Source organism: Candidatus Delongbacteria bacterium (assembly GCA_041675285.1).
In the GTDB taxonomy this organism is placed as follows: domain Bacteria; phylum CAIWAD01; class CAIWAD01; order CAIWAD01; family CAIWAD01; genus CAIWAD01.
This window is the reverse complement of sequence record JBAYTZ010000009.1, coordinates 57130-114386: the sequence shown is the minus strand read 5'-3', so window position 1 is coordinate 114386 and position 57257 is coordinate 57130. Positions and strand designations below refer to the sequence as shown.

The window sequence follows — 57257 nt, the reverse complement described above, 5'->3', positions numbered from 1 at the left end:
CGCTCCATCCAGCCCCAGCAGCAGCCAGGCCGGGCGCGGCGCCCAGGCCGGCAGTGCGTGCAGGACCACGTGGGTGGCCCCGCGCATGCGCAGGCGGGCGGGCAACTCGGGGTGGGCCGGACCCAGATCCTCGGGGGCCAGGTGCAATCCGCCCGCGGTGCCCACCCGTTCGGCCATGCGAATCAGCCCGCTCTCCAGGGCTTCGGGCAGGGGATGCCCGTCCAGGAAGCGGTCGCGGTTCGGCCAGGTGGGCCCGGCCCCGCACAGATACCAGGCCGTCACGCAGCCGGGCAGGCTGTGGGCGTGCTCCAGCAGGGCGCGGATCGCCCGCGTGTCGTCCAGGTCCTCACGGGGATAGAGGTGGTCCAGGCAATCCAGGCGGGGCGCGTTTCCCGCGTCCCCGGCACCGGGCAGGGGCGGCATCCGGCCCTCCGACGGGGCCGACGCGGCGGCGGGGGCCGCCGTGGGTGCAGGGGTCGGGCGGGGCCGCAGCAGGCGGGACAGGTTCATCGGCGACTCATTCCCGCGGGGCGCCGCCCAGGCCCGGCACGTTGCGGGCCTGCAGACGCCGCACCGCGCCGGTCAGGCCGTCCAGCTGGCGCGAGAAGTCCGCCAGCCGCTCCCCCAGCGCCCCGTCGTCCATGCGCAACTCCTCCAGCCCGACCAGGCAATTGTCCACGTGGGGGATGAACCCGCTCAGCGCGGCTTCGCGCACCTGGCGGGCGGCGTCTAGGCTCTGGGTGAGCAGGTCGCTCATGCGCAGGCGCTGCAGGCGCACCCGGCTGCGCAGGCGCAGCAGCAACTCCTCTAGCCGGTAGGGGCGAGCCAACACGTCCTGCACGCCCAGCCGGATCAGACCCACGCCCGGCGTGCCCGACTCCAGGCCGCGCCCGGGAAGGAGGGCCAGCACGGGGGGCATCAGCAGCTGGGGGGCTTCCCAATGCTTGCGCAGGCGTTCCAACACGGGCAGGACCAGCTCGGGGCGGTCCGCCGCGCTGAGCAGCACCAGGTCCACCTCGGCCTCGCGGCCCGCCAGGGCCTCTTCCTCCAGCAGGATCACGCCCTGGCGCGCCAACTCGCGTTCGGCGCCGGAATCCCGCGCCGTGCCGGCCTCCGCGGGCAACACCAGCAGACGGGGATCGTCCGGATCCCGGCTGACCACGGGCTGGATGGATTCCTGGAGGTTGATGATCTGGGACCCGCAGGGATAGTCCTCCAGGGCCACGCGCTCCAATTGCTCCAGGCGCCGGGCCACGTCCCGGGTCTTGAGCAGGCAGTGGCGGATGCGCTCGATGCGCGAGTCGAAGCCCGCAGCCTCGAGCGCAGCCCGCTCCACCGTGGCCTGGAGCAGCTGCAGATATCCGCTGGCGCCGGCCAGGGGCTGGGCCAGCTCGTGGGCCGCCGCCCCCACCATGGCCACGCGGGAATGGGCCTCGGTGTGGGCGCGCCGGCGCTTCAGGTAGAAGCCGATGCGCAGCTGGACCTCCACCCGGGCGAAGACATCCTCGATGTCGAAGGGCTTGACCACGTAGTCGTCGGCCCGGGCCTGAAAGCCCTCCACCTTGTCCTCCAGCTCGCCCTTGGCGGTGAGCAGGATGATCGGCAGGTTTTCCAGGCCGGGCAGTTCGCGGATGGCCCGGGTGAGTCCGATGCCGTCCAGGTAGGGCATCATCACGTCCAGCAGGGCCAGGTCGGGCCGCTCGCCCGCCTGCAGCAGACGCAGGGCCTCGCGCCCGTCGCCGGCGGTGATTACCTGCAGCCCGCGGTCTTCCAGCTCGAAGCGCAGCAGATCCACGTTGAAAGGCTCGTCGTCCACCACCAGGACGCGCCAGGAGGCCCGCTCGCGGCTCTCCTGCTCCTGGGCGATCTCCCCCAACCGCGGCATGGCCTCGCTCATGGGCTCCTCCGAATGACCCGGACCGATTCGCGGGCCACGCGCAGTTCGGCGCGACCCGTCTCCGTGGGGAGATCCAGGGCGCGGCCGTCGCGCCAGACCAGCAGGTCCTCCAGCCGCTCGGCCTGCACTTCCAGTTCCAGCGAGCTGCTCAGCCGCAGGGTGGAATCCGCCGGCAGCGGCCCGGCGAAGAGCTCGCCCTCCTGGCTGCGGACGGTGAGCCGGGCCGGGCGTTTGAGACGCAGCTGGAGCTGGAAGGGGGCGAAGCCCTGCAGGGCGGGGGCGTCCGCGTCCAGCACGCTCTCCAGCGGGGCACCCTCCCCGCGCTCGTCCGCGTCCGGACCGCTGCCCAGCCAGATCAGGCCCCAAACCAGCAGGCCCAGCAGCGTGAGCAGCACGCCCCCGGCCAGGCCCTTGATCGAGGAGGGCACCACGCTCCAGATGGACGGCACCAGGGTCTCGCGACCGCGGGGCGCGTGCAGCGGCGCGGGGGCGGGTTCGGGCTCCGGTCGCCTGGCGGGAAAGGGAATGCGCGGCAGGACGGGGCGCGGGGCCGGCGCCTCCTCCGGCTGGGCCAGCGGCGGCGCCTGCCAGTTCAGCTCGTCGAAGCGCTTGAGGACTTTCTCGCGGACCATGCCCACGCACTCGGCATAGGCGGTGAGATAGCCGCGCAGGAAGGGGGCGGGAATCCGCTCCCAGGCGCCGTCCTCCAGGGCCCGCAGGAACTCGGGCGAGATGTGGGTCTCCTGGGCGACGTGATCCAGGCTCACGTGCTGGTACTCACGCGCCGCCTGCAGGTCGCGGACGAAGGACTGCTGTGCCGGTTTGCCGTCTTCCATGGGCCCAAAGTACCGATTCCGCCAGCGAAAATCAGGCGCGCGCCGGGCCTGGAGCGGGCGGATTCGCGCCCTGTGCCAGCGCCACCAGCTCCCGGCAGACCCGGGCCACGGGCAGGCCCATCACGTTGAAGTAGTCGCCGTCCAGCGCCGCCACCAGCAGGGCCCCGCCGTCCTGGATGCCATAGGCGCCGGCCTTGTCCAGCGGCTCGCCCGTGGCCACGTAGGCCGCGATCTGGGCCGGGCTGAGCTCGTGGAAGAGCACGCGCGTGGTCTCGTGCCCGACCCGCGTGGGCCAGCCACTCCAGGGCCCGGCGCCCTGCAGGGCCCAGCCCGTGTAGACGCGGTGCCAGCGCCCGGCCAGCCGGCGCAGCATCTCCCGCGCCTCGGCCGGGTCCCGGGGCTTGCCCAGCACGTCGTCCTCCAGCGCCACCACCGTGTCGGCGCTGAGCACCACGCCCCGGGCGCCCCGGGCGGCCACGGCCGCGCCCTTCTCCAGCGCCAGGCGCTCCACCAGTTCCGCCGGGCCCTCCCCCGGCCGGGGCTCCTCGTCCAGCTCCGCGTGGGCCACCTGAAAACTCAAGCCCACCCGGGTCAACAATTCGCGCCGGCGCGGCGAGGCCGAGGCCAACACCAGCGGCGGCAGGGTTTCCACAGCCTGCAGCCAGAACATCCGCACTCCTTGGTTGATTCGCTTCCGCGGCCCGTCCCGCCCGGGCCTACAGGCAGAGACCGGCCAGCGCGTAGAGGGCCAGGCCCGCCCCCAGCACGCCCTTGAGCCGAGCCGCCAGCCGGTGCAGCTCCGGGCCCGAATCCAGCCCGGCGCGCAGCATCCAGCGCAGCAGCAGCGGGGCCACGAACAGCGCGGCCAGGTGGGCCAGGCGCAGCGCCAGCGGATCCCGAGCCAGCAGCAGCGCCAGCAGGGGCGGCAGCAGGGTCAGCACGCTGAGCTGGGCCAGCAGGCGGCGCAGGGCCGGGGCCGGCACGCGCAGCACCCAGGTGCGGCGGCCGGCGGCCAGATCACCGGGCCGGTCCTCCAGGTCCTTCACCAGTTCACGCAAGAGGTGCAGGAGTCCGGCCAGCAGCGCGGGCGCCAGCAGGCGCCCGGAATGGAGCGCGGCCCCGCCCGCCGCCAGCCCGCCGAAGGCCACGGCCGCGCCGGCCAGGCCCGCCACCACCAGATTGCCAGCCAAGCCGGCCTGCTTGCCGCGCAGCGCGTACCAGCGCAGCGCCGCCTGGCAGGCCAGCACGAACAGGAAGGGCCCCGTCCCAAGGCCCAGCCCCGCGCCCAATCCGCCGAGGGAGAGCAGGGCCGCCGCCCGGCGGGCCAGGGCCGGACTCAGGCGACCGGAGACCAGCGGCCGCCCGGGGCGGTTGAGCGCGTCCTCGGCCTGGTCGGCCAAATCGTTCCAGAGATTGCCCGCCGCCAGGCTGAGGGCCGTGGCCAGGCCGGCCAGGGCCAGCCAGGGCTCGACCAGCACGGCGGGGCCGCCGGCCAGCAGCGCGCCCAGCCCGCTGGAGAGCGCCCCCAGCACGACGTTGAGCGGACGGCAGGCTTCCAGCAGCGCCGCCAGACGGGTGGAAGGGGCGGACGAGACCATGGGCTCTCCCTGGGTGTGGCCGCGCGGACGCGGCAGGTCGTCAGAAACGGGTCACCACGCGCACGTGCAGCAGGCCCTCCCGCCAGCGCTGGCCGGGCTGCAGGGCGTATTGCAGGTCCAGCTGCCCCTGGCGCACGGGCAGCACCAGCGCGGCGCCGCGCCCCTGGCCCGTGTGGGCCTGGTCCGCCGCGTCCCGCCAGAGCAGCCCGTCCCAGAACAGGGCGGTGCGGGCGGCGGGCCCCAGCAGGTAGCGCCATTCCAGCTGCCCCAGGCCCCACTGGCGGGCCCGGATGCTCTCTTCGCGCCAGCCCCGCGGACCATCCTGGCCGCCCAGTCGGAACTCGTCCTCCACGCCCGGGGCCTGGCCTTGGAAGCGGCCGGCCCCGGCTCCCAGCGCCAACACCTGGCTGCGGCCCAGCGGCAGCCAGACCCAGGCTAGGAGCCGCTGCCGGCGCAGGTCGGAGTCGCGACCCCGGGCGGGCAGGCCCCACAGGGTCGAGAGGCGGCGCTGAATCCAGCTCTCCTCCAGCTCGGCCCGCCAGCCGCGGCGCGGATTGCGCGGATCGTCGCGCTGGTCCAGGCTCAGCCCCAGGCGGGCCCGGCGCGCCTGGCTGGCGTCCACGCCCGCCAACCAGTAGCCGTTGAGGCTGTCCGGCGCCAGATCCTGCAGGCCCAGCCCGGCCTCCAGGCGCCAACCGGGGACGGGTTCCCAGCCCGCCTCCACGCCCAGTTCCAGCTCCACCCAGGTGGAGTCCTGCACGCGCTGCCGGATCTGCAGGCCGGCGTCCAGGGGCCAGCGCAGCAGGAAGGGCTCGCGGTACTCGAGCAGCAGCTCCTGGGAGACGCCCTCGGGCCGGCTGGCCAGCACGTGCAGCTCGCGGCCAGTGCCCGCCAGGTTGGCCAGGGTCAGGTCCAGGTGATAGGCCAACCGCCCGCTGCCGCCGTCGCGGCCGGGCAGCCAGCCCAGCAGCCCGTCGAAGCGGTAGGCGGGCAGTTCCTCGGCCCGCAGCCACCAGGCCAGGCCCTCCGGGGTCCGGCCCAGCGCCGGGCCCTCCAGTCGCGCGAACCAGCCCGTGGCCAACAGGCGGCGCCGGGCGTCCTCCACCCGGCGGGGATCCCAGGCTGCCCCCGCGGGCAGACGCGCCAGCCGTTCGAAGGTGGCGGGGCGGGTCAGGCCGCGCTCCAGCACCACCAGCCGGCCGGGGCGCACGGTGTCGGCGTCGCTGACGTGGCCGCGCAAGTGCAGGGCCAACCGCTCGCTGGGCGGGTGGCCGGCCACGGGCTGCAGGGTCAACTCGTCCAGCACCAGCGTGGCCAGCGGCCGGCCCTGGGCGTCCAGCCGGCCCAGCCAGGCCCGCAATCCCTCCTGCAGCCGACCCTGGCTCAGGGTGCGGCCGGCCGGCAACTCCTGGGCGGGGTCCGGCGCGCCGGGCAGGGGCGGCTCCAGCTCCAGCCGGCCCATCACCAGCCGCGGACCCTCGCGGATCAGCAGGCTGTCCAGCCGCCAGCTGCGACCCTGCGGCGCGCCGCAGGCCGTGGCCTCGGCCAGCGGATGTCCCAACTCCTCGTAGAGGCCGGCCAGGCTGTCCAGTCGTTGGCTCCACGTCTGACGGTCCACGCGGCCCGTGCCCAGGGCCCGCCGCACGCGCAGCGTGCTGAGCAGGCGCTGGCCGCGCACGGGCAGCTCGGCGCGGATCCAGACGCTGTCCGGTTCCGCCGGGGCGCCCGCCGAGGTGGATTGGGCCCAGCCGGCAGCCCCGGGAAGAACGATCCCGAACCACAGGCAAAGGCCCCAGCGGAGCCATGGCTGCAGGCCCGGCCGCATCAAAAGAAGCTCTGAACTTGGAGACGCCCGGTGTGGAGGGCGCGCCGCCCGGGCAGCGCGTCCAGCTGCCAGGAGAGCGTCAGGCGCGTTTGTTTGCCCACCTGAAGGCGGCCTTCCAGCGAGGCGCGCCAGGTGCGGCCGACGCGTGCGCCGCCCAGCAGTTCGAAGGGCACGACACGCGTGGCCGACCAGGCCTGCTGCCAGGCCACCCGGGCCGAGGCGCTGCCGCGCTTGCCCAGCCGGGCGTCCAGCGCCGGTTCCAGGCGCAGGCGGCGGCCCGTGATCCCGGCCACCTGTTCGCGGGCCGTCTCGCCCTCCAGCAGGGCGCGGCCCAGCCAGCCGGGGCTCAGTTCGCGCGAGAGTTCCCAGTCGCCGCTCCAGGCTCGCACCCGGCGTTCGTCCTGGGACTGGCCGGGCATGCGGGTCTCCTGCAGGCGCCAGCCCAGCTGGAGCGCGCTGCGCCACCCGCCCCAGCGATCCTGCAGGCGCAGGCCGGTCTGACGCAGCCAGCCGCGCCGCACGCTGCCCGAAACCGGCCGCTCCAGGTCGCGCTCCTCCGTCCAGCGCAGGCGCCAGCGGCGCTGGGAGGCCCAGCCCAGCCGGTCCTCCGCCAATTCCAGCTCGCTGCGGGCCTGCACGCGCGCGCTGCGGGTGGAATCCGTCAGGAAGGCCGCGGGCTGCAGCAGGTAGAGGCGGGCGGGATCCGCAAGCCGGCTGAGTTCCTCCGCCAGCAGGTGGTGGTCGCCGGACCAGGCGCCGCGCTCCCAGCGCAGGTCGCCCTCCAGCAGCAGGCGGGCCGCCCGCTGCTGGCGTCCGGTCTCGTAGGGCAGGGCCACGTAGTCGCCGTCGGGATCGGGCACGAAGATCTCGGGGTTGAGGGGATCACGGCTGTACTCGCCCTGCAGGCTGTCCACCCGCAGGTACTGGATGATCCGCTCCGCCGCGAGGCTGTTCTCGGCCTGGTAGCGCAGGGACCAGGCCCCGCGCGCGCCCTGGCCGCGCAGGTTCAGCAGGGCCACGTCGCGCACCTGGTCGGTGGAGTCGGGGCCCTGGTAGTCCACGCGGCGGTGCGTCCAGTCCAGCTCGCCCTGCCAGGCGCCGCTGCGGCGCAGGCGCGTGCGCCACTGGTCGGCCTGGCTGAGCCGGCTCCATTGCCCGCCCGCCGCCCGGTCGTTCACGCGGCGCAGGCGCTCCAGCGAGGCCTCCCCGCCCCCCAGCCGCTGTTCCAGGCGCAGCAGGCCCTGCCGCCAGAGGGCGCCCTCCTCCAGGGCCGGGCTGCGGCGGCGGCGCTCAGTCTCCCAGGCTCCGGTCAGCAGGCGACTGGCGCCCGTCCAGCCCTGCTCCAGGCGCAAGGCCTCCAGCCGGTCCAGGCTGGCGCCGCTGCGCCGGCGGACGCGGCCCTCGCCGTCCAGGAAGATGCCGCGAGCCGGCCGGTAGCGCCAGCGAGCCTCCGCCAGCCGGCTGGACTCCCCGGCCCGGCTGAGCCAGGATCCCCGGCCCTGCACCCAGAGCGAGTCCCCGCCCCGGAAGCCCAGGCCCAGATCCTGCCGGCGCAGCCCGCCCGAGCGGGCAAGGCCGTAGAGGCGCTCGAACTCCACCTCGTCGGCCTGCTGGAGGGGGACGAAGTCCGCCTGCTCGCTCAGCGCCAGTCCGTCCAGCTCCAGCCGGCCACGGGGCCGGGCGGAGGGCCAGGGCCCGCTGGACCAGCGCAGTCCCGCCCGCAGCGCAGCGCCCTGGTTGTCGCGGTCATCCCGGTCGGAGAACAGATTGAGGTCCTGGCGGGAGAGCGCGGCCTCGGCGTTCAGCTCGAGCCGGCCCGCGCGCCAGGCCAGCACGCCGTCCAGCAGGTCGCTGGCCGTGGGGGCCGCCAGGGGAATCAGCGGCGCCCAGGCGCCGGCGCCCGCACCCTCGTAGCGATACCAGAGGCGGCCGCTGGAGCTGAACTGCCGCGAGTAGTCGCCCATGAGCGCGCCGCCAGCGTCCCGGCCCAGGTCGCTGAAGCGCAGGTCATAGCGGAAGCGCTCGTCCCCGGTGGGCTCCTCGATCCACTCGAAGTGCCCCCACTGGCCGGCCAGGCTGTCCACCAGCCGGTAGGAGCCGGTACCGGGCTCGACTTCGCGCACGCCGCTGCCCCAGGCGGCCACGGCGCTCTGTCCATCGCCGGCCTCCGCCAGCAGGTTGCGATCCGCCTCGTCCAGGAACACGTCCAGCGGGCGGTCCGCGTCGTCGCGCTCCCCGGCCAGACCCAGTCGCAGGTTGAGCCCCGGGGCCAGCGGAGCCTGGGCCAGGAAGCCGTAGAGGCTGCGGGCGTAGACCCGCTCCGAGTACTGGAACTCCACCTGGATCCGGCTCTCCGCCGTGATGGGGCGGCGGGCCGTGAACAGCAGCTGGGCCAGGCTGTAGTCCATCACGTAGTCGCGCTCCTCGCCGCGGCCGAGCTCCACGCCGTCCAGCCAGACCCGCTCGCTGCCGGCCAGGACCAGGATCTGGTCGCCGCCCTGTTCCGTGCGCAGCTGGTAGGGCCCCTGCACGCCCTCCTGTCCACTTAGTTCCTGGCGCCGGAAGCGGCCCCGGGCGCCGGCCAGGTGGGCCACGAGCCGCGCGCGGCCGTCGTCGTAGCCGGCCTGCACGCCGTCCACCGTGCGCTTGAGCTGGAGATACTGGCCGCCCTGCAGATCCAGGTCGATGTCGCCCAGTTGGGCGCGCCAGCGCGGGCTGCGCACCTGGACGTGGATGCGGTCGATCTCCTCGAGGTTCTGGCTGCGGCCCTCGGGCTGCAGCGGCGTGTTGCGGTCGGACAGGAAGGCCTCCACCTCCACGTCGGGACCGATCTGGCCCTCCACCTGGAGGCGCAGACCCGATTCCATCCCCACCTGGCCGCCACTGCCCACCCGCACGCCGCGCAAAAACGAGCCGCTGGTGCGCAACTGGGAGCCCGTCTCCTCGGTCCGCTGCGCCAGCGTAGCCCCGGCCAGACTGTCCCGGGCCAGCGAATCGCCGCGGCTGCCGCTGAGCAGCCAGGGCAGATCGGCGCGCCGCTGGAGGGCCAGGCTGGCGGGCAGGTCCAGCCGCAGCACGTGGTAACGGATGCGCGCCGGCCGGCCCAGCCAGCGGGGCTGCAGCACGGTCAGGCGGCCGCGCACGGTGTCCACGCGGTAGTCCAGCTCCGGACGCAGACGCTGGCCGTCGACGGAGAGCTGCAGGCTGCCGGGCTCCAGCGGCGCGTCCGGCAGCTGGAGCTCGGCTTCCAGCGGGCCCTGCCAGAGCCGCCCGGGGCTCAGGTCCAGCCCGGCCTCCTGCCCCGCCGCGCACAGCACGCCCAGCAGCAGGCCGCAGGCCAGCAGACAGCAGCGAAGCCGGTGCGCGCGCTTCAAGGGCCGGGTTCCAGAGCGGGTAGCAGCAGGGCCGGGGCCCCGCTGCGGCTGAGCAGCAGGCGGGGCGCGGACTGGTCGTCCCGGGCGGGCAGCAGCAGGAAGTCCCGCAGGGGGTGGGGATCGGGCGGCAGGGCGAAGCGGGCCAGCAGCCGGCGGGCGGGATCCGGCAGGCTGCCCAGGCCGGCGGCGCCGGGCCACTCCTCCAAGTCTAACTCGCCGTGGCGCTCGGACAAAATCCACAGGCCACCCGCCGGCGTGCGGTGCAGGGCCCGCAGGCTGGAGTCGGCGCGCGACTCCCACCAGCCCCCTTCGCTGTCGCCCAGCCAGAGGCGGGCCCGGGGCGGCGACTCCAGCAGAAAGACGCGCTCGCCCACCACCTCCAGGGCCGCCAGTTCCAGTCGTCCCGCACGCGAGTAGTCCAGCAACACGCTCCAGTCCCCGCCCGGCGGACGCGCCACCACGGTTCCGGCCCGCGTGTCGGCCAGCACCAGCGTGCGACCGGCGCTCAGGCCCAGGCGGTCCGGCCGGACGAAGGACTCGAGCCTGGGTAGCGTCTCCCGACCCTGGGGCGTGAACTCGCGCGAGAACTGCTGCAGGCTGCGCCGCCCGGCGTCCAGCACGAGGATCTGCAGTCCCAGCCGGGCCTCGACCTCGGCGGGCTGCTCCACGGCCTCCGGGCCGCCGCCGGGCGCGCTGACCACCAGGGGCGGGGCCAACTGCGCGCCGCTGTCCAGGGCGCTCTCCTCCCAGAGCAGCAGACGACCCGTGGCCGGTTCCACGGCCAGCAGGCGGCCGGAGCCCAGGCTCTCCAGAGCGCCCAGCTCGGGCAGGCCGGCCCGGACGGAGGTCCAGCCCAGCAGGAGGATCCAAAACAGGCAGCGCGGCATGCGGCCAATGTACGATGCACCAAGCTGCCGAAGCCCTTTCCAGAGGCCTGTCTTGCACTTTGGCGGACGATGGGCTACCTTGCACGCCGTGTCGCACAGAGGCGACAGGGGTCGCCCTTCGGGGCGATTCGTGTGTCGGGGCAGTAGCTCAGTTTGGTAGAGCACCACGTTCGCAATGTGGGGGTCGTGGGTTCGAGCCCCATCTGCTCCATTCCCACGGGCCCAGGTCGACCTGGGCCTTCTTTTTGATCGGCCGGTCCGCGGCCGCCCGACCTCCCGCCAATCCCTGTGGAGTTGACATGGACGCCTACACGCGGCTGGCCCAGGGCCGGCACCACGATCCCTTCGAGTTCCTGGGTCTGCATCCCGAGGGACCGGGCTGGCGCCTGCGGGCCTGGCTGCCGGAGGGTCGGCGCGTGCAGCTCCAGTTGCCCGGCGAGCCGCTGCGCGTGCTGGAGCAGGTCAAGCCCGGCCTGTTCGAACTCCTGCTGGAGCGCCGGCCGGCGCCCGCCGAGATCCTCCTCTCCTGCCTGCACGAGAGCGGAGCCGCCTGGGAAGAAGGCTGCGCCTGGGTCTTCCCGCCGCTGTTGGGCGAGTTGGACCTGCACCTGATCCACGAGGGCAGCCATCAGGAATTGTGGAAGGTCCTGGGCGCGCGCGTGCGCGACGTGGAGGGCGTGACGGGCGTGCACTTCGCCATCTGGGCGCCCGGGGCCAAGCGGGTCTCGGTGGTGGGCGACTTCAATCAGTGGGACGGCCGCCGGCACCCCTGCCGCAACCGCGGGACCAGCGGCGTTTGGGAGCTCTTCGTGCCGGGGCTGGCTGCGGGCGAGCGCTACAAGTACGAGCTGCTGACCGCCGCGGGCGCGGTCGTGTTGAAGGCCGATCCGCTGGGCCGCCAGGCCGAGCTGCGGCCGGGCACGGCTTCCGTGGTGCCGGACTCCAGCCCCTATGCCTGGGCCGACGCGACCTGGATGGCCGCCCGCCAGGAGCAGCCCCAGCTGGAGCGACCGTTGAGCGTCTACGAGCTGCACACGGGTTCCTGGCGCAAACCCTGGGATTCGCGACCCTTCCACAGCTGGGCCGAACTGGCCGATCAGCTGATCCCCTACCTGCTCGAGCAAGGCTTCACGCACGTCGAGCTGCTGCCCGTGATGGAACATCCGCTGGACGCCTCGTGGGGTTATCAGGTGCTGGGCTACTTCGCGCCCACCGCCCGCCACGGCTCGCCGCACGACTTCCGGGCCTTCGTGGACCGCCTGCACCAGGCCGGGCTGGGCGTGATCCTGGACTGGGTGCCCGCGCATTTTCCCAAGGACGGCCACGGCCTGGCCCGGCTGGACGGCACGGCGCTCTACGAGCATGCGGATCCGCGCCAGGGCGAGCACCCGGACTGGGGCACGCTGGTCTTCAACTTCGGGCGCCGCGAGGTGCGCAATTTCCTCTTGGCCAACGCGCTCTACTGGGTGGAGGAGTTCCACGCCGACGGCCTGCGCATCGACGCCGTGGCCTCCATGCTCTATCTGGACTACAGCCGGCGCGACGGGGCCTGGGTGCCCAACCGCCACGGCGGACGCGAGAACCTGGAGGCCATCGAGTTCCTCCAGCAGCTGAACCAGCTGTTGTTCGCCCGCTTCCCGGGCCTGTTGTCCATCGCCGAGGAGAGCACCAGCTGGCCCATGGTCAGTCGCCCCGTCCACCTGGGCGGGCTGGGCTTCAACCTGAAGTGGAACATGGGCTGGATGAACGACACCCTGAGCTACTTCGAGCTGGATCCCGTCCACCGGCGCTGGCATCACAACCTGCTCACCTTCTCCCTGGTGTACGCCTGGCACGAGAACTTCGTGCTGGTGCTCAGCCACGACGAGGTCGTGCACGGCAAGGGCAGCCTGCTGGGCAAGATGCCCGGCGATCCCTGGCAGCAGCGGGCCAACCTGCGCCTGCTGCTGGGCTGGCTCTGGTGCCACCCGGGACGCAAGCTGCTGTTCATGGGCTGCGAGTGGGGCCAGCTGGCGGAGTGGGATTCCGCCGCCCAGCTGGACTGGCCGGCCTTGGCGGATCCGGGACACGCCGGCCTGCAGCAGCTGGTGCGCGAGCTGAACCGCCTGCTAACCACCGAACCGGCGCTGCACGAGCTGGACTTCCAGTCCGCAGGCTTCGAATGGGTCAACGTGCACGACGCCGAGCACAGCGTGTTCAGCTTCCTGCGCAAAGGCCGGCGGCCGGAGGATGACGTGCTGGTGGTGGCCAACGCCACGCCCGTGCCCCGGCCGGGCTACCGGGTGGGAGTGCCGGCTGCGGGCCGCTGGCTGGAGCTGCTCAACAGCGACGCGGCCTGTTTCGGCGGCGCCAATCTGGGCAATTCCGGGGCCGCGGACAGCCAGCCGGTGGGCTGGGACGGCCGCGAGCACAGCCTGCTGCTCACGCTGCCGCCGCTGGGGCTGTTGCTGTTCCGGCGCGAGTTGGAGGCCTGAGCCACCCCGCCGCGGAAATTCGGCATTTTTCCGCGGGGAATGCCGGCCCCGGGCTGAAGTCGGTGGGCCGGGTTGCCGATCTCCAAGGGCAGGTAGCAGCCCCTGGAGGTCCCCGTGAGAATCCCTGACGAATTCGCCCAATACAGGAACCGTATCCGCAATTCCACGCTCTGGAACCTGCGGCTGGAAGACATGGACCGGGAGGAACTCCTGGCCGTGATCGGCTACCTCTGCGACCGGGCGGCCCGCAGCACGCTGCACCTGATGCCGCCGGAAGTCATCCGGCCGCGGGTCAAGGCCCGCGTCAGCCCGCGCCAGGCCTGAGTTCCTAGGGCAGCAGCGGGGCGATGTCCCGGAGGATCTGATCCTCCAGGGCGGCCATCACGCGGCGCGTCAGCGGCCCGGGCACGTCGTCGAAGTCCCGGGCCCCGATGCGGGTCAGCGGCCGCACGCCCACCACGCTGTTGGTCAGAAAGGCCTCCTCCGCCCGCTCCAGATCCTCGACCTTGAGCACGTCGGCCCGCACGGGCAGCCGCCCGTTGGCCAGCACGCGCCCGCGGATGATCCCCGGCAGAATCCCCAGCTCGCGCGGCGGCGTGACCACCCGCCCTTCCAGCACCAGGAACAGATTGCTCACCGTGCCTTCCAGCAGGCGGTCCTGCTCGTCGGCCACCAGCACCTCGCGGTCGTCCGGCTGATGGGGATGGAGCCAGAGGTGGCTCTCCACCGAGCCCCCGGGGTCCCAGTGGCGGAACAGACGGTAGAAGAGCCGGTTGCCCGTCTTGTGGCGCGCCAGCGGATCCAGGTGGCGGTTGTTGACCCGGGCCAGGCCGGCGGCGCAGGGCGCGCGGTCCTCCAGCCCGGCCACCTGGATCAGCACGTGTTCGGGTGGCGCCTGCTCCGCGCTGACCGGCACCAGGTCGTGGTCCGCCTGCAGCTCCTGGCTGGAGCCCGGCAGGCCGTGGCCGCGGAAAAGCGTGATGCGCAGTCGGCCGTGCTCCAGCAGGTTGCCGGTGAGCAGGTTGTCGATGGCCACGCGCATGCGCCCTTCCTTGAGACGCGTGGCGTAGCCCAGGGCCGCGGCGCTGAAGTTCAGCCGCTCCAGGTGCGCGCCCAGGAAGACGGGCACGGTCTCCACCACGGGCAACGTCTCGAAGAGGCTGTCGCCGTAGAGCAGGGCCGGGCTGAGGGCGCTGACCGTCACCTCACTCTGGCGCCGGATGCGAAAATCGAGCATGCAGTAGCGGATGCTCATCAGCGGCCACCCCTCACGGTTTGCTCCTCACCCAGCGCGTCCAGCAGCCGGTCCAGCTGCCGGGGCAGATCCTCGCCGGCCGGCAGCTCCACCCGCCGTCCCGCCTGGAGGTAGAAATCCCGGCGGTGGACCCAGAGTTCGCGCAGCGCCGACGCGCGCCGCTCCTCCGGCAGGGCGGTCACCAGGGGCCGCTGTCGATCCCCCTGGAGGCGGGCCAGCAGCAGGTCCAGCGGCGGGTCCAGGAAGAGGACCGGACCGGCGGCGCGCAGTTCCTCCACGCCGCCCGGCTGACAGGGCAGGCCGCCGCCCACGGCCAGCACGCCGGAGAATTCGCGGACCTGCTCGTGCCAGGCGCTGCGTTCCAGGCGGCGGAAGCCCTCCTCTCCTTCTTGTTCGAAGAGCCAGGCTAGGCTCCGGCCCGCGCGGGCCTCCACGCACGCGTCCAGGTCACGGAAGGGCTGGTTCAGGCAGAGGGCCATTAGGGGCCCCAGGGTGGACTTTCCGCAGGCCATGAAGCCCACCAGCGTGATCAGCATGTGCCCGGTCCGAGGATGCGCTCCCAGCGCTCGTCGCGGCGGGCGTAGCGGTGCTGGGTTTCCTCCCACGTGTCCGCGCCGAAGGTCTCCAGCACGGCTCGGGCCAGCTCCCAGGCCAGGACGTGCTCGGCCACCACCGCCAGGGCGGGCAGGGCGCAGACGTCGCTGCGCTCGCGGTGGGCCGAACAGGCTTCGAGGCTGGTCAGGTTGACGCTGGGCAGCGGGCGACGCAACGTGGACAGGGGTTTCATGGCCAGGCGCAGCCAGAGGGTCTCCCCCGTGCTCATCCCGCCATCCAAACCGCCGTGCCGGTTACCCTGCCGGGAAAGCGGCGGCGTCCCGGCCGCGGGCCGCAGGGGATCCAGCGCCGCCTGCCCACCCAGGGCGGACTGGGCGAAGGCATCCCCCAGTTCCAGGCCCTTCACCGCGGGCAGGCTGAGCAGGGCCGCGCCTAGTCGGCCGTCCAGCCGGCGCTCCCAGTGCACGTGGCTGCCCAGGCCGGCCGGCAGGCCCGTCGCGCGCAGCTCCACCACTCCGCCCAGGGTGTCGCCCGCCGCGTGGGCGGCATCGATGACGCGGATCATCTCCGCCTCCGCGTCGGGGTCCAGGCAGCGCACCGGGCTGGCGTCCGCCCGGCGGACCAGCTCGCGCGGATCCTCCTCGAACCCGGGCCGCGCCCCAGCCACCACTCCGCCCAGCGCGTGCACGAAGCCCGCCACGCAGATGCCCATGGGCTCCAACAGCTGGAGGGCCACGGCGCCGGCCAGGACGCGGTTGACAGTCTCGCGCGCGCTGGCCCGCTCCAGCACGTTACGCAGGTCGCGGTGGCCGTACTTCAGCGCGCCGGGCAGGTCGGCGTGCCCGGGTCGGGGCACCCGCACCTCCACGCCGGCGCCCGGGCCGTCCACGGGTTCGGCCTGCATGGCCTGGGCCCAGTTGGCGTGGTCGCGGTTGCGCACCAGCAGGTGCAGGGGGCTGCCCAAGGTCAGGCCGTGCCGCAGGCCGGCCAGGATCTCCACCTGATCCTGCTCGATGGCCATCCGGCCACCCCGGCCGTGGCCCTGCTGGCGGCGGTGCAGCTCATGATCGATGCGGGCCGCGCCCAGCGGCAGACCGGCGGGAAGTCCTTCCAGGATGATGCCCATGGCGGGACCGTGGGATTCGCCGGCGGAAAGCCACTTCATGAAGCTTGCCTGTTTTCTGATTTGGCGGGATTCCCTCCCACCACCCCCCACCCACCCGGGGCACGCCAGGCAGGCTCAAAAGATCCCGTATGAAGCACCGGTTCCGCGCCGAACAGGAAACACAGTCTGAAACCCCGGGCACTCGGGGCCGAGGGTCGCACGTGCGAATCGCGGCCGTCCAGATCCTTGGGCATGAACTCAAGCATGCGCAGCGTCCGGGCGCGGCGCGCCGGCCGGATCCAATTCCAACTCCCGCCAGAGCACGTCTTCGGCAAAGGGCCGGCCCGTCCAGGCCTCGAAGGCCCGCCGGGCCTGGGCCGTCAGCATCTCCAGGCCCTCCACCACCCCGGCGCCGCGTTCCCGGGCCGCGCGCACAAACGGCGTCGCGCGCGGTTGGTAGACCAGGTCGTAGCAGGTGGAGTCCGGCTGGATCCACTCCACCGGGCAGGGCAATTCGTCCGGAAACAGACCCGCCGTGCCCAGCGGCGTGGCGTTCACCAGCAGGTCGGCCCTCCCGGGCAGCGAATCCTCCCAGCCCAGGGCGTGCCAGCGGCGCGGCTCCAGCCCGAATTCGTCCACCAGCAGTTGGGCGGCTTCCCGTCGCCGGCCGCGCACCCAGACTTCCTCCACGAAGGGCATGGAGGCCAGCACGTGCAGCACGGCCCGCGCGGCCCCGCCCGTGCCCACCACCAGCACGCGCCGGAAGGCCAGCCGGCGCCGGGCCAGCGGACGCAGGAAGCCCTCGGCGTCGCTGTTCTCGCCGATCCAGCCCTCGTCCGCCCGCAGCAGCAGGTTGACCCCGCCGATGGAGATGGCGTCCGGGCTCTGACCCAGCAGGTGGTCGCCCACCCGGGTCTTCCAGGGCATGGTGACGGAGAAGCCCTGCCAGCGCTCCTGGTGCAGGCGGCGCAGCGCGCCGGGGAGTTCCGACGCTTCAGCCAGTTCCACCAGTTCGAACTGCAGCTCCACTCCGGCCAGCTCGGCGGCACGGCGGTGCAGGAAGGGCGAGAGGCTTCCCTGCAGCCGGCGCCCGATCAGGCCCACGCGGAGCGGGCCTCGCAGCTGCGTCGGGGGGGAGACCGGACGGGGAAAGTACTCGGGCATGAGGGCGATCCTCCAACGCGGGACCGGCCCGCCAGGGATTCAATCCAGCAGGGTTCGCAGATCCTCGAGAAAGGCGGGATGGCTGACGGCGGCGGACTCCAGTCCCAGGATCTCGCTCTCGCCGTCGGCGGCCAGCGCCAGCACGGCGGCGGCCATGGCCAGCCGATGATCCCCGCGCGCGTCGTACCGGGCCGCGCGGATGACCGCGGGCGCCTCCAGCCGGAAGCCGTCGGCGCGCTCCTCCACCTGGCCGCCGAAAGCCCGCAGCAGCTCCACCAGCCCGTGCAGGCGGTCGCTCTCCTTCAGGCGCAGTTCGGCCGCGTCGGAGACGTCGAAGGGCGTGTCCGAGCGCATGGCGGCCACGGCCAGGGCGGGAATCTCGTCGATCAGGCGCGGCAGACGGCGGCCGGAGAGCGGCCGGGCGCTCAGGGGCAGACCGGCCCGCACGCGCAGGTTGGCCACGGGTTCGGCGATGGGGCACTGCTCGCCGGGGTTGCAGCCCTCCAGCCCGCAGAAAGTGGGGCCGCAGAAGCCTTCGCCGGGGATCTCCTCCAGCTCCAGCAAAGCGCCCCACTCCTGCAACTCATCCAGGTAGTCGCGCCGGAAGGGGTTGACCAGCAACTCGGGCAGGACCAGTTCGCCCTCGTCCAGCAGCAGCGTGGCCACCACGTAGAACGCGGCCGTGCTGGGATCCGCGGGCAGACGGATGTCGCTCCAGGGCTGGCGCGGCAGGTCCCGCCCGCTGACGATCCACTCGCGCACGATGCCCGCGCGCCCCTGGCTGGCGAAGTCCACCACCTCGGAATTCAAGCCCAGCAGCCGCTCCGTGTGGTCCCGGCAGGGCAGGGATTCGCGCACCCGGGTTTCGCCGGAGGCCAGCAGGCCGGCCAGCAGGACGGCGCTCTTCAGTTGGGCACTGGGCACGGGCAAGTCGAAGCGGATTCCCTCCAGGCGGGCGCCGCGCACGCGCAGCGGCAGACCGTCGCCCGCCAGGTCGATCCGGGCGCCCATGCGCCGCAGCGGTTCGGCCACCCGGGCCATGGGCCGGCGCGCGAGGGATTCGTCGCCGCGCAGCTCCACGTCCAGGCTGCTGCCGGCCAAGAGGCCCAGTAACAGGCGCGCCGTGGTTCCGCTGTTGCCGCAGTCGATGGCGGAGGTGGGCTGGCGCCAGCCCTCCAGCCCGGGGCTGTCCAGCCAGACCCGGCCGTCCGCGCGGGAGACGCCCACACCCAGAGCCGCCACGGCGTCCAGGCTGGCACGGATGTCCAGGCTCTCCGGCAGGTTCAACAGGCCGCTGCGCCCCTCCACCAGGGCGGCGCGCAGGATGTGGCGATGACTGAGGGATTTGTCGCCCGGCAGGTGCAGGCTGCCCTGCAGGCGTCGGGCAGGCGAGATGAGCATGGGTCCTTTCCGGGACCGGCCGCGTCGCGGCTCAGGCGTCCCCGAAGTACTTGTCGATCTTCAGCACCTGGTAGCGCTTGACGCCGGCGGGGACCTCAATCTCGGCCACCTCGCCGATCTTCTTGCCGATCAATCCCTTGGCAATTGGGCTCCCCACGGAGATCCGGCCGCTGGCAAAGTCCATCTGCTCGGGCTCCACCAGCTTGAAGATCACCTCGCGCTTGAGGTTCAAGTCCATCAGCGTGACTTCGGTGAAGGCGCGCACGCTGGAGGCGTCGATCTCGTCCTCGTCCACGATGCGACAGTCGGCCAGCCGCTCCTCCAGCTTGGCCACTTTGTACATCAGCATGCTGAGTTCCTCGCGCGCGGCGTGATACTCAGCATTCTCGGACAAGTCCCCCAGGTCGCGCGCGGCGGAAATGCGGTCGCGGATGGCCAGCTGCTCCACTTCCCGCATGTTCTTCAGCTCCCCCTGGAGCCTCAGATAGGATTTGCGCGTGATGACCTGACTCACCGGCCTCTCCTTGTGCATGAAAAAGTGGCGCCGGCGGCGCCACTTGTGCGGGTCTCTTCGCCCGGGCAGGGAAGCACCCGGGGCCGGGAGGCCATCCGCCTGCCGACGGCGGGAAAGATAGGACAAGAATGTTGCCCTGCCAAGCCTGATCCGCCCGTCCGGAACCCCGCGGCTCCGGCCGTCAGGCAGGCTGGACCATGCGCCCCAGCGGGCGTCCGCCGAAGATGTGGACGTGCAAGTGGGGCACTTCCTGGCCGCCGTCCCGGCCGTGGTTGGCCAGCACGCGGTAGCCGCCCTCCGCCAGCCCCAGCCGCCGCGCGGTCTCGCCCACGGCCCGCAGGAAACCCGCCTGCAGCGCGGGCGGCGCCGCTCGACTGAAGTCCTCCAGGCTGGTGTAGGGACCCTTGGGGATCACCAGCACGTGGACGGGCGCCTGGGGATGCAGATCGTGGAAGGCCAGGGCGAAATCGTCCTCGTAGACAGCGCGGCAGGGGATCTCGCCCCGCAGGATGCGGGCGAAGACGTTGTCGGAATCGTAAGCCATCTCTCCTCCGGGCTTTGGGCCTGCAACTTGCGCAGGGAGAGGCGTCGGCGCAAGTCCCTAGCGGCGGATTCAGGGCAGGAGGCGCGCGCCCAGCCACTCCTCCTCGGGGCGGCGGCGGCTGCGCCGCGCGAGCAGAGCATAGGGCAGCGCGGCCCCGAGCAGACCGGCCAGAAATGCCAAGAGTTCGCGGGCCGGCCAGCCGGCGCCGAGCCACCAGCCCAGTCCGACTCCCGCGCAGAGGCCGAGCAGCGGCAACCCATAGGCCCAGGTGCTGGCCACGAGCAGGCGCGAGCCCTCCACAGCCAGACGGACCTGGCTGCCCACGTCCGGCAGGGGGTCGTCCACGCGCACCCAGAGGCTGCGCCGCTCCGGATCCTCCGGGCGGCAGATCAAGCGGGCGCCGCACTCCTCGCAACCCGGGCCGGCGCTGAGCTGCACGCGGATGCGGGCCGGCGGACCGAGTTCCACCTCCAACACCACGCCTTCTTCCAGCTGGAGCTCGGGCGGCCGGCGCAGGGCCTGGGGGGACTCCATGTGACTCAGGCCGCCGACGCGGCGGATTCCGGTGCCGCCGGCTGCGTCTCGGCCGCCGGCTGGGACTGGGCCGACAACAGGCCGATGGCCCCTGTCCGGCATTTGTCCAGCGGGATCTCCGCCGGATCGACGCGCTCGTAGTCGATGATGGCCAGATTCTCGCGCAGGGTGATGGCTCCGTTGCTTTTACGGGCGCAGATCCCGCAGCCCAGGCAGGCCACGGCGCAGACTTTCTTGGCCGTCTTGGGATCGTCGTGGCTGCGGCAGAAGATGAAGAGGTCGCGGTCTTCGGGGTGCAGTTCCAGCACATCGCGCGGACAGGCGCGCACGCAGGCGCCGCAGCCCGTGCAGAGCTCGTCGATCACCTCGGGCAGTCCTTGGTCGTTCATGATCAGGGCGTCGAACTGGCAGGCCGTCACGCATTCGCCGCCCCCCAGGCAGCCGTAGAGGCAGGCCTTCTCGCCGCCGCCCACCAGGGCCTGGGCGCTGCAGGAGGCGGGCCCCACGTACTCGACCGGCTTGTCCGCCGCCTGACCGTCCCCGCCCCGGCAGTGCACGCGGGCCACCAGCCGCACGCTCTCACCGGGTTCCACGCCCAGCACGCGGGCGATCTCCGCGGCTACCTCGGAGCCACCCACGGGACAACCGGTCAGCGCGGCCTCGCCGGCCACCACCCGGACGGCGAAATCCTGGCAGCCCGCCAGGCCGCAGGCGCCGCAGTTGGCGCCGGGCAATTGCTCGGCCACCAGGGCGATGCGCGGATCCTCCTCCACGCGGAGTTTACGATCCGCCAGCGCCAGGGCGCCGGCGAAGAAGATGCCCAGTCCGCCCATGGTGAACAGGGCGGGAATCAGCGTCGCTTCCATCACTTCCTCCTGACCGGGGCGTCCCAACCCGCGCTGCGGGCGGTCTGGCCCTCGGCATCCACCACCAACACTTCCAGTTCCGGACGGCGCTGGGCCATTGCCAAAGCGCCCGCGGGCCCCATGACGAACAGGGCCGTCGCCCAGATGTCCGCCTCGGCGCAGCTCGGCGCCCGCACCGACACGCTGCGGCACTCGGTTGCGGGCAGGCCCGTGGCCGGCTGCAGCAGGTGATGCCAGCGCCGGCCTTCCGCCTCGAAGGCGCTCTGGTAGTCCCCCGAGGTGGCCACGAACTGGCCCTCGTCCAGGGTCAGGCGGGCCAGCAGGGCCAGGGAATCCCGCGGATCCTGCACGCCCACCCGCCAGCCTTGCCCCAGCACTCCCACTTCGCCGCCGGCATTCACCAGCGCGCGGGTCAGGCCCCGGGCCTTCAGCACCTGCAGGGCCCGGTCCACGGCGTACCCCGCAGCCACGCACCCAAAGGAATACTCGCGCCAATCGCCGCTGACGGGTCGCAGGGCCCGCCGCCGAGCCAGGGAGTCCAGTTCGGTTTGGGACGGTTTGCGCGGCGTGCTTTCAAAGCCCCACAACTCCACCCAGTCGCGGATCCGCAGATCCAGCGCGCCCAGGCTGGCCGCCCCCACCTGCCGGCCCAACTTCAGCAGCTGTGTCACCTCCAGGCTTTCCGCCGCGCTCGCCGGTCCGCCGCCGGGCCGATAGGGCGCCAGCACGCGCTCCACGCGGGCCATCTCGGCAAAGGCCGCGGCCACCGCCGCCTCGCCCGCCGCATCCAGCGGACCGGGCAGGCGGATCTCCATCAGCGTGCCCATCAGGGGCCGGCTGCGGGTGACCAGCACCTCGGGCTTGGGACCCAGCCAAGCGCCCAGCCCCAGTCCCAGCGCGCCGGCCGCCAGGGCCAGCAGGAGATCACGCCGCCAGCGTCGCCAGGGCGAGACCCGCCCGCGAAACGGCGCGCTCACCCGGTACATGGGCTAGGCCTCCAACTCCACCAGCAGGCCCGCCGGTGCGCAAAGCAGGCGCTCGCCCACCCGGCTCACCCGGCCCTGGCGCAGACAGTGCAGATGCCGGCAGCCGGCCTCGGCCACGGACACGCCGCCGTCGGCCACGGCCAGCACCAGCCGCCGCCCCTCCCGGCCGCGCAGCACGTGCTCGCCCGCGCGCTCCAGGTCCAGGCGGGCCAGCAGACCCTCCGGCCCGCGCACCAGGGCCTGGCGCGCCGCCGCGCCCGCGGGCGCCTGCAGGCTCAGCCAGCGGCTGGCCGGGCGACCGGCCCAGGTCCGGCGCAGGTCCAGGGCCGCGGCCGGCCACTGGGCGGGATCCAGCAGGCGTCCGCCCCGCAGCAGCGCCAGGTCGGCATCGCCACTCAGCGGGGCGTCCTGCCAGCGGGCCGACTCCAATTCCAGGCCCAGCCGCGCGGCCAGCTGGCGCAGCGCGTCCTCCTCGCCCTCCGGCACCCGGGCGGCCAGTTCCCAGGGTCCGTCCGGGGCCTGGCCCTTCCATTCAAACCCGCCCCAGAAGCCCAGACCCAAGGCGGCTCCGCCCACCAGCGCGCTTTTCAAAAAGTCACGGCGCGTGCTCATGTCAATCTCCTTGAAAGTCTTAGATCATTCCGGCGAAGCCCATGAAGGCCATCGCCATCGTGGCCGCCACCATTAGTGTGATGCCCGCGCCCTTCAAGCTGTCCGGCACCTCGGCCAGCTCCAGTTCCTCGCGAATCCCGGCCATCAGGCAGAGGGCCAATGTGAAGCCGGCCCCGGCTCCCAGTCCGAAGACCAGGCTCTGCAGGAAGCCGTAGCCGCGCAACTGGATAAACAGGGCCAGGCCCAGAATGGCGCAATTGGTGGTGATCAGCGGCAGGTAGATGCCCAGCGCCCGGTAAAGGGCCGGGCTCATCTTCTTGATCACCATTTCCACGAATTGCACCAACGCGGCGACGATCAGGATGAAGGCCACGGTCTGCAGGTATTCCAGCCCCAGCGGCGCCAGGATATAGGTCTGGACCAGCCAGGTGACCAGGGCGGTCATCACCAGCACGAAGGTGGTGGCCATGCCCATGGAAAAGGCGCTGGACAGGCGGCCGGAGACGCCGATGAAGGGACAGATGCCCAGGAAGTAGCTGAGCACGAAGTTGTTCACCAGGGCGGCGCCCAGGAAGATCAGCAGCAGGTCCATCAGGCCTCCCCTCCCGCCACGCCGGTCGCACCGGCGGAGCTCAGTTTGAGCCGCCGGGTCACCCGGCTCTCCTCCACCAGCGTCTGGCGGGCCTGGCGCTCCCGTTGACTGGAGATCAGGTTGACGGCGCCCAGGATCAGCGCCAGGGTCAGAAAGCCCCCGGCGGGCAGGATCATCACCACCCAGGGTTCCCAGCCCGGCAGGACGACTGCCCCGAAGAGCCGGCCGCTGCCCAGGATCTCGCGCAGCGCGCCCATCAAGGTCAGCGTCAAGGTGAAGCCCACGCCCATGCCCACGGCGTCCAGGATGCTGCGCCAGGGTCCGTTCTTGGAGGCGAAGGCCTCCGCGCGGCCGAGGATGATGCAGTTCACCACGATGAGCGGGATGAAGGCCCCCAGGGATTGGCTGAGCTCGGTGAAGCGGGCCTTCATGGTCAGGTCCACCACTGTGACAAAGGTCGCGATGATCACGATGTAGGCCGCGATGCGCACCTGGCTGGGAATCCAGTTGCGCACCAGCGAGATCATCAGGTTCGAACAGATCAGCACGAAGATCACGGCCAGGCCCATGGCCACGCCGTTCACGGCGGTCACCGTCACGGCCAGGGTGGGACACATGCCCAACAGCTGGCGCAGCGTGGGGTTCTGGTCCCAGAGGCCCTTAAGGATCTCCTGATTCGTGCTCAGTTGGCCTTTCATGCTCCACCTCCCGCGGCGACAGTCGGCTGGGTAGCCGGCAGGGCGTCGCCCAGCCCGGCGCGCAGAGCCTGCACGCTGGCGTTGATGATGCGCACCACGGCCTTGGAACTGATCGTGGCGCCGGTGATGGCCTGGATTTCCTGGGGGGCCGCGGGCGGCGACTTGACCACCTTCAGCTCGGTCTGTCCCAGGACCGGGGCCGGCCGGCCCGCCCGTCCGAAGAACTGGTCCGGAAACAGGCCTTCGCGGATCTTGGTGCCCAGCCCGGGGGTCTCGTTGTCCTTCAGGACTTTCAACCCGACGGTTTGGCTCAGGTCCGGGCTCAGGCCGACGATCAGGCGGATCTTGTCGGCGAAGCCCGTGCCCTCGCCCACCACGGCCCAGCCCAGCACCTGGCCCTGGGCGTCCAGTACCTGATAGGCGTCCAGCTCCGCCGGGGCCCCCGGCGCCAGCTCGGCCAGGGTTTTGGACGAAGCGCCGCCGGGCACCACGTCCATCACGGCGGCCAGCTTGGCGCGGGTCTCGTTTTCCGTGATGATCGGCTGGGCCCAGCCGGAGACCAGGGCCAGGCTGGCCCCCGCCAGCAGGCCCACGGCCAATAGGGTGGCCAGCATGTGCAGGGTGGTTTTCATCGCGGCGCTCCGAAAATGCGCGGCCGGGTCCAGCGATTGAGCAGCGGGACCGTCGAGTTCATGATCAGGATGGAATACATCACGCCCTCGGGCAGGCCGCCGAAGAGGCGGATCAGCACGGTGAGAAAGCCCGCCCCGAACCCGAAGATCCACATGCCGCCGGGAGTCATGGGGCTGGTGGCCAGATCCGTGGCCATGAAGAGCGCGCCCAGCAGGAAGCCGCCCGCCAGCAGGTGGAAGAGCGGATGCGGCCAGAGCACGGGATCGGCCAGCCAAAGGCCGCCGCCCAGGGCCAGGGCGCCCAGGGTCATGGCCAGAGGAATGCGCCAGTTGGCGATCCGCAGGACCAGTAGGACCGCGCCGCCCAATAGCAGGGCCAGGGCGCTGGTCTCGCCCAGGCTGCCCGGGGTGGTGCCCAGGAAGAGAGCTTTCAGGGGCGGGGCCAATTCGGCCGCCGCCAGGCCCGGTTCGCGGAATTTGACCAGGGCCAGGGGCGTGGCCGAACTGACGGTGTCCACGGCCAGGCGGTTGGCCACCCAGGAGGTCATGGCCACCGGGAAGGCCGCCTGGAGAAAGGCCCGTCCCACCAGCGCCGGGTTGAAGATGTTCATGCCCAGCCCGCCGTAGACGGCCTTGCCCAACCCGATGGAGACCACGCCGCCCAGCACGGCCATGGGCAGGGGCAGCCGGGGCGGCAGCACCAGGGCCAGCAGCAGGCCCGTGAGCACGGCGGATCCGTCCCAAAGGGAGAAGGGCTGCTTGCGCCAGCGCTGGATGGCCCATTCGGAGCCGGCGGCGCCCAGGATGGCGGCCGCCACCAGGGCCAGGCTGCGCAGGCCGAAAAAGACCAGACCGGCGCCCAGGGAGGGCAACAGGCAGAGGACGACGGCCCACATCAGGCGCGAAGTGGTCCAATAACTGTGGAGATGGGGCGAGGTGACCAGGGTCAGTGGGATCCGGCCGCCTGCTCCGGGAGTGGCGTCGCTCATGAGGCGCTCCGGCTTAAGTGGCGGACCTGCTGCTTGCCCAGCCGCAGCCACTGCACCAGCGGCAGGCCGGCGGGGCAGGCGAAGGCGCAGGTGCCGCATTCCATGCAGACCTCGATTCCCTGCTCGCGGGCCTCCTCGGCTCGGCCCAGTTCGCCCAGGCGGGCCAGGCGGCTGGGCATCAGGTGGACGGGGCAGGCTTCCACGCAGCGGGCACAGCGCAGGCAGTGGCCGACCTCGCCCTGGGGGCCCAATTCGGCCGCCGTCAGGGCCAGGATCCCCGAGCAGGCCTTGGTCACGGGTGCTGCAAGATCGTGCTGGGCCACGCCCATCATGGGGCCGCCCACGATCACGCGCACGGCCCCTGCCGTCAGGCCACCACAGTGCTCCAGCACCTCGGCGACAGGCGTGCCTACGGGCACGCGCAGGTTGGCCGGCCGGGCGACGCCGCGTCCACTGACCGTCAGGATGGCGTCCGTCTGCACGCGACCGTCCACTACGGCGTCAAGCACGGCCAGGGCCGTGCCCACGTTCTGCACCACGGCGCCCACGTTCAGGGGCAGGCCGCCGGGCGGCACCTGACGTCCCGTGGCCGCCTCCACCAGCATTTTCTCCGCCCCTTGCGGATACTTGGTCTGAAGGGGCAGCAGGCGGATCCGGGGCCCGTCCCCGGCGGCGCGCAGGGCCTGTTCCAGCGCCTCGACCGCCCGGGGTTTGTTGTCCTCCACGCCGATCACCACTTGGTCGACGCCCAGCACGCGGGCCAGCAGCCGGGCGCCGTCCAGCACGCGGGCCGGCTCCTCGAGCATCAGGCGGTAGTCGCGGGTGAGAAAGGGTTCGCATTCGCAGCCGTTGAGGATCAGCAGTTCCACCGTGGAACCGTCCGGCGGCAGCAGCTTGACCGCGGTGGGAAAGGCGGCGCCGCCCTGGCCGACGATGCCGGCCTCGCGCACGCGCTCCAGCACGGATTCGATGCTGGCCGTGCGCGGATCCAGAGGTTCCAGTCGAAGCGGCTGCGCCAATTCGGCCGCCGCGGCCTCGTCCGGCGGCAGGCCCGGCTTGAGAACGATCAGCGTACCCGGAAAACCGTTGGCTGTGCCGCCCGACTCCACGGCCTGCACGAACCCGGCCCGGGGGGCCCGCACCACGGCGCTGACCGCCGAGGGCGCATCCGCTAGGAGTTCTCCCTCGCGGACCCAGGCGCCTTTGGTCACCCGCGGCACGGCGGGCCGGCCGATATGTTGCTGCACGGGCAGCAGCAGCAGGGGCGGATCCGGCATGACGGCCAGCGGCAACTCCTGAGTGAGCGACTTGTGGTCCGCTGGATGCACGCCACCTGCGAAGCTTTTATTTCCAAACCTGAACCTAGCCATTCTGCCTCCCGGTTGGGGACTCAAGACAAGCGCGAAAGTTAAAATATTGGCAGGTAGCCTTACAACGAATCGGAGAGGAAGTCGATCCTCTCGGAGCCAGTATTTTTCCGTTTGCTCAACAACGGACCACCATCCTGCGGTTCGGCAGATTGGCCTTGTTCATTCTTATGAGAAGGTGATCCGAGATGGCTGCAGGTGGTCGTTGCGGGATTTCAGGATCGGCGGGGCATGAAAAAGGCGCCCTCGGGGGCGCCTGGAACATGCGGCTTGAAGCTGACCGGCTAGTTGCCCTGGTCCTTTTTGATGGCGTCGATCTCGTAGTTGGCACTCTGGCGCCACTCGAGGAAGCCGGCCGCCTCCTGGAAGGCCTTCAGCGCGGCCGGGGTCTGGCCCTTTTTGGAGTAGGCCACGCCCTTTTCGAAGTGGGCCCCGCCCTGGACGTAGCTCTTGTTCTGCTTGAGCTTGCCGATGTTGGCCAGACAGGCGTCGGAGGCGGCCAGGGCCTTGTCGTATTGGGCGCACTGGTTGGCCGCCGCGGCCTGCTGGAAGTACACCTCGGAGATGTCCTTGTTGGCCTTGTCCTTCAAGGCCTGCTCCACGGCGCTCAGGGCCTTGTTGCAGTCGTGGGATTCCACGCAGGCCTGGGCCAGGACGACCCACCCGCGGGAGAAGCCCGGTTCCACATTGACCGCCTGCTCCAGGGCCGGAATGGCCAGCTCGAAGTTCTTCTGCTCCAGGAAGATCTTGCCCTTCTCGAACCAGGGCTTGGCTTCCTTGGGGTGCTTGGCGATCATGGCATCCAGCACGTCCGCGGCGTCCTTGGTGCGCTTCATCTCACCGGCCAGCAGACGCGCCTTCTCCAGCAGGGCCCGCGTGTCGTTGGGCTCCAGGCGGGCTGCCTTGTCCAGCGCGGCCAGGGCCGCCGGATAGTTGCCCAGCTTCTTCTCGCTCAAACCCAGCATGTACTGCGCTTTGGGATTGTCCGGACACGTCTTCAGGGCCGCCAGGGCCTGGGTCCGGGCAGTGGCGTAGTCTTTTTCCTTGAACGCCGTGTTGCAGGCGTTGATGGCGCTCTTGCAGGCCACGTCCTGGTCATTCTCGCTCTGGACCTTGGACTTGAGCTGCTTGTACTCCGCCACGGCGGCGTCGTACTTCTTCTTGAGCGCGTCATACTCCTCCGGGCTGCCCGCCACGCCCATCTCCTGGGTGATCTTCTCGATTTCCTTTTTCTTCGCATCCAGATCGGGGGTCTGGGCCCACACCGATCCGGCGACGAAGAAGGACAGCAGCGCGATCATCATGTACCGTGCCATGGTTGGCTCCGCTTGCTTGAGGAATCAGATCCGTTCTTACGAAAAGGCCCTGTCGGCGACAGGGCCCATGCCCGAGGCCGGACTTGAACCGGCACGACCGTGAGGTCACCACCCCCTCAAGATGGCGTGTCTGCCAATTTCACCACTCGGGCTAGTTGCAGGCGTCTACTTGCCTTCGGCGTCTCCGGTTCCCGGAGTCTCCGGCGGCAGCACAGGAATGCTGGGATTGAAGCCGCTGGCCGCGTTCTGTTGCTGCAGGACGCCGGAGGTCACCGACTGGGCTTCTCCCGTGCCGCGACCCGAAAGCAGGGTGGCTAGCAGGCACAGGAACATGAAACCGGCCACCAGATAGATGGTGACCTTGTGCAGGAGCGTGGCCGCCTGACGCGTGGACAGCATGGCCTCGCCGCCGCCGCCGAAGGTTGCGGACAGACCACCACCCTTGGAAGCCTGCATCAGAATGACCACCATCAGCAGCATGGCCACCAGAATGGTCACCAGCAGCACGAAAATGTACACGTTCGACCCCGCTATTTGACCACGCCTTCGCCCGCGAGGACGATGGCGCTGAATTCATCCGCCTTCAAGCTGGCGCCCCCCACCAGGGCGCCGTCGATGTCCGGTTGCTCCAGCAATTGGCGCGCGTTGTCCGGCTTGACCGAACCGCCGTAGAGGATCTGGCGCGTGGCCGCGACCTCCGGCCCCAGCAGGCCGCCGACGATCCGCCGCACCACGGCGTGGGCCTCCTGGGCCTGGGCGGGAGTGGCCACCACGCCTGTGCCGATGGCCCAGACGGGCTCGTAGGCCAGCGTCAGGGTGCCGGCCGCCGCCGGACTGAGGCCGGCCAACCCGGCTTCCAACTGGCGCGCCAGCACAGTTTCCAACCGGCCCGCCTGCCGCTCCTCCAGGGTTTCGCCGATGCACAACACCGGCCGCAACCCGGCCTCCAAGGCGGCGTGCAGCTTGCGATGGGTCCAGGCATCGGAGTCGCCAAACAACTGGCGGCGCTCGCTGTGGCCGATGAGCACCCAACTCCCGCCCGCGCTGCGGATCATCTCGCCGGAGACTTCGCCCGTGTAAGCGCCGCTGCGCATGTCATGCAGGTTCTGGGCGCCCAGGTGGAGATCCGAATCGCTTAAGATCTCCGCCACGGCGGTCAAGGCCGTGAAGGGCGGGCAGACCAGCACGTCCACGCGATGCGCACCCAACAACTTGACCTTGAGCTGGCGCGCCAGCCCCACGGCCTCGTGGTTGAGCATGTGCATTTTCCAGTTGCCGGCGATGAGCAGCTTGCGCATGGAAGTCCTGTTCTGACGAAAGCGCCAAGTGTAACGCTTGATCACTTGGAAAGCAAGAAAACGGCTGTCAGCACGGGCTCAGGGCGGCTACGCCGGGCAATTCCCGCCCTTCCAGCAGCTCCAGGCTCGCCCCGCCGCCGGTGGAGATGTGCGAGAAGTTTTCCTCCAGCCCGAAGGCCTGGACGGCCGCCGCGCTGTCCCCGCCGCCCACCACCGTGATCCCGCCCCGGGCCGTCACCTCGCCCAGGGCTTCCGCCAGGTCGCGCGTGCCATGGGCGAAATCCGCGATCTCGAACACGCCCATGGGCCCGTTCCAGAGCACGGTTCCGGCCGTGGCCAGACGCTGGCGGATGGCCTGTTCGCTGGCCGGCCCGATGTCCACGCCGATGCCGTCCGCCGGCAGGGAGTCCGCCGGGTGGACGCCCAGGGGCGAACCGGCCTCGACAGCCTGCGCCACGCGCACGTCCACGGGCAGGAGCAGCTCCACGCCCCGGGCGCGGTAGTCGGCGAGGATCCGACCAGCCAGTTCGACCTTGTCGGCCTCCAGCAGGCTGCGCCCGATCTCCAGGCCCAGGGCCTTGTAGAAGGTGAAGATCATCCCGCCGCCCACGATGACGCAGTCCACCTTGTCCAGCAGGCGGGTGAGCACGTCGATCTTGCCCGAGACCTTGGCCCCGCCCAGCACGGCCACGAAGGGTCGGGCCGGCTGGTCCAACTCGTCGTGCAGGAAGCGCAGCTCGCGCTCCATCAGCAGGCCGGCCGCCCCGCCGCCCAGGGCCAGGGGCACGCCCGCCGTGCTGGCGTGGGCGCGATGGGCCGTGCCGAAGGCGTCATTGACGTAGAGTTCGCCCAGCCGCGCCAGCCGCGCCACGAAGCCGGGCTCGTTCTGCTCTTCTCCCGGGTGGAAGCGCAGGTTCTCCAGCAGCAGGACCTCGCCGTCCGCAAGACCCTTGGCCAGGGCCAGGGTCGCCTCGGAGTCGCAGTCGGGCGCCAGGACCACCGGGCGCTCCAGCAGCCGGGCCAGCTCGGCCTGGACGGGCTTGAGGCTGTACTTCTCCTCCGGGCCGCCCTTGGGCCGGCCCAGGTGGCTCATCAGGATCAGCCGCGCCCCGCCGTCCAGTAGCAGGCGGATGGTGGGCAGGGCCGCGCGGATGCGCAGGTTGTCGCTCACCTGGCGCTGGGCGTCCAGCGGGACATTGAAATCCACGCGACACAGGACGCGCTTGCCGCGCACGGCCAGTTCGCGCACACTCAACCGGGCCATGGAACCTCCGGGAGAAGGGATGGGGGCGCCGCACCCGCGCGGCCGGCGCCCGTCGCCGCAGGTCTGGGTCTAGAGCGAGGCCATCCGGCGGACCAGGTCCACCACGCGACAGCTGTAACCCCACTCGTTGTCGTACCAGGAGACCACCTTGATGAAGTCGCCCTCGATCACGGTGGTCAGCTTGGCGTCGAAGATGCTGCTGTGGGGATTGCCCACGATGTCCGTGCTGACGATGGGATCCTCGGTGTACTCGAGCACGCCCTTGAGCGGGCCGTCCGCCGCGGCCTTCATGGCGGCGTTGATCTCGGCCACGCTGGCGCTGCGGGCCAGGCGGCAGCTCAGGTCCACCACGGAGCCGTCCGCCACGGGCACGCGCATGGCGAAGCCGTCCAGCTTGCCGGCCAGGGCCGGGATCACCTTGCCCACAGCGCGGGCCGCGCCCGTGGTGGTGGGGATGATGTTGACCGCCGCGCTGCGGGCGCGCCGCAGGTCCTTGTGCGGCAGGTCCAGGATGCGCTGGTCGTTGGTGTAGGCGTGGACCGTGGTCATCAGGCCGTGCAGGATGCCGAAGGAATCGTGCAGGACCTTGGCCACCGGGGCCAGGCAGTTGGTGGTGCAGGAGGCGTTGGAGACCTTGCGGTCCGTGGCCTTCAGCTGGTCGTCGTTGACGCCCATCACCACGATGTTGTCGATGGCGTCCTTGGGCGGAACCGTCAGCACCACGCGCTCGGCGCCGCCGGCCAGGTGCTTGTCCAGGTCCGCGCTGGTGGTGAAGACGCCGGAGGCCTCGACCACGATGGTGGCGCCCAGGGACTTCCAGGGAATCTGCGCCGGATCCTTGTGGGCCGAGACCGGAATGCGCCGGCCGTTGACCACGATGGCCTCGCCGTCCACCTGCACGTCGCCCTGGAAGCGGCCGTGGGTGGAGTCGTACTTGAGCAGGTGGGCCAGCACGGCCGCGCTGGTCAGGTCGTTGATGCCGACGACTTCGATCCCGCCCGTGGCCAGGGCCCGGCGAAACACCAGGCGACCGATGCGCCCGAATCCGTTGATGCCGATGCGAATGGACATGTTGTCACCCCGATTGCTGACTGCCCCGATGAATGCGGATGGGCGGGCGTGGACCCGCCGCCGGATCCAAGGTAACAAGCCCTGTCCATCCGCGCGGGCCCTTGACTGGCTGGTTCAGGGGTGGTATGTTTGGGGCCTTTCACGGGCGATTAGCTCAGTTGGTTAGAGCGCTGGTCTCACATACCAGAGGTCGCAGGTTCGAGCCCCGCATCGCCCATCCGTCCGCCGCGCGCGGACTTCCAGCCGCGGAAACGCGGCTTTTTCATGCACGGCGGAACCGGGTCGCCGGTCCGTCCAAGCCTGCCCAAGCGGGAGCACGAATGCCGGGCCGCAGCACGCCCCTGATCCAGCCGCCGGCGATGGACGCAGCCGGGCCCCGCGCCCGCCGGGCGCCGGCATGCTGAGCCGCGGCGGAGCAGGCCTGCTGCTGCTGGGCAGCCTGGCGCCGGCCCTGGCCTTGGCGGCCCCCTCGCGCGGAGCCAGTTTCAATCCCCAGGACTACCTGACGGGCAGCGGCTACACAACCAAGCTCGACTCGGTGGTGACCTACACGGCGGACAGCCTGTTCATGGATGCCCGTAGCCGGCGCACGCACCTCTCCGGCGCCTCCACGCTGAACTTCCTCAACATGAAGCTCGACAGCCCGGAGATCCTGGTGGACTGGGAGCACGACCAGGTGGAAGCCTGGTCGCCCGCGGCCTTGGCGGAGGCGGATTCCTGCGGCGGCGCCCTGCACCTGGGCGCCGGCCAGAGCCTGCAGGCCTCCGAGCCTGGCCGGGGTGGCGGACGCGCCGCACCCGAAGCGCCCGCCGACAGCACGGCCGCGCCGCCCCTCCCCTGGCCCGTGTTCAGCGACGGGGCCCAGACCATGTACGGGCGCCACATGTCGCTCAACATCCAGACGCGCCAGGGCTTCATCCGGGACGGACGGGCGGCGGAGGCCCCCAGCCTCTACGGCGGCACGCGGATCAAGCGCGTGGCCGACCAGGAGCTGCACGTGGCGGACGCCGTCTTCACCACCTGCGACGAAGGCTGTCCGCACTACCACTTCCAGGCCCGGCAGCTGAAGATGCTGCTCAAGGACAAGGTCTTCGCCCGGGACGTGACCCTGCACTTCGGGTTGGTGCCCACGCTCTACTCCCCCGTGGCCCTGTTCAGCCTGAAGCGCGGGCGCTCCAGCGGCCTGATCCTGCCCTCCTACGGCCAGACCGCCCAGCAGGGCCGCAAACTGGATCACCTGGGCTGGTACTGGGCCGCGGCGGACACCTGGGACACCCAGGTGCGCGTGAGCTACGCGGAGAACGGGCCGGACTGGCTGTTCGAGAACACCACGCGCTACAAGTGGAACGCCCAGGAGAAGGGCCAGCTCTCCGGCAGCTACAACATCACCCAGACCTCGCTGCGGGAAGGCTGGGACCTGCGCTGGAACCACGACCAGGCCCTGACGCCCTACGTCTCCTTCCGCTCCAACGTCAAGCTGGCCTCGAGCAAGCAGTACTACGAGGACAACAGCGACAACCTGGAGACCCGGCTCTCCCAAAGCCTGTCCAGCAGCCTCAACCTCTCCGGCCGCTTTCCCGAGTCCGGCGTGACCTGGACGCTCAACGGCTCGGGGACCCAGAACCTGGAGTCGGGACTGACCACGGGCAGCCTGCCCACGCTGGACCTGAGTTTCCCCACCTGGTCGCCCCTGCGCTTCCTGGCTCCCCTCGCCGTGGCGGCGGGGAGCGGTTCCCAGGCGGGCCGCGGCCTGCGCGAGTGGCTGGGCGGCTCGACGCTCAAACTGGCCAGCCGGGCCGAGAGTCGCTACAGCATGGACAAGCTGCACTGGATGGACGCCGAAAACACGCGCGGGGCCCGGCACTCCGTCAGTTTCTCGGTGCCCGGCAAGGTGGGCGTGTTCTCCCTGACCCCCAACGTCAGCGCCGCCTCGGTCTGGGTGGACGAGACCAGCGAGCTGGTGCGCCGCGCCGACGGCAGCCTGGACACCGTGCAGGTGGCGGGCTTCGCGGCCCGTCAGACCTTCTCCACCACGCTGGCCGGCTCCACCCAGCTCTACGGCAGCCTCTACCCGCGCATCGGGCGGCTGGAGGCCCTGCGCCACGTGCTGAGCCCCAGCCTGAGCGCCAGTTGGACGCCGGACTTCTCCGACTCCCGCTGGGGCTACGTGCAGTCCGCGCGCCAGGGCGACAGCCTGGACGTGCGGCTGGACCGCTTCCGCGGCGCCATCTACGGCGGCACGCCAAGCCGCGAGAGCCTGCTGCTCAACATGTCGCTGGGCCAGCTCTGGCAGAGCAAGTGGAGTGCGCCCCGCACCCCGGCGGACAGCCTGCTGGCGGACGCCGAATCCGGCGGCTCGGCCCCGGCGGCCAGCGGCGCGCCCAGCATCAAGACCGACCTGCTGCGCCTCAGCAGCACCACGAGCTACGATTTCAAGGCCGACAGCTTGCGGCTGGGCGACCTCCACAGCAACTGGGCCCTGGATCCGCTCCAGGTGGGCAACTGGCGGCTGGGGCCGATCAGCAGCCTCAACATGCAGCTGAGCACCGTGCATTCGCCCTACCAGGTGGTGGACTCCACCGGCCGGCGGCTGGCCCGCTACACGTGGCAGGACGGGCCGCGGGGTCGCCGGCTGCCCTGGCTCTCCAGCACCAGCGTCACGGTCTCCACGCGCCTGGCGGGCGGCAGCGGCGGCGGCAGCATCCAGCCGGCCGAAGTCTTTGACGACGAGGACACGGACCGCTTCGCGCCGCGCTTTGGCAGCGCCGACCTGAGCATCCCCTGGAGCCTGACCAGCACCTGGAGCTGGAGCCTCAACCGCAGCATCCCCGACCGGCCGTCCAAGCAGAGTCACGTGGACCTGCGCGGCTCGCTCAACCTGAGCCGCCACTGGAAGCTCTCCAGCGGCGTGCACTACGACCTGGTGGCCCGCTCCTTCTCCAGCCAGTCCATCAACATCTATCGCGACATGCACTGCTGGGAGGGCTACTTCCAGTGGAACCCGCGCTCGGACTCCTACCACCTGCTGATCCACGTGAAGAGCGATTTCCTGGAAGACCTCAAGTGGGACAAGCGCAAGGGCCGCTCGGGCTCGTATTCCTCGTTCTGACCAGACGCGCCCTGAGACAAGGCGGGACGACGCTCCGCGGGAAGCGCCGCCCCGTCCGTGAAACGTTAGAGTGATCGTTTACTGGTTGTAGACCGTGGTCACCCGGTAGCACCAGCGTTGCCCGCCCAAAATCGGGTCGGTGAAACTCGTGCCGGTGACCGTCGCATAGGGCGCGTCATCATTCGGATCGAAGTAACCGTCCATGTTGCGGTAGATGTTGTACGACACCGCATCGGGCACGGCGGACCAATCCAGTCGCACGGCCTCGCCCGTCTCCAGCAGCGAGATGACAACCACCGGCTGTTCGGGGGGCACGCGCTCAATGATCGCGAACAGCTCCTCGGACTTTCCCCAGGGATCCTGGAACACCAAGCGCAGCCACCAGGTGCCCAGGGCGATGGGGATCTCGATGGGGCCGTCCCAGGGTTGCCAGTCGAGCAGCAGGCGGCCGCCATCCCCGCCGGCGGTGCCCTCGGTGGGGCAGACGTAGGTCACGTCCTTCAGTTGGCCGGACGTGTTGCCGTCGCCATAGCCGCTGAAGGCCCCGGTGGATGGATTGAACGAGCCGATCTGGGTGCCGCCCGTCCAGGGGTCCATGAAGTCGACCATGACGTTGCCATTGGGCTGGGGCACGTTGTTGAAGGAGCTCATCGTCACCATGTGCCAGGCGCCGTCGCTGAACTTGAGCGCGGCCACCACGTCCTGCCCCTTGGACTCCGCCTGGTTGGCCATCTGGTTGGTCGTGCCCTGGGGCTCGTTGTGGACCGTGTATCCGCCCCCATGGTCGGCGATCCAGCGCTCCAGGCCGTTGCGTTCGTCGTCGGGCATGGTGCCCGGCTGATCCCCGTCGGTGCCCATGTAGCCACCCAGCGCCCGCGCCAGATCCTCGCCGTGCAGGCCGCCGCAGACATTGGTGCCATAGGTCTGGTCCAGCCACTCCAGGCAGGCGCTGTAGGCCGTCGGCGAACAGTACGTGTCCGAGATCCCGCGCTGGGATTCGGGCGGCACACCGCGACTCCAGGTGAGCGACTTCCAGGTGGTGTCCGCGACCACCGAGGTGCCGGGGAGGACGCCGGCGCCCGGACTCACCACGAAGTGGTCGTCGCGGATCTTTTCCCAGCGCTCAAGCCCCTCCACCAGCGCCGTGGGACTGAGGTTCGGCGAGTACCAACCCTCCAGCACGGTGGAACAAATGGAGCCGTCGTGGAAGAGCTGTTCGGCGCTGAACACCACAGGACCCGCAGACGAACCCAGCAGGGCGGAATCGAAGGCCAGGAACCAGCCGTCGCCCTCCGTCACCTCCTGCGGCAACGTGGCGCGGGCGGGCTGGGTCCCGTCCCAATCCGTGCCCAGCAGGATGGTGGGCCCGTCCGGCCGGATGGCATGGAAGGTGACGTGATCGATGGCGTCGCAGTCATCATCCGCCAGCAGCCAGAGGGTGGTCGTCTCCGGCGTGACACGCTGGTGCCAGGGCTCGGCATGCTGGCTCCAGCCACCCGCCACCAGTCGGGCCGCCGCGCCTGACGGCCGCAGGGCCAGATTGAGGGTGAAGGTGCCGCTGGCCGCGCCGCTGCCCTCCACCACCACGTAGTAGGTGCCCGCCGTAAGGCAGGTGGAGAGCCAGCTCTGGCTGGAGCCCGCGCCGCAGACGCTGGAGTTGTCGCTAACGGCCAGGACGGTGGCGCAGTCGTCGTCCACCACGCGCAGCACGGTGTCGAAGTTGGTCAGGCCGCCGCAGGTTTGGGCGGTCAGCACGCCGCCCTGCTCCAGCACGAGCTGGTACCAGACGTCGGGGGAGGGTCCAAACCCCATGTCGCGGTAGGACACCGACGTGTCGCGGTTGTCCGAGAAGGGCAGGGAGCCCACGCTGACGGGGTACTGGCAACAGTCACCCACGGGCACGCTGCTGGAGACCAGCAGCGCACTGCCAAGATAGTGGCCGCTCTGGACCGGCCCGGCCACTCCCTGGCTCACGCCGACGATCCAACCCGTGATGGGATTCAGCTGCGTGCAGGGATCCCAGCCGGCGACGGTCACACTCTCCACTTCGCAGGTGCCGGTGTTGTCCGCCTCGGCCACCAGTTGCAGGCCCAGGGGGGTCTCGGCGTAGACCTGCACCACGGGATCGAAGGTGTCGGGCTGGATGCTCAGCTCGAAGCCATCCTGGGGGCCGACCCCCAGCAGGCGGAAGTAATCCGCGTCGCCCAGCGGGGTCTGCTCGCCGTAAAGAGGCAGTTCCGCGGGCCAGGGCTGGGCCAGGAAGGGTTCGTCGTTGGGCTCCAGCTCGTGCAGCGCGCCCGGACCGGGCACCACGCCGGCGCACGTGGCCATGCGCAGGGTCAGGGTGTAGGTGCCGCTGGCGCTGCCCGCGCCTTCCACCACCACGAAGTAGGTGCCAGCGTCCAGCGTGGTCGCCAGCCAGCTCTCCACCAGGCTTGGCGCACAGCGCGCGCTATTGTCGTTGACAGCCAGGACGCTGGAGCAGTCCGCCGCCACCACGCGCAGCACCGTGTCGAAGGTGGTGGCGCCGCCGCAGGTCTGGGCCGTCAGCAGCGTGGTCTGGTCCAGCAGCAGCTGGTACCAGACGTCCGGCGACGGACCGAAGCCCTGGTCACGGAAGGTCACGCCCGTGTTCTGGGTGTCCGTGTAGCTCAGGCCATTGGGCACGGGAATGGGAAACTGGCAGCAGTCACCCTGGGGCACGGCCGTGGGCACGAGAGTGACCTGCGCGCGATAGTTGCCGTTGGTCGGCGGGGCCAGAGGACTGTGTGTCACCTGCAGGCACCAGCGCTCGATCGGTTGCAGAGTCTGGCAGGGATCCCAGCCGGCAACCAGCAGGCGCTCGCTTTCGCACCAGCCGCCCTCGTCAGCCTCGTGGAGCGGCAGCCAGAGCCCGCCGCTGAAGCCGAAAAGGACAATGCGCGGATTGAAGGTGTCCGGAGTGACCACCAACTCAAAGGACAGATCCGGCGGCAGGCCGTCCAGCAGGAAACAGTCCGGATCCCCCGCCAAGCTCTGCTCGCCCAGCAGGGGAATCAGGGCAGGCCAGGGTTGCGCCTGGGTCGGGCTGTTGTTGGGTTCCAGTTCCAGGGTTTCCCCGGGGGCGGGGATGATGGGCGGGCATTGTCCGTGGGCCAGACTGAGAGGCCAGAGCGCCAGCCAGACGGCCGCGCACGCCAGCACCCGCAGCCATCCGGGCGGGGGTGCCGCCGGAGACCAGGTGTTCATGATCGGCTCCTTGCTGTGTGTGGAAGAGGCGGGGGCAGGATGATGATTCCATCCTGAACGGGCGTCAACATACCTGTCACGAACCCAACAGGTGTGCGCTGGAGCATCCTGGGGAAAAATCGAGATTCAGTTTCGGCGGAGCGGGCGGCAACGAGAGAGGGAGTCGCGCGGGGCGACTCCCTGGGGAATTCAAGGGCTGGAAGGGCGGCTACAGGTACTTCAGCCGCCGCGCTTCGGCCTCCAGCTCCTCGCGGAAGGCCGGGGCCGCGATGTCGATCAGGGCGCGGGCCCGCTGGCGAATGCTCTTGCCGTGCAGGTAGGCCACGCCGAATTCGGTGACGACGTAGTGCACGTCGGCCCGGCTGGTCACCACGCCGGCCCCGGGCGCCAGGGTGGTGACGATGCGGGATTGGGTGTCGTTCTTGGCCGTGGCGGGCAGGGCGATGATCGGCTTGCCGCCCACGGAGCGCGAGGCGCCGCGGATGAAGTCCACCTGGCCGCCGAAACCGCTGTAGATCCGCGTGCCGATGGAGTCGCTGTTCACCTGGCCCGTCAAGTCGACGGAGAGCGCGCTGTTGATGGCCACCATCTTGTCGTTCTTGGCCACGTTGAAAGGGTCGTTGACGTAGTTGCTGGGATGGAACTCGATCAGCGGATTGTCGGCCACGAAGTCGTAGAGCCGCTTGGTGCCCATGCAAAAGCTGGCGACCATCTTGCCCGGGTGGAAGGTCTTGCGGTCGTTGGTGATGACCCCCTCCTCCACCAGCTTGACCACGCCGTCGCTGAACATCTCGGTGTGGATGCCCAGCCCGCGCTTGTCCTCCAGGTAGAGCAGCACAGCGTCGGGAATGCCGCCGATGCCCATCTGCAGCGTGGAGCCGTCCTCGATCAACGTGGCCACGTGGCGCCCGATGGCCTTGTTGCGGTCGCTCACCGTGCCCTGCACGATCTCCACCAGCGGATCGTCCACCTCCACGAAAGCCTTGATCTTGCTCACGTGGATGAAGTTGTCGCCGTGCACGCGGGGCATGCGCGGGTTGACCTGGGCGATCACCGTCCGGGCGGCTTCGGTGGCGGGCTTGGTCACCTCGGCGCCGATGCCGTAGCTGCAGAAACCGTGCTCGTCGGGCGGCGAGACGTGGATGATCGAGACGTCGATGGGGTATTCGTGCTTGAACAGATTGGGGATCTCGGAGAGGAAGACCGGGACGTAGTCCGCCCGGCCGTCGTTGACGGCCTCGCGCACATTGGCGCCGGTGAAGAGGGCCGTGTGGTGGAAGTGGCCTTTCATCTCCGGCGCGACATAGGGCGCGGGATTGAAGGTCAGGATGTGGAGGATCTCCACGTTCTCCAGTTCCGGCGCGCGGGCGCTGAGCGCGTTCACCAGCCGGGTGGGAATGGCGCAGCCCGGATGGACGTGGACCGTGTCGCCGCTCTTGATCTCCCGGACGGCGTCCTCGGCGCGCACGCAGCGCTCCTTGTAGCGGGTCACCCAGCTCATCGGCCTGCCTCCTCCTTGCCGTCGCCCGCGGCCAGCGCCGCCTGCAGGTCACCCAGGGGCCGGCCGTACAATTCGGCCAGGCGCGCGTTCATCACCTGGCCGTCGAAGGTCACCACGCCTTCGCGCAGCCCGGCGATGCGCTTGAGCAGCGCCACGGGGCTGCCGGCCCGGCCCATCTCCACCAGCATGGGCGCGATGGAATGGGAGAGGGCGCGGCTGGAGGTGCGGCAGACCAGGCTGGGCAGGTTGGGGATGCAGCAGTGCACCACGCCCTCGGCCACGAAGGTCGGGCTCTCGATGGTGGTGGGCCGGCTGGTCTCGAAGCAGCCGCCCATGTCGACGGAGGTGTCCACGATCACCGAGCCTTGCTTCATGCCGCGGACCATTTCGCGGTCCGCCAGGTGGGGCGTACGGTCGCCGGGCAGGCTGACGGCGCCGATGGCCAGGTCCGCGAAGGCCAGAGCCCGGCGGATGTTGTTGGCCGTGGCCATCATGGTCGCCACCGGTCCCAGCACGGACTGGGCCCGCCGCAGTTGCGAGATGTCCCGGTCCAGCAGCACGACCTGCGCGCCCATGCCCTGCGCCGTGCGCGCGGCCATGGTGCCCAGGGTGCCGGCGCCCAGGATGGTGACCGTGGCCCCGCTGATGCCGGGCACGGAGCCCAGCAGCAGGCCGCGGCCGCCGTGGTCGCTGAGCAGGTAGTTGGCGCCGAACTGGATGGCCAGCTGCCCGGCGATCTCGCTCATGGCCGTGACCAAGGGCTTGCGCCCGTCCTCGTGGGAGACTAGTTCCAGGCCCAGGGCCAGGGTGCGCTCGGCCACCAGGGTGTCCAGCAGCTTGTCGCGGCCCGCGGCGATCTGCAGGAAGCTCACCAGGCAGCGGTCCTCCTGGATCAGATGGGCCTCGTCTTCCTTGGGCGGCAACACCTTCACCACCACCTCGCCCCGGGCGTAGGCCTCCTCCGGCGTGTAGACCACCGTGGCGCCCGCGTCCTGGTACTCCTGGTCGGTGAAATGCGAGGCGGCCCCCGCGGCGGATTGCACGTGGACTTCGTGCCCGGCGGCCACCAACAGGCCCACTCCCGCGGGAGTCAGGGCCACGCGGTTTTCGCCGCGCCGAATCTCCTTGACCAAACTGAATTGCATGGACCTCTCCTTGCTTCCCTGCGTCCCCCGCGGCGGCGGCCTTCCCATCCGGAGCGGGAGCGGACCTCGCTGTCATGACAAGGATCGTGCCAGTTCCCCATTACCAAAATTCGTTGCCCGGCGCGGAGATCGCCCCAGCCGGCGGCGGCACGCATGTGCAAGGCTGGGAATCGGGCCCCCGCGGCTGGCGGAGCTGGGAATGGCGAATAAGGAGCATCCCCCGCCTCTTGGGGAGACGGGGGATGCTGAATCTGCGAACGAAGTGGGGCCGGTGTTACTTCACCAGGACCATCTTGCGGCTTTCCAGGCGGCCTTCGCTCTGCAGCGTGTAGACGTACACGCCGCTGGCCAGCTGGGAGGCGTCGAAGCTGATCTCATTGCGGCCGGCATTCACCAAGCCGTTGACCAGCGTGGCCACCTTGGCGCCCGTCAGGTCGTAGACGGACAAGGTCGCCGGGGCCGTGGCGTCCATCGTGAAGGCGATGGTGGTCACGGGGTTGAAGGGGTTCGGGACGTTCTGGGAGAGGGCGAAGGCGGAGGGCTGATCCGTGGCGCCCACCGTCTCGACGCAACCCGTGAAGCAATCCCACTGGGTGCCGTTGGAACCGAACTCGACGTTGACGTAGGTCACGCCCGTGCCGCCGTCCAGGGAGATGTCCATGGCGTGGTCCTGACCGAAGCCGGCCTCGTTGTCGAAGCCATTCAGGCCGAGCTTGTAGATCTGGTTCTTGGCCGAGCCCATCGGGAAGAACAGGGAGCCGGTCCAGTGGCAGCTGCCGTTGTTGACCGTGCGATAGAGCGGGGAGATGTTGCCGTCCCAGGCCGGCCAACCGTTGAAGAAGCCGTGCAGGGAGATGAAGTTCACGCCGGCGTAGCTGGCCGTGCCGTCATAGGTCGGCGCGCCGCCGTTGGCGAACCAGCAGGACACGCGGGAGGCGTCGATGTCCATGACCACCAGGATGTCGTGGTCAATGATGGCGTCCCAGTTGGTGTCGCTGAAGAACACGGGGGCCAGGGTGCCTTCCTTGAAGCCGTTGGCGTCGCTGTCCACCCAGTCGCAGTCGCCGTAGGCCAACCGGTTGGCGCTGCTCTCCCAATTGTCGCCACCGGAGACGATGACAAACTTGTGCTCGATGGGGCTGGTCTCCGCCTGGCCGGCGAAGGGCACCGTCAAGGCGTAGAGCGTGCCGCCGACATTGGTCAGCTGATGCGTGATGCCGCTCCAGCCGTTGAAGGGCCCGCGCATGACGACGAGGTCGCCCGCGCCCGGATCAAAGGCGCCCGTGGCGATCTGCACGCCCATGTCGACCTGGAAGGTGATTTCCACGTCGCAGGTGCCGGGCAGGCTGGTGATGTTGTTGAAATACTCCAGCGGCAGGTCGATGGTGGGCTCGGTGTAGGTGTAGGGACGGTTGCCCACCCACTCCCACTCGTCGCCGGTCACGCTGTGCTGGATCACGTACTTGTACTCGTAGGGGCCGGCGAAGGAACCCTGGTCATAAGAACCTGTGTAGATGCCGTCGTTGTCCGGATCGGTCAGGGTGGGGTTCGTCCCGCTCCAGCCGTTGAAGTAGCCGCGCACGACCACGTTGTCCACGCCGGGGACGAAGTTGCCCAGGCCGATCTGAACGTTCATGTTCAGCTGCCAGTTGATGACCGCGGCGGAGGCCGAGCCCGCCACCAGCAGGACGCTGGCCAATGCCATGAGACGCTTCATGCGAATCTCCTTCTTCTGAATCTGACTAGGTTTGGGCGTTCCTGTTAGGGCTTAGGAACTGAATAGCAATCAGGCTTCAACCTGCAATCGACAGGCCAGAGCCCATCTTCTTGCTTGACAGGGGGATCGATTTCCGACGGTGCCCAAAGCTGCTCACGCCTGTCGGAAAGTGAACAACTTGTTCAAGTCACCTCCCCGCCGTCGGCCGGGGAAAGGCCGCGCAGGTGGTCCAACAGGCGGCGGGCCAGGACCGGCCCCACGCCGGGCACGGCGCAGAGTTCGTCCTCCCCGGCGCGCACCAGCTGGCGCAATCCGCCAAAGCGTAAGAGCAGTCGCCGGCTGAGTTCCGGGCCGATGCCGGGCACGCCGGCCAAGGGATCGGGCAGGGCCCGGGTCTGCCGCAGGTGCTGGTTGAAGCGCAGGGCGAAGCGGTGGGCCTCGTCGCGCACCTGCTGCAGCAGGCGGTTGGCGGCCGAGTCCTTGGGGATGTTGCGCGGCAGGCTCTCGCCGGGCAGGTAGACTTCCTCGAAGCGCTTGGCCAGCCCGCAGACCGGCTGATCGGGCACGCCCAACCGGCGCAGCACGGCGTGGGCGCGCCCCAGTTGGCCCTTGCCGCCGTCGATGAGAATCAGCTCGGGCAGGGGCCGGCCCTCCTCCAGCAGGCGCCGGTAGCGTCGTTCCACCACCTCCTCCATCGAGGCGAAGTCGTCGATGCCCGCGACGCTTTTCACGTGGAAGTGGCGGTAATCCTTTTTCAGCGGCCGGCCGTCCTGGAAGACCACCAAACTGGCCACCGTGGCCTCGCCGCCGAAGTGGCTGATGTCGAAACCCTCGATGCGGCGCGGCAGCCCGGCCAGCCCCAGGTCGCGCTGCAGGGCGCGCAGGGACTCGGGCACGCGGTCGCGCTTCAGGCGCCGCAGCAGGCGCTCTTCCAACACCTGGGCCGCGTTGTGCGTGGCCATCCGCAGCAGGGCAGCCTTGTCGCCGCGCTGGGGCACCAGCAGCTCGGGCACGCGCCCGTCCCCACCCAGGGCCTGCAGCTCGCGGGCCCGCTCCCCCAGCCAGGCCGTCAGCAGCCCGGCCTCCGCTGGCTCGGCGGGCAGCCAGATCTCGCGCGGCAACTCCTCGCACTGGGCGTAGTACTGGGCCACGAACACGCGCAGGATCTCCCCCGCGCCGCTCTCCAGCGTGCCGCCCAGGGTCGTGTGGAAGCGGCCCAGCACGCGGCCATCGCGCAGCCGCAGCAGGGCCACGGCGGCCTCGTGATCGTCCCGGGCCAGGCCCAGCACGTCGGCGTCGGCGGCCTCCTGGACCTCGACCTTCTGGCCCTGGATCAGCTGCTCCAGCGCCTGCAGGGCGTCCCGGTGCCGGGCGGCCTCCTCGTAGTCCTGGCGCGCCGCCGCCGCGTGCATGGCCGCCTCCTCCTCCCGGCGCTGCTCGCGTCCGCGCCCGCGCAGGATCTGGCGCGCCGCCTCCACCGAGTGGACGTAGGCGGTCGCCGCCTGCCGCCCCTCGCAGGGCCCCAGGCAGACGCCCAGGTGGAAATCCAGGCAGACCTTGTGCCGGCCGGCCGCCATGCTCTCCTCCGTGATGGCCAGGTCGCACTGGCGGATGCGCAGGCGCTCGCGCAGGCCCTTGAGGAAACCGCGCAGGGTGCGCACTTCGGTGAAGGGACCGAAGTAGCGGCTGCCGTCGCGCACCACCTGGCGCGTGAGCAGCACGCGCGGGAAGAGTTCGCTGGTGATACGCACGAAGGGATAGCTCTTGTCGTCGCGCAGGTAGAGGTTGTAGCGCGGGCGGTGCTCCTTGATCAGGTTGTTCTCGAGCACCAGGGCTTCGACTTCGCTATAGGTGACGATCACCTCCAGCGCGCCGGCCCGCTTGAGCATGGAGGGGATCTGGGCGCGCCCGTCGCCGCCGGCCGCGTAGCTGCGCAGGCGCTGGCGCAGGTTCAGCGCCTTGCCCACATAGAGCACGGCGCCGGCGGCATCCCGAAAGAGGTAGACGCCGGGACCGGTGGGATACTCGGCTGGATCGAAGCGGTACATCAGGCTCCGGTTGCTGCTTGGACGAGGCCAAGGTAGCGCCTGAGCGTTCTAACCACAGAGACACGGAGGCACAGAGATTCCATGGACGTGGAGCATGTGTCCGTTCGTCATCCCCCGGCTTGACCGGGGGATCCCACGGCATCGTGACTGTCATCCCAGCGAAAGCTGGGATCCCATGGCTCGTCCCTGGTACTTGCCGGGCGCCTTGATTTCCACCCTTCTGCTGTCGCCAGAAATGGACAGTGCTCTGGCACCGGCCTGGCACCGGCCTGGCACTGACCTGGCACCGGCCTGGCACTGACCTGGCACCGGCCTGGCACCGCTCGATCCCGGCATGGCTGGGACCCATGTCTTCCACCTTTCTGCTGGCGCCAGAAAGGTGGAGCCAAAGAGGCGCTTTTTCAGCGGCCGTAACTAGGCGGCCTCACGGCCGCCGTCAGACAGACGGCCGAAGCAAGCTCTTCCTGATCCGCTGGTGATTGGTTCGCGCTTTGCGCTTCACCCATTTTCTGGTTCAGCCCTGCGGGCTTCACCTCACACGTCCTGTTTGTCATCCCACAGCTTGAGCGGGGCATCCTTTGGCATGTGCGAGGCAAATCCGCCTTCCTTCCCGCGCGCACTGCGAGGGAAGGAGGTACAGCGTGCCAGCTCAGCCTTCGCAGAGTTCGAGCAGCACGCCCGACGTGCTTTTCGGATGGACAAAGGCGATGCGTTTGCCGCCGGCGCCCAGCCGCGGCACTTGATCAATCAAAGTGGCGCCCTGGGCCGTGAGGCGGGCCAGCGCCTCCTCCAGATTGTCCACGTGCAGGGCGATGTGGTGGATGCCCGGGCGGTTCTTCTCCAGGAAGCGCGCGATGGGACTGGCCGGGTCGGCGGGCTCCAGCAGTTCGATGTGCGTCTCCCCCGCGGCGCCCATGGCCACGGTCACCTGCTGGTCGGCCACGTATTCGCGGCCGTGGAAGACCAGGCCCAGACTATCCTCCCAGAAGGGCTGGGCGGCGTCCAGGCTGGGCACCGCGATCCCGATGTGGTCCACGCGATCGATCTTCATCTCGACTCCTCGGTTGTTCTATTTAAAATGGACACGAAGTCCACGAAGCTCGGAAGAACACGAAGCCTGAATTGGCTTTGGAACGCGGGTGGCAACTCGAGCGCCCTGCGCATGACTCCCACCTGTTCTCCCCTTCGTGCTCTTCGATCTCTTCCCGTGCTTCGTGTCCAAGCAAAAGTCCTAGGCAAAGAAGTTGCGCAGCTCGCGCTGCAAGTCCTCCGGCCGCAACATGGGCCGCGCGGGCAGCGGCAGGCTGTCCAGGAAGACCTTGCCGTATTCCTGGCGCACCACCCGGGCGTCCAGCAGCAGGAAGGCACCCTTGTCCGTCTCGTGGCGGATCAGCCGGCCGAAACCCTGGCGGAAGCGGATCACCGCCTCGGGCACGCTCAGGTCGCGGAAGGCGTTGCCGCCCGTGCGCTGGATGCGCTCGCTGCGCGCGTCCAGCAGCGGCTCGCCCGGCACGTCGAAGGGCAGCTTGGTCATCACCAGGATCTGCAGGGCTTCGCCGGGCACGTCCACGCCCTCCCAGAAGGAATCCACCCCCAGCAGCACGGCGTGGCCCAGTTGGCGGAAGCGGTCCAGCAGTTCGTGGCGCGAGCCGTCCAGGCCCTGCACGAGCAGCGGGAAGCGCTCCGTGTCCAGGGCCGCCTGGAGAGCTGTCTGGCAGCGGCTGAGCAGCGTGTAGCTGGTGAACAGCACGAGCGTGCCGCGCCCGAACTGCTCGCAGGTCAGGGCCAGCAGTTTCGCCAGTTCAAGTGCGAACGCATCGGTGGAGTAGCCCGAAGCCTCGGGCAGCCAGGTGGGCACGTAGCAGCGGGCCTGGCGCGCCAGGTCGAAAGGGCTGTCGAAGACCAGGGTGCGGGCGGGCTCGGGCAGCCGGTCCAGGCCCAGCCGGCGCAGCAGCCAGTCGAAGGAACTGTCCACCGTCAGCGTGGCGCTGGTGAAGAGCACGCGCCGCAGGCCACTCCAGAGCGTTTCGTGCAGGCGCGGACCGGCCTCCACGGGCAGGCGGATGAATGTGGTCTCCAGGCTCACCGGATGCAGCTCGCTCCAAGTGACGGCCTCGCCGCCTTCGTCGTCCTCCTCGAGCAGCAGAGCCAGCAGGGCCGCGGCCTCCAACAGGTTCTCCTGCTCGCCGCGCAGCTCGGCCACCAGGGCCAGCAGGTTTTCCTCGCGGGCCGACTCCAGCAGCCCCAGGCAGCTGCGCAGGGCGCCGGCCAGTCCGGCCAGCCCCTCCTCCACCTGGCGACAGGGCTCGGCCAACAGGCGCAGGGGGGAATTCTCGCCCTTCAGGCGCTCCTTCTGCGTGTAGCGCGAACGCTGCAGGGCCGCACCGTGGCGCTCCTTCTGCACGGCGGCCAGGGCGGCGCGGGCCCGCAACACGGGTTCCAGCGCGGCGTCCACGGCCTCGGCCACGGACTCCAGCCCGCGCAGGCCGGGCTCCACCTGCTGGAGGGCGGCGTCCCGCGCGCTCCAGGCGGCGCGCAACTGTTTGAGCAGGCCGCGCCCCTGGCCCTGGGGATCATGCAGGGCCCGCAGACGCCCCTCGGTCAGGGCGAAGGAGAAACTGCGCCGCAGGTGCTGATCGGCGCTGCGGCCGAACTGGTGGGCTTCGTCGACGATCAAGGTGTCGAAGCTGCCCAGCACGCCGTGGTCCACGCCCAGGTCGGCCAAGAGCAGGCTGTGATTGACCACCACCAGGTGCGAAGCCTGGGCCTGCAGGCGGGCGCGGGCGCCCCAGCAGACGGCCGGGGCCTCGGGTTGGGCGGCCGAGCCGCGGCAGCCCGGGTTGGCGCAGGCCGAGCCCTCGCTGCGCACCTGGCTCCAGAGGCGCGGCAGCTGGTGGGCCCGGAAACCCGTGCACTCCTCGATGTCGCCCGAGCGCGTCAGGGCCGCCCAGCTCACAACGGGCAGCAGGGCCAGGCGGTCGGCGGGCGACAGCCGCTCGCGGGCCTCGTCCAGCAAGCGCTCCAGCCGACGCTGGCAGAGGTAGTTGCCCCGGCCCTTGAGCACCGTGGCGCGGAAGGGCCGGCGCAACAGGCGGCCCAGCCGCGGGATGTCTTTGTCGAAAAGCTGGTCCTGCAGGTTGCGCGTGTGCGTACTGACCAGCACGGGGCCGCCGCCGGCGTCCCGGCGCGCCGCGCCGGTGAGCATGGCGGGCAGGAGGTAGGCGAAGGATTTGCCCGTGCCCGTGGCGGCCTCGGCCACCCAGCAGGCCGTCTTCCCTTCCGCGGGAGCCGCGTCCAGCAACAGACCCACCTCGCGGGCCAGCTCCTCCTGTTGGGGCCGGCGCCGAAAGCCCTCCACGGCGGCCTGCAGGCGCCCGTCGGCCCCAAACCACTGGGTGGCGTCAAAGGCGGACTCCCCCGCCCCGCCCGCGCCTTCGCATTCGTAGACGTTGACCCGGCAGGGCGGCTGGGCTTGGCGCCAGGCCGGGCCCGGACCCTCGCGCTTGACCCAGTCCAGCAGGCCCTGGAAGATCCCTTCCTGCGGATCGCCCGTGCCGCCGGCCAGCAGGGCCAGACGTCGCAGCAGCGGCAGCTCCAGCCCCGTTCCCAACTGCAGCAGGCTGAGCAGGATTTCCCCGGCGGCCTCGGCGTCGTCCAGCGCGCGGTGGGCGTTCTCCAGCGGCACGGCCAGGGTGGCGGCCACCTCGGCCAGCCGGTGGCTGGGATTGAGCGGCAGCAGGCAGCGCGCCAGGGGCACCGTGTCCAGCCCCGCCGCCAGCGGACGCCAGGCTCGGCCGGCCCGGGCCGCGCAGCGCTGCAGCACGCCCTGGTCAAAGGCCAGATTATGGGCCACGATGGGTGAATCGCCAATGGCCGCCAGGACCTCGTCCAGGACGGCCTCCAGCGGCTGGGCCTTCTTGAGCTTGCGCGGATCGATGCCGGTCAGGTGCAGGATGCGGGGCGGCACGGGCCCGGAGGGTTTCACCAGCGTGGAGATCCGGGACGCGACCTGGCCCGCTTCATAGCAGGCCAGGCCGATCTCGATGATCTCGCAATCCTCCTCGAGCCCCGTGGTCTCCAGGTCCAGGGCGACGAAGCGGGTCAGCCCCAGGGCGGCCAGCAGGGCGGTGGGAGGTCTCAATCCTGTTCCTTTCGCCAGCGCAGGCGCGGCTGCTTGACGGCCCGCACGTCGTCCAGCTTGCGGACGGGCGTGGTGTTCGGCGCACTCTCCAGCAGCGGGTTCTTTTCCTCGCACTCGCGGTGGATCTGGCGCATGGCCGCGATGAAGCGGTCCAGCGTGGCCCGGCTCTCCGTCTCGGTGGGTTCGACCATCAGGGCCTCGGGCACGATGAGCGGGAAGTAGGTGGTGGGCGCGTGCAGGCCGAAGTCCAGCAGGCGCTTGGCGATGTGGCTGGCCTTGTAGCCCAGCCGCTTCTGGTTGATGGCGCTGAACACCACCTCGTGCAAGGGGATGCCCTCGAAGCCGACCTTGTAGAGGTCCTGCAGGCCGACGCGCACGTAGTTGGCGTTGAGGATCGCGTACTCGGAGACGCGGCGCAGGCCGCGGGCGCCCAACCGGCGGATGTAGGCGTAGGCCCGCACCAGCGCGCCGAAGTTGCCGAAGTAGGCGTGGACGGGGCCGATGGAATCCGGGCCGGGCTCGCCCCAGACCACCTGCTCGCCGGCGCGCACGGGCAGCGGTCCGGGCAGGAAGGGCGCCAGCCGCTGCTTGACCACCAGGGGGCCGGCTCCCGGGCCGCCGCCGCCGTGGGGCACGCTGAAGGTCTTGTGCAGGTTGATGTGCATGATGTCGAAGCCCAGCTCGCCGGGCTTGACGATGCCCAGCAGGGCGTTCAAGTTGGCGCCGTCCATGTAGCTCAGGGCGCCCACGGCGTGCACCAGCTCGTTGATCTCCACGATGTGGCGCTCGAAGATCCCCACCGTGTTGGGGTTGGTGATCATGAAGGCGGCCACGTCCTCGTCCAGCAGGGCCTTCAGGGCCTCCAGATCCATGCAGCCGTCGGCCGCGCTCTTCACCTGGACCACCTCGTAGCCCGACATGGCGATGGAAGCAGGGTTGGTGCCGTGGGCGGCGTCGGGGATGATCACCTTGCGGCGCGGCCGGCCCAGCTTTTCGTGGTAGGCGCGGATCATGAACAGGGCGGTCAGCTCGCCGTGGGCGCCGGCCACGGGCTGCAGGGTCACGGCGTCCATGCCGCTGATGGTCTTGAGGGCCTCGCCCAGCTCCCAGAGCAGGGTCAACGCCCCCTGGGCCTCGGCGGCGGGCTGCGCGGGATGCAGGCCCGTGAAGCCGGGCAAAAGGGCCAGTCCGTCGTTGACCTTGGGGTTGTACTTCATGGTGCAGGAACCCAGCGGGTAGAAGTCCTTGTCCACGTGGTGGTTCAACGTGGAAAGGCCCAGGTAGTGGCGCACCACTTCGCCTTCCACCACCTCGGGCAGACCCAGGGGTCGCGTGCGCAGGCCCCGCTGGGGCAGGCGCGGCTCCAGGCCGCCGAAATTCACGCCGCCCGTGGCCGCCGTGAAGCTGCCGGCGCCGGGACGGGATTTCTCGAAGATCAACTCAGGCATGGGTTCCCTCCTCGCGCAGGGCGGCGGCCAGCCCGTCCAGCCAGCGCTGGAGGTCGGCCTGCTCCTGCAGTTCGTTCACGGCCACCAGCAGCAGTTCGGCGCCCAGCTCCGCGGGCAGGGGCAGGCCTGCAGCCAGCCCGGCCGCGCGCATGCGGGCCAGCACGGCGTCGCGCCGCGGCACATGCAGGGCGAACTCGCGGAAGCGCTCGCCCGCGCCCATCAGGCTCACGCCGGGCAGCGCGGCCGCGCGCTCGGCCAGCCAGGCACAGCGGGTGTAGAGGGACTGGGCCTTCTCGCGCAGGCCCACCGGCCCCAGCAGGGCCAGGTGGATGGTGGCGAAGGTGGCCACCAGGGCCTGGTTCGTGCAGATGTTGCTGGTGGCCTTTTCCCGGCGGATGTGCTGCTCGCGGGTCTGAAAGGTCAGCACGTAGCCCCGGGCGCCCACGGCGTCCAGGGTCTCGCCGATCAGCCGGCCGGGCATGTATTTGACCAGGTCGCCGCGGGCCGCGAACAGCCCGATGTAGGGGCCGCCGAACTGCAGGGGCTGGGAGATGGACTGGCCCTCGGCCACGGCGATGTCCGCGCCGACCTCGCCCGGGCACTCGAACAGGGCCACGGCCAGCGGATCGAAGCCCTGCACCAGCAGGGCGCCGGCCTCGTGGGCGGCGGCGGCCAGCGGGGCCACGTCCTCGATCAGGCCCAGCGCGTTGGGGCTCTGCACCACCACGGCGGCCACGTCCGCACCCAGCCGGGCGACCAGGCTCTCCGGGCTGAGCCGGCTGGCGCCGACGCCCAGCAGTTCCAGCTCCACCTCGCCCGCCAGGGGATGCAGGTAGGTGCGCAGCACGTCCAGCCAGCGCGGGTTCAGCTGGGCCGCCACCAGCACGCGGCGCCGGGCGGGCTCCTTGTCCTGCTTGACGGACAGGGCCATGCGCACGCCCTCCACCAGCGCGGTGGCGCCGTCGTAGAGCGAGGCGTTGGCCAGCTCCAGGCCGGCCAGCTCGCTGACCATGGTCTGGAATTCGAAGATGGTCTGGAGCGTGCCCTGGCTTACTTCTGCTTGATAGGGCGTGTAGGCCGTGATGAACTCGGAGCGCATGGCCAGGCTGCGCACGGTCTCGGGCAGGTGGCCCACGTAGGAACCGCCGCCCAGATAGCAGTCCTGGGGCGGCCAGGGCTGATTGCGGGCCGCCAGCTCGCCCACGTGGCGGGTCAGCGCGGCCTCGGAGAGCGGTTCGGCCAGCTCCAGCGGGCGGGTCTGGCGCAGGGACTCCGGCACGCTCTCGAGCAGGTCCTCGAAGCGCGCCACACCGATGGCCGCCAGCATGTCGCGGCGGTCGGCCTCTGTATGCGGAATGTAGGGCATGGATCCTCCGGTTTCCCGGCGGCGGGCCGGGCGAACTCAAAAACAAACGGCGGACCGGATGGTCCGCCGTCTTGGGGTCTGGCAGGCAGCGGACTGGCAGGCGAAGGCCGGGGCCCTCGCCGGGCCGCGGGACTACATGTCGATGTGCTCTTCGTAGTCCTCGGGGCTGAGCAGCTCGTCCAGCTCGCTTAGGTCGGTCAGGCGGATCCTGTAGATCCAGCCGCGGCCGTAGGGGTCCTGGTTCAGGGTGTCCGGTCCGTCCGGGAGATCTTCGTTGAACTCCTGGATCACGCCCGAGACCGGCGCGTAGATGTCCGCCGTGGCCTTGACGGCGTCGATGGTGCCGATGCTCTGTCCCTTCTGGAACTCGGCCCCGACCTCGAACAACTGCACGTCCACGATGTCCCCCAGTTCGCCCTGGGCGTGGTCCGTGATGCCGATCAGGACGGTTCCGTCCTCCACCAGCACCCACTCGTGCTCTTCCGTGTACAGCAGGTTGCCCGGAATGTTCATGTGTCTCTCCATGTATGTGGGTTCCACCGGACCCCGCGGGTCCCGGTGAGACTTAGCCTTGAAAAGTCCAGTGTTCCAAAAATTTGATGTCGAATTCGCCCGAGCGGAAGACCGGATCGGACATCAGCTGCAGGTGGAAGGGGATGGTGGTCTTCACCCCTTCGATCACGTACTCGCTGAGGGCGCGGCGCATGCGGTCCAGGGCCTTCTCCCGGGTGGGAGCGTGGACGATCAGCTTGCCCAGCAGGCTGTCGTAGTTGGGCGGAATCTGATAGCCCTGGTAGATGTGGCTGTCCACGCGCACGCCGATCCCACCTGGCACGTTGAGCGCGCCGATCAGGCCGGCGAAGGGCCGGAAGCCCTTGGCCGGGTCCTCGGCGTTGATCCGGCACTCGATGGCGTGGCCATTGAGCCGGATGTCGTCCTGGGTGAATTCAATGGCATCGCCGTGGGCCGCCCGGATCATCTGGCGGATCAGGTCCACGCCCGTCACCATCTCGGTGACGGGATGCTCCACCTGGATGCGCGTGTTCATCTCCATGAAATAGAACTCGCCGCCTTCCACCAGGAACTCCATCGTGCCCGCGCTGTCGTAGCCCACGGCCTTGGCCGCGTTCACCGCCGCGCGCCCCATCCGCTCGCGCAGCTCGGGGCTGACCGCCGGGCTGGGGCACTCCTCCACCAGCTTCTGGTGGCGGCGCTGGACCGAGCAGTCGCGCTCCAACAGGTGGATCACGTTGCCCTTCTTGTCGCCCAGGATCTGCAGCTCCACGTGGCGCGGGTGCTCGAGGAATTTCTCCAGGTAGAGGCCCGGGTTGCCGAAACCGGCCTCGGCCTCGGCGCGGGCCGTGCTGAAGGCGTTCTCCAACTCTTCGGGACCGCGGGCCACGCGCATGCCGCGCCCGCCGCCCCCCGCCGTGGCCTTGAGGATGACCGGATAGCCCACCTCGGCGGCGAACTGGCGGGCCTCCTCCACGCTCTCCAGCAGGCCCGGGCTGCCCGGGATGCAGGGCACGCCGGCTTCGCGCATGGTGCGCTTGGCCTCGGCCTTGTCGCCCATCCGCCGGATCACGTCGCCGCGCGGGCCCACGAAGGCCAGGTCATGATCGCGGCACATGTCGGCGAAGGCGGCATTCTCCGAGAGGAAGCCGTAGCCCGGATGGAGCGCGTCGCACTGGGTGATTTGGGCCGCCGTCAGGATGGCCCGGGTGTTGAGGTAGCTCTCGCTGGACGCCGGGGGACCGATGCAGATGGCGTCGTCCGCGAAGCGGACGTGCAGGCTGTCGGCGTCCGCCGTGGAGTAGACGGCCACGCTCTCGATGTTCAGTTCCCGGCAGGCGCGGATGATCCGCAGCGCGATCTCGCCCCGGTTGGCGATGAGCATGCGTTTGAACACGGGCGCCTCGTCTCAGGGTTCGATGCGGAACAGGACCTGGTCGAACTGGACGGGTTGGCCGTTCTCCACCAGGATCTCCACCACCCGGCCGCTCAGCTCCGCCTCGATCTCGTTCATGATCTTCATGGCTTCCAGGATGCAGAGGGTCTTGCCGGGGGCGATCATGTCGCCCACCTTGACGAAGGGCTCCTTGTCCGGGCCGGGCGAGCGATAGAAGGTGCCCACCATGGGCGCCTTGACCTCCAGCAGGTGGGAGGCCGTCGCCGGCGCGGGCGGGGCGGCCGCCGGAGCCATCTGGTAGACGGGGGCCGGCGCGGGCGCGTAGCCGCCGGGCAGACCCGCGGGCTGCAGGGGCGCGGGCGCCAGGGTGTGCTTCTCGATGCGGATGCTCAGCTCGCCCTCTTCCACTTCCAGCGAGGAGATGGCCGAGGCCTCCACGAGTTTCACCAGCTTGCGGATCTCATTGAAATCCATGCTTATCCCTTCACTCGCTCGACGTATTCGCGCTTGCGCGTGTCCACGCGGATCACTTCTCCCTCGCTGACGAAGAAGGGCACGTTGACCGTGGCGCCGGTCTCCAGCTTGGCGGGCTTCTTGCCGCCCTGGGCCGTGTCGCCCTTGTCGTTGGGCTCCGTCTCCACGATGCGCAGATCCACCGTGACCGGCAGCTCGATGCCCAGGGCCTCCTCGCCGTGGAAGAGCACGTCCACCTCGGTGTTCTCCTTCATCAGGTCGATGACCTCCTCCACCAGGACGGTGGGCAGGTGCAGCTGATCGAAGGTCTCGTTGTCCATGAAGACGTAGCCGTTGGGGTCCTGGTAGAGGTACTGGAGTTTGCGGCTCTCCAACCGGACGATCTCGATTTTCTCTCCCGAGCGGAAGGTGGGTTCCAGCACCCGGCCCGTGCGCACGTTCTTGATCTTGGTGCGCACGAAGGCGCCGCCCTTGCCCGGCTTGACGTGCTGGAACTCGACGATGCGGAAAATCTCGCCGTCGATCATCACGGTCAAGCCGGTGCGGAAATCAGCCGTTGAGGCCATCTGCGTTGAACTCCCTTGTCTGTCCTGTCCAGCTGTCGAATTTATGATTCAAGCGCTGGAGAAAAAGCCCTGCGGACGCTTTTCGGGCGGGCTCGGGCGCGCTTCTTCGCCGCCTTTTCGCTTCCCTACCGGGCTTTTACCGTCGTCCTGATGTGAAAACAACGTTCATTCTGGTTTTCACGATCTGATCCATTGCGCCGGTATTCCCAATTGGGCTACAATGACTCCTGTTCAAACGGGCTAAGCGGATCTGGATTCAACCGCTCCGGATTCGCGTCCGCGGCGGAATCCGCGTCCCCCGCCTGCAGCAGCGCCTGGAATTGGGCTTCGTCCAGCACGGGCACGCCCAGGGCGCGGGCCTTCTCCAGCTTGGATCCGGCTTCCGCTCCGGCCACCACGTAGTGCGTCCGGGCCGAGACGCTGGAGCTGACCTTGGCCCCGCGGGCTTCGAGCAGCGCCTGGGCCGCCCGGCGCTCCAGGCCGGCCAGGGTGCCGGTGAGCACCACGGTTCGTCCCCAGAAGGGGCCGCCGGCCGCCACGGGACCGCGGTCGGGCTCCTCGCGCGTCAGGTCCAGGCCGCCCAACTCCAGTCGTTTCAACAACTCCTGGTTGTCCGGGAGGGCGAACCAGCGCGTGACGCTGGCCGCCAGCACGGGACCCACCCCGTCCAGGTTCTGCAGTTCCTCCGCGGGACGCGCGGCCAGGGCCCGCAGGCTGCCGGCGTGCCGCAACAGCGTGCGCGCCGCCTTGGCTCCCACTCCGCGGATGCCCAGGGCGAAGAGCAGGCGACTGGGGGGGCGCGTTTTCCCCATCTCAATGGATTGCATGACGTTCGACACACTTTTCTCGCCCATCCGCTCACATTCCAGCAGTTGCTCCGGGCGCAGATGGAAGAGGTCCGAGACGTCGCGCAGGTGGCCCAGGCGGATCAACTCGGCCACAAGGCGATCCCCCAGCCCCTCCAAGTCCAGGGCCGGCCGAGAGACGAAATGCTCCAGCGCGGCCTGGCGCACGGCCGGGCATCCCGGGTTCAGGCAGCGCAGGGCCGACTCCCCCTCCTCCCGCCGCAGCCCATGGCCGCACTCCGGACAGTCCGCCGGCGCCTGCACTGCAGGGAAGCCCGCCGGATCCTCCGCCGGGCCCGTGACCTTGGGGATCACGTCGCCGCCCTTTTCCACCCAGACCCGCATCCCGGGCCGGATGCCCCGGCGCTGGATCTCATCCTCGTTGTGCAGGGTGGCCCGGGCGATGACCGAACCGGCCACGGCGACGGGTTCCAGCTCGGCCACCGGCGTGACCACGCCCGTGCGCCCCACCTGCCAGGTGACGGCGCGCAGCACGGTTTGGACGGCCTGGGCCGGAAACTTGCGGGCCACGGCCCAGCGCGGCGCCTTGGCCGTCCAGCCCAGCCCGGCCCGCGGGGCAATCTCGTCCAGCTTGACCACCACGCCGTCGGTGTCCAGCGGCAGCCCGGCGCGCTCCGTCTCCCAGCGCGCGCAGTAGGCCAGCACCTCCGCCAGTCCCGCGCAGCGCGCGGCGTGCGGAAAGACCGGCAGGCCGGCGTGGCGCAGCCAGTCCAGCTGGGCGCTCTGGGTGGCGGGGGCTGCGGCTCCTTCCAGCACGGCCAGATCGTAGAGGAAGACCTTGAGGCCGCGGGCCCGCAGTTCGGCGGCATCCAGCAGTTTCAGGCTGCCGGCGGCGGCGTTGCGCGGGTTGGCGAACAGGCGTTCGCCGGCCTCGGCGCGGCGGGCGTTGAGGGCCTGGAAATCGGCGTGTTCCAGCACCACCTCGCCGCGCGCCACCAGCCGGGCGGGCGGCGCGTCCAGCGCCAGCGTTGCGGGCAGGTTGCTCAGCTGTCGGGCCTGGGCCGTGATTTCCTCGCCCGACTCGCCGTCTCCGCGCGTGGCTGCCAGCACCAGCTCGCCCTGTTCGTAGATCAGCGAGATGCTGGCCCCGTCCAGCTTCAGTTCGCAGGACCAGACCAGTTCCGGCAGTTGTTTGGGAAGGGCAAAGAGGTCGGGCTGGGGCGGCGCGGCCGCCAAGGCCTCGGCCACGCGGCGCGCGAAATCGGCCAGTTCCTCGTCGCTGTAGGCGTTGGCCAGGCTGTAGAGGCGGGGTTCGTGGCGGACCTCGGGGCGGCCGGTACGCGCCGTCTCCCGCTGGCCCACCCGGCGGGTGGGGGAATCAGGCAGGGCCCAGTCCGGATGCTCGGCTTCGGCCGCGGCCAGGAGCTGCAGCCGGCGGTCGTACTCGGCGTCGGGGAGCTCGGGGGCGGCCTCGTCGTAGTAGAGCCGGGCGTGGCGCTGCAGGTCGCGGGTCAGGGCCACCAGCTCGGCCTGGCTGGCGGGGGGCCGGGCGGGATCCATCAGCACTCTTCCGAATCCACGTCCAGCAGGGCGTGCACGGGCACGCCGGCCGCCTCCAGCCGGGCGCGGCCGGGCAGGAAGCTCAGGTTGAGCACGCAGGCGGCGGCGACGGGCTGGCCACCCAGGTCGCGCACCAGCCCGGCGGCGGCCAGCAGGGTCCCGCCGGTGGCCAGCAGGTCGTCCACCAGCAGCACGCGCTGGCCGGGCGCGCAGGCGTCGGCGTGGACCTGGAGCGAGTCCGTCCCGTACTCCAGCTCGTAGCTGCGGCTGACGGTCCTCCAGGGCAGTTTGCCGGGCTTGCGCGCGGGGACGAAGGGTTTGCCGGCCCGCAAGGCCAGCGGGGCGCCGAACAGGAAACCCCGGGCCTCGATGCCCAGCACCACGTCGAAACCGGCGGGCGGGCAGAGCTCCAGCAGGCGGCGCAGGCACCACTCAAAGGCCGCCGGCTGTTGCAGGATGGGCGTGATGTCCTTGAAGCCGATGCCCGGCTTGGGGAAATCCGGCACGGTGCGGATGATGTTCGCCAGATCCATGTGGTCCTCGTCGTTGTATTCCACAAGCTCCGCCACGAAGCTCACGAAGGAC

At 70.4% G+C, this 57257-nt stretch carries 47 protein-coding genes and 3 tRNA genes (1 of these 50 running past the window's edge); 5 read left to right on the top strand and 45 right to left on the bottom strand.

Going from position 1 to position 57257, the window contains the following annotated elements; genetic code table 11:
• The 8 genes in view from WC326_10525 to WC326_10490 are tightly spaced (at most 46 nt apart) and all read right to left on the bottom strand, a layout consistent with a single transcriptional unit that may run on beyond the window.
• Positions 1-510: the 5' end (the start) of an ATP-binding protein gene (locus WC326_10525; protein MFA7331492.1), read on the bottom strand. It extends 939 nt beyond the left edge of the window; 510 of the gene's 1449 nt are visible here — the first part of the coding sequence; the start codon lies at positions 508-510; its stop codon lies off the left edge, out of view.
• Positions 511-517: 7 nt separating this feature from the next.
• Positions 518-1897, bottom strand: coding sequence for a response regulator (locus tag WC326_10520; protein ID MFA7331491.1), 1380 nt, complete (start codon positions 1895-1897; stop codon positions 518-520).
• Entirely contained in the window at positions 1894-2733 is an 840-nt protein-coding gene (locus WC326_10515; protein ID MFA7331490.1) for a helix-turn-helix transcriptional regulator, read from the bottom strand. The genes WC326_10520 and WC326_10515 overlap by 4 nt, the downstream gene beginning before the upstream one ends.
• Positions 2734-2764: 31 nt before the next feature.
• Entirely contained in the window at positions 2765-3403 is a 639-nt protein-coding gene (locus tag WC326_10510) for a Maf family protein (protein MFA7331489.1), read from the bottom strand.
• 46 nt (positions 3404-3449) lie between these two features.
• The gene (locus WC326_10505; GenBank protein MFA7331488.1) at positions 3450-4331 is read right to left on the bottom strand and encodes a UbiA family prenyltransferase; all 882 of its coding nucleotides are present in this window, start codon (positions 4329-4331) and stop codon (positions 3450-3452) included.
• Between the two features lie 40 nt (positions 4332-4371).
• Positions 4372-6156, bottom strand: a complete 1785-nt coding sequence (locus WC326_10500) for a BamA/TamA family outer membrane protein (protein MFA7331487.1) — start codon at positions 6154-6156, stop codon at positions 4372-4374.
• Positions 6156-9530, bottom strand: a complete 3375-nt coding sequence (locus WC326_10495; protein MFA7331486.1) for a hypothetical protein — start codon at positions 9528-9530, stop codon at positions 6156-6158. The genes WC326_10500 and WC326_10495 overlap by 1 nt, the downstream gene beginning before the upstream one ends.
• Complete coding sequence (locus WC326_10490; GenBank protein MFA7331485.1) at positions 9527-10417, bottom strand: hypothetical protein; 891 nt, start codon at positions 10415-10417, stop codon at positions 9527-9529. The genes WC326_10495 and WC326_10490 overlap by 4 nt, the downstream gene beginning before the upstream one ends.
• Before the next feature lie 137 nt (positions 10418-10554).
• Between WC326_10490 and WC326_10485 the strand changes: the two genes are divergently transcribed.
• From WC326_10485 to WC326_10475, 3 genes are all read left to right on the top strand, one after another.
• Positions 10555-10628 (top strand) — tRNA-Ala (locus tag WC326_10485).
• An 88-nt stretch (positions 10629-10716) separates the two neighbouring features.
• On the top strand, positions 10717-12891 hold the full coding sequence (gene glgB / locus WC326_10480) for a 1,4-alpha-glucan branching protein GlgB (protein ID MFA7331484.1): 2175 nt from the start codon (positions 10717-10719) through the stop codon (positions 12889-12891).
• Positions 12892-13005: 114 nt separating this feature from the next.
• On the top strand, positions 13006-13215 hold the full coding sequence (locus WC326_10475) for a hypothetical protein (GenBank protein ID MFA7331483.1): 210 nt from the start codon (positions 13006-13008) through the stop codon (positions 13213-13215).
• Between the two features lie 4 nt (positions 13216-13219).
• On the opposite strand, the gene WC326_10470 is transcribed toward WC326_10475, so the two are convergent.
• The 22 genes from WC326_10470 to gap form a co-directional block, all read right to left on the bottom strand.
• Entirely contained in the window at positions 13220-14146 is a 927-nt protein-coding gene (locus tag WC326_10470; GenBank protein ID MFA7331482.1) for an aminotransferase class IV, read from the bottom strand.
• Positions 14146-14682 (bottom strand): shikimate kinase, encoded by a 537-nt coding sequence (locus WC326_10465; protein MFA7331481.1) that lies wholly within the window; start codon positions 14680-14682, stop codon positions 14146-14148. Before WC326_10465 ends, WC326_10470 begins: the two co-directional genes overlap by 1 nt.
• The gene (aroC, locus tag WC326_10460; protein ID MFA7331480.1) at positions 14676-15866 is read right to left on the bottom strand and encodes a chorismate synthase; all 1191 of its coding nucleotides are present in this window, start codon (positions 15864-15866) and stop codon (positions 14676-14678) included. Before aroC ends, WC326_10465 begins: the two co-directional genes overlap by 7 nt.
• Before the next feature lie 198 nt (positions 15867-16064).
• Positions 16065-16970, bottom strand: a complete 906-nt coding sequence (locus WC326_10455) for a shikimate dehydrogenase (GenBank protein MFA7331479.1) — start codon at positions 16968-16970, stop codon at positions 16065-16067.
• Between the two features lie 39 nt (positions 16971-17009).
• Positions 17010-18371 (bottom strand): 3-phosphoshikimate 1-carboxyvinyltransferase, encoded by a 1362-nt coding sequence (gene aroA, locus WC326_10450; GenBank protein MFA7331478.1) that lies wholly within the window; start codon positions 18369-18371, stop codon positions 17010-17012.
• Positions 18372-18402: 31 nt separating this feature from the next.
• Entirely contained in the window at positions 18403-18885 is a 483-nt protein-coding gene (greA, locus tag WC326_10445) for a transcription elongation factor GreA (protein ID MFA7331477.1), read from the bottom strand.
• A gap of 181 nt (positions 18886-19066) precedes the next feature.
• Entirely contained in the window at positions 19067-19429 is a 363-nt protein-coding gene (locus WC326_10440; GenBank protein ID MFA7331476.1) for a histidine triad nucleotide-binding protein, read from the bottom strand.
• Positions 19430-19498: 69 nt separating this feature from the next.
• A complete protein-coding gene (locus WC326_10435) occupies positions 19499-19963 on the bottom strand; it encodes a SoxR reducing system RseC family protein (GenBank protein ID MFA7331475.1) in 465 nt (154 codons plus the stop codon).
• Between the two features lie 5 nt (positions 19964-19968).
• Entirely contained in the window at positions 19969-20829 is an 861-nt protein-coding gene (locus WC326_10430; protein ID MFA7331474.1) for an RnfABCDGE type electron transport complex subunit B, read from the bottom strand.
• Positions 20829-21815, bottom strand: a complete 987-nt coding sequence (locus WC326_10425) for an FAD:protein FMN transferase (GenBank protein MFA7331473.1) — start codon at positions 21813-21815, stop codon at positions 20829-20831. Before WC326_10425 ends, WC326_10430 begins: the two co-directional genes overlap by 1 nt.
• 3 nt (positions 21816-21818) lie before the next feature.
• Complete coding sequence (locus tag WC326_10420) at positions 21819-22427, bottom strand: NusG domain II-containing protein (protein ID MFA7331472.1); 609 nt, start codon at positions 22425-22427, stop codon at positions 21819-21821.
• Between the two features lie 19 nt (positions 22428-22446).
• The gene (gene rsxA, locus WC326_10415) at positions 22447-23019 is read right to left on the bottom strand and encodes an electron transport complex subunit RsxA (GenBank protein MFA7331471.1); all 573 of its coding nucleotides are present in this window, start codon (positions 23017-23019) and stop codon (positions 22447-22449) included.
• On the bottom strand, positions 23019-23717 hold the full coding sequence (locus WC326_10410) for an electron transport complex subunit E (GenBank protein ID MFA7331470.1): 699 nt from the start codon (positions 23715-23717) through the stop codon (positions 23019-23021). The genes rsxA and WC326_10410 overlap by 1 nt, the downstream gene beginning before the upstream one ends.
• Complete coding sequence (locus WC326_10405) at positions 23714-24349, bottom strand: FMN-binding protein (protein MFA7331469.1); 636 nt, start codon at positions 24347-24349, stop codon at positions 23714-23716. The genes WC326_10410 and WC326_10405 overlap by 4 nt, the downstream gene beginning before the upstream one ends.
• Complete coding sequence (locus tag WC326_10400; protein MFA7331468.1) at positions 24346-25338, bottom strand: RnfABCDGE type electron transport complex subunit D; 993 nt, start codon at positions 25336-25338, stop codon at positions 24346-24348. Before WC326_10400 ends, WC326_10405 begins: the two co-directional genes overlap by 4 nt.
• Positions 25335-26708: an electron transport complex subunit RsxC gene (gene rsxC, locus WC326_10395; protein ID MFA7331467.1), complete on the bottom strand. Its 1374-nt coding sequence runs from the start codon at positions 26706-26708 to the stop codon at positions 25335-25337. Before rsxC ends, WC326_10400 begins: the two co-directional genes overlap by 4 nt.
• A 281-nt stretch (positions 26709-26989) precedes the next feature.
• A complete protein-coding gene (locus tag WC326_10390) occupies positions 26990-28021 on the bottom strand; it encodes a tetratricopeptide repeat protein (GenBank protein ID MFA7331466.1) in 1032 nt (343 codons plus the stop codon).
• Between the two features lie 68 nt (positions 28022-28089).
• A tRNA-Leu gene (locus WC326_10385) sits at positions 28090-28173 on the bottom strand.
• A gap of 13 nt (positions 28174-28186) precedes the next feature.
• Positions 28187-28528: a preprotein translocase subunit SecG gene (secG, locus tag WC326_10380; GenBank protein ID MFA7331465.1), complete on the bottom strand. Its 342-nt coding sequence runs from the start codon at positions 28526-28528 to the stop codon at positions 28187-28189.
• Positions 28529-28551: 23 nt separating this feature from the next.
• Positions 28552-29319, bottom strand: coding sequence for a triose-phosphate isomerase (tpiA, locus tag WC326_10375; protein MFA7331464.1), 768 nt, complete (start codon positions 29317-29319; stop codon positions 28552-28554).
• A gap of 67 nt (positions 29320-29386) precedes the next feature.
• Positions 29387-30583, bottom strand: a complete 1197-nt coding sequence (locus WC326_10370; protein ID MFA7331463.1) for a phosphoglycerate kinase — start codon at positions 30581-30583, stop codon at positions 29387-29389.
• A gap of 69 nt (positions 30584-30652) precedes the next feature.
• Positions 30653-31654: a type I glyceraldehyde-3-phosphate dehydrogenase gene (gene gap / locus WC326_10365; GenBank protein ID MFA7331462.1), complete on the bottom strand. Its 1002-nt coding sequence runs from the start codon at positions 31652-31654 to the stop codon at positions 30653-30655.
• 143 nt (positions 31655-31797) lie between these two features.
• Here gap and WC326_10360 point away from each other — a divergent pair.
• Both WC326_10360 and WC326_10355 read left to right on the top strand, forming a co-directional pair.
• Positions 31798-31871: transfer RNA gene (locus tag WC326_10360), tRNA-Val, on the top strand.
• Positions 31872-32051: 180 nt separating this feature from the next.
• Entirely contained in the window at positions 32052-34763 is a 2712-nt protein-coding gene (locus WC326_10355; GenBank protein MFA7331461.1) for a putative LPS assembly protein LptD, read from the top strand.
• A gap of 78 nt (positions 34764-34841) precedes the next feature.
• Here WC326_10355 and WC326_10350 read toward each other — a convergent pair whose 3' ends face one another.
• From WC326_10350 to WC326_10280, 15 genes are all read right to left on the bottom strand, one after another.
• Positions 34842-37991 (bottom strand): hypothetical protein, encoded by a 3150-nt coding sequence (locus WC326_10350; GenBank protein ID MFA7331460.1) that lies wholly within the window; start codon positions 37989-37991, stop codon positions 34842-34844.
• Between the two features lie 208 nt (positions 37992-38199).
• Complete coding sequence (locus WC326_10345; protein MFA7331459.1) at positions 38200-39492, bottom strand: acetyl-CoA hydrolase/transferase C-terminal domain-containing protein; 1293 nt, start codon at positions 39490-39492, stop codon at positions 38200-38202.
• Positions 39489-40637, bottom strand: a complete 1149-nt coding sequence (locus tag WC326_10340) for an alanine dehydrogenase (GenBank protein ID MFA7331458.1) — start codon at positions 40635-40637, stop codon at positions 39489-39491. Before WC326_10340 ends, WC326_10345 begins: the two co-directional genes overlap by 4 nt.
• Positions 40638-40911: 274 nt before the next feature.
• Positions 40912-42354 (bottom strand): T9SS type A sorting domain-containing protein, encoded by a 1443-nt coding sequence (locus WC326_10335; protein ID MFA7331457.1) that lies wholly within the window; start codon positions 42352-42354, stop codon positions 40912-40914.
• A gap of 182 nt (positions 42355-42536) precedes the next feature.
• On the bottom strand, positions 42537-44402 hold the full coding sequence (gene uvrC, locus WC326_10330) for an excinuclease ABC subunit UvrC (protein ID MFA7331456.1): 1866 nt from the start codon (positions 44400-44402) through the stop codon (positions 42537-42539).
• Positions 44403-45051: 649 nt separating this feature from the next.
• Positions 45052-45453 carry a methylmalonyl-CoA epimerase gene (gene mce, locus WC326_10325; protein MFA7331455.1) on the bottom strand — a complete coding sequence of 134 codons (402 nt, stop codon included), beginning with the start codon at positions 45451-45453 and terminating at the stop codon, positions 45052-45054.
• Between the two features lie 180 nt (positions 45454-45633).
• A complete protein-coding gene (locus tag WC326_10320) occupies positions 45634-48543 on the bottom strand; it encodes a helicase C-terminal domain-containing protein (protein ID MFA7331454.1) in 2910 nt (969 codons plus the stop codon).
• Positions 48540-49991, bottom strand: coding sequence for an aminomethyl-transferring glycine dehydrogenase subunit GcvPB (gene gcvPB / locus WC326_10315; protein ID MFA7331453.1), 1452 nt, complete (start codon positions 49989-49991; stop codon positions 48540-48542). The genes WC326_10320 and gcvPB overlap by 4 nt, the downstream gene beginning before the upstream one ends.
• Positions 49984-51357, bottom strand: coding sequence for an aminomethyl-transferring glycine dehydrogenase subunit GcvPA (gene gcvPA / locus WC326_10310; protein ID MFA7331452.1), 1374 nt, complete (start codon positions 51355-51357; stop codon positions 49984-49986). The genes gcvPB and gcvPA overlap by 8 nt, the downstream gene beginning before the upstream one ends.
• Before the next feature lie 132 nt (positions 51358-51489).
• The gene (gene gcvH, locus WC326_10305) at positions 51490-51870 is read right to left on the bottom strand and encodes a glycine cleavage system protein GcvH (protein MFA7331451.1); all 381 of its coding nucleotides are present in this window, start codon (positions 51868-51870) and stop codon (positions 51490-51492) included.
• A gap of 52 nt (positions 51871-51922) precedes the next feature.
• Entirely contained in the window at positions 51923-53266 is a 1344-nt protein-coding gene (accC, locus tag WC326_10300; GenBank protein ID MFA7331450.1) for an acetyl-CoA carboxylase biotin carboxylase subunit, read from the bottom strand.
• A gap of 12 nt (positions 53267-53278) precedes the next feature.
• Entirely contained in the window at positions 53279-53740 is a 462-nt protein-coding gene (gene accB / locus WC326_10295; protein ID MFA7331449.1) for an acetyl-CoA carboxylase biotin carboxyl carrier protein, read from the bottom strand.
• A gap of 2 nt (positions 53741-53742) precedes the next feature.
• Complete coding sequence (efp, locus tag WC326_10290; protein MFA7331448.1) at positions 53743-54306, bottom strand: elongation factor P; 564 nt, start codon at positions 54304-54306, stop codon at positions 53743-53745.
• A 215-nt stretch (positions 54307-54521) separates the two neighbouring features.
• A complete protein-coding gene (gene ligA, locus WC326_10285; GenBank protein MFA7331447.1) occupies positions 54522-56672 on the bottom strand; it encodes an NAD-dependent DNA ligase LigA in 2151 nt (716 codons plus the stop codon).
• Positions 56672-57241 carry an adenine phosphoribosyltransferase gene (locus tag WC326_10280; protein ID MFA7331446.1) on the bottom strand — a complete coding sequence of 190 codons (570 nt, stop codon included), beginning with the start codon at positions 57239-57241 and terminating at the stop codon, positions 56672-56674. The genes ligA and WC326_10280 overlap by 1 nt, the downstream gene beginning before the upstream one ends.
• Positions 57242-57257: the final 16 nt, after the last annotated feature.

Excerpts from the sequence above, each read along its gene's own strand:
- WC326_10520 (MFA7331491.1), bottom strand. The coding sequence starts at position 1,897 with ATGAGCGAGGCCATGCCGCGGTTGGGGGAGATCGCCCAGGAGCAGGAG.
- WC326_10515 (MFA7331490.1), bottom strand. The coding sequence starts at position 2,733 with ATGGAAGACGGCAAACCGGCACAGCAGTCCTTCGTCCGCGACCTGCAG.
- WC326_10510 (MFA7331489.1), bottom strand. The coding sequence starts at position 3,403 with ATGTTCTGGCTGCAGGCTGTGGAAACCCTGCCGCCGCTGGTGTTGGCC.
- WC326_10505 (MFA7331488.1), bottom strand. The coding sequence starts at position 4,331 with ATGGTCTCGTCCGCCCCTTCCACCCGTCTGGCGGCGCTGCTGGAAGCC.
- WC326_10500 (MFA7331487.1), bottom strand. The coding sequence starts at position 6,156 with ATGCGGCCGGGCCTGCAGCCATGGCTCCGCTGGGGCCTTTGCCTGTGG.
- WC326_10490 (MFA7331485.1), bottom strand. The coding sequence starts at position 10,417 with ATGCCGCGCTGCCTGTTTTGGATCCTCCTGCTGGGCTGGACCTCCGTC.
- glgB (MFA7331484.1), top strand. The coding sequence starts at position 10,717 with ATGGACGCCTACACGCGGCTGGCCCAGGGCCGGCACCACGATCCCTTC.
- WC326_10470 (MFA7331482.1), bottom strand. The coding sequence starts at position 14,146 with ATGAGCATCCGCTACTGCATGCTCGATTTTCGCATCCGGCGCCAGAGT.
- WC326_10465 (MFA7331481.1), bottom strand. The coding sequence starts at position 14,682 with ATGCTGATCACGCTGGTGGGCTTCATGGCCTGCGGAAAGTCCACCCTG.
- aroC (MFA7331480.1), bottom strand. The coding sequence starts at position 15,866 with ATGAAGTGGCTTTCCGCCGGCGAATCCCACGGTCCCGCCATGGGCATC.
- WC326_10455 (MFA7331479.1), bottom strand. The coding sequence starts at position 16,970 with ATGCCCGAGTACTTTCCCCGTCCGGTCTCCCCCCCGACGCAGCTGCGA.
- aroA (MFA7331478.1), bottom strand. The coding sequence starts at position 18,371 with ATGCTCATCTCGCCTGCCCGACGCCTGCAGGGCAGCCTGCACCTGCCG.
- WC326_10440 (MFA7331476.1), bottom strand. The coding sequence starts at position 19,429 with ATGGCTTACGATTCCGACAACGTCTTCGCCCGCATCCTGCGGGGCGAG.
- WC326_10435 (MFA7331475.1), bottom strand. The coding sequence starts at position 19,963 with ATGGAGTCCCCCCAGGCCCTGCGCCGGCCGCCCGAGCTCCAGCTGGAA.
- WC326_10430 (MFA7331474.1), bottom strand. The coding sequence starts at position 20,829 with ATGGAAGCGACGCTGATTCCCGCCCTGTTCACCATGGGCGGACTGGGC.
- WC326_10425 (MFA7331473.1), bottom strand. The coding sequence starts at position 21,815 with ATGTACCGGGTGAGCGCGCCGTTTCGCGGGCGGGTCTCGCCCTGGCGA.
- WC326_10420 (MFA7331472.1), bottom strand. The coding sequence starts at position 22,427 with ATGAGCACGCGCCGTGACTTTTTGAAAAGCGCGCTGGTGGGCGGAGCC.
- rsxA (MFA7331471.1), bottom strand. The coding sequence starts at position 23,019 with ATGGACCTGCTGCTGATCTTCCTGGGCGCCGCCCTGGTGAACAACTTC.
- WC326_10410 (MFA7331470.1), bottom strand. The coding sequence starts at position 23,717 with ATGAAAGGCCAACTGAGCACGAATCAGGAGATCCTTAAGGGCCTCTGG.
- WC326_10405 (MFA7331469.1), bottom strand. The coding sequence starts at position 24,349 with ATGAAAACCACCCTGCACATGCTGGCCACCCTATTGGCCGTGGGCCTG.
- WC326_10400 (MFA7331468.1), bottom strand. The coding sequence starts at position 25,338 with ATGAGCGACGCCACTCCCGGAGCAGGCGGCCGGATCCCACTGACCCTG.
- rsxC (MFA7331467.1), bottom strand. The coding sequence starts at position 26,708 with ATGGCTAGGTTCAGGTTTGGAAATAAAAGCTTCGCAGGTGGCGTGCAT.
- WC326_10390 (MFA7331466.1), bottom strand. The coding sequence starts at position 28,021 with ATGGCACGGTACATGATGATCGCGCTGCTGTCCTTCTTCGTCGCCGGA.
- tpiA (MFA7331464.1), bottom strand. The coding sequence starts at position 29,319 with ATGCGCAAGCTGCTCATCGCCGGCAACTGGAAAATGCACATGCTCAAC.
- WC326_10370 (MFA7331463.1), bottom strand. The coding sequence starts at position 30,583 with ATGGCCCGGTTGAGTGTGCGCGAACTGGCCGTGCGCGGCAAGCGCGTC.
- gap (MFA7331462.1), bottom strand. The coding sequence starts at position 31,654 with ATGTCCATTCGCATCGGCATCAACGGATTCGGGCGCATCGGTCGCCTG.
- WC326_10355 (MFA7331461.1), top strand. The coding sequence starts at position 32,052 with ATGCTGAGCCGCGGCGGAGCAGGCCTGCTGCTGCTGGGCAGCCTGGCG.
- WC326_10350 (MFA7331460.1), bottom strand. The coding sequence starts at position 37,991 with ATGAACACCTGGTCTCCGGCGGCACCCCCGCCCGGATGGCTGCGGGTG.
- WC326_10345 (MFA7331459.1), bottom strand. The coding sequence starts at position 39,492 with ATGAGCTGGGTGACCCGCTACAAGGAGCGCTGCGTGCGCGCCGAGGAC.
- WC326_10340 (MFA7331458.1), bottom strand. The coding sequence starts at position 40,637 with ATGCAATTCAGTTTGGTCAAGGAGATTCGGCGCGGCGAAAACCGCGTG.
- WC326_10335 (MFA7331457.1), bottom strand. The coding sequence starts at position 42,354 with ATGAAGCGTCTCATGGCATTGGCCAGCGTCCTGCTGGTGGCGGGCTCG.
- uvrC (MFA7331456.1), bottom strand. The coding sequence starts at position 44,402 with ATGTACCGCTTCGATCCAGCCGAGTATCCCACCGGTCCCGGCGTCTAC.
- mce (MFA7331455.1), bottom strand. The coding sequence starts at position 45,453 with ATGAAGATCGATCGCGTGGACCACATCGGGATCGCGGTGCCCAGCCTG.
- gcvPB (MFA7331453.1), bottom strand. The coding sequence starts at position 49,991 with ATGCCTGAGTTGATCTTCGAGAAATCCCGTCCCGGCGCCGGCAGCTTC.
- gcvPA (MFA7331452.1), bottom strand. The coding sequence starts at position 51,357 with ATGCCCTACATTCCGCATACAGAGGCCGACCGCCGCGACATGCTGGCG.
- gcvH (MFA7331451.1), bottom strand. The coding sequence starts at position 51,870 with ATGAACATTCCGGGCAACCTGCTGTACACGGAAGAGCACGAGTGGGTG.
- accB (MFA7331449.1), bottom strand. The coding sequence starts at position 53,740 with ATGGATTTCAATGAGATCCGCAAGCTGGTGAAACTCGTGGAGGCCTCG.
- efp (MFA7331448.1), bottom strand. The coding sequence starts at position 54,306 with ATGGCCTCAACGGCTGATTTCCGCACCGGCTTGACCGTGATGATCGAC.
- ligA (MFA7331447.1), bottom strand. The coding sequence starts at position 56,672 with ATGGATCCCGCCCGGCCCCCCGCCAGCCAGGCCGAGCTGGTGGCCCTG.